This window comes from Thioclava sp. ISO4 (assembly GCF_058105145.1).
Genome location: NZ_CM176571.1, coordinates 716,022 through 769,397, shown reverse-complemented (window position 1 = coordinate 769,397; position 53,376 = coordinate 716,022). Strand labels below are relative to the sequence as shown.

The following is a 53,376-nucleotide window of genomic DNA, read 5'->3' as shown; positions in this document are numbered from 1 at the left end:
TCGCCCGCGTCGTGGGGGTCGAACGCGAGGCCGGTCACTACGAGCTGCACATCACGGTCGAAGACACCGGCATCGGCATCGCGCCCGAGCTGCTCGATCACGTCTTCGGCGAGTTCAATCAGGTCGAGGCCGAGAGCAATCGCAAATTCGAAGGCACAGGCCTCGGCCTCGCGATCACCCGCCAACTGGTGGAGCTGATGGGCGGCGAGGTCTGGGTGGACAGCGCGCCCGGCGAAGGCTCGTGTTTCGGCCTAAAGGTGGTGCTGCCCCGCGCCGAACCGGTCGAGCCGATCGACGCCCCCTCCCCGCCGATCACGCTGCGCGCGGCGCTGGTGGTCGACGACCTTCTGGTCAATCGCGTCATTCTGGAGCGGCAGTTGCAGACCTACGGGCTGGAGGTGACGCTTTGCCGCTCCGGCGAGGAGGCGTTGCAGGTGATCGAGGATGGCAGCGCCTTCGACGTGATCCTGACCGATCACCAAATGCCCGCACTCGACGGGGTCGCGCTGGCACAGAGGCTGCGGGCGGGTGGCGGCGACGTGCCGATCCTGCTGCTCAGTTCCGATCCCGAGGCTGCGAAGGCCGCGATGGCCGAGGGCATCACCGGCTGCCTGCAAAAACCGGTGCTGCGCTCGGAACTGTTCCGCGCATTGCAGGACCTGTCGCGGGTGGCCGATGCCACGGCTGATCCGCCCCCCCCGGCCCGCCGCCGGACCTGACCGAGCGGCGCGCGATGCGCGTCCTCGCCGCCGAGGATAACCGCACCAATCAGCTGGTCTTTTCCAAGATGGTGAAGGATCTCGATATCGATCTGCGCTTCGCCAATAACGGCCACGAGGCGGTCGCGCTGTGGCGCAGCTTCCAGCCCGATCTGATCTTCATGGACATCTCGATGCCCGGCATGGACGGGCGCGAGGCGGCGCGCGAAATCCGGGCCGCGGAAGGCTCCGCGCATGTGCCGATCTGCGCGCTGACCGCCCATGCGATGGAGGGCGACAGCGAGGGTATCCTTGCCGCCGGGATCGACCACTACCTGACCAAGCCCCTGAAAAAGCGTGAGATTACCGAACGCATCCTGTCGGACCGCCCCGCAGATGCGCGCCCGCCCGCGATCGACCAACCGGCTTAGCGGTAGTCGGCCAGCACCGCGAGGAACGCCTCGGCAAAGCGGTCGAGCTTCGCCTCGGGCAGATTCGAAATCCGGGCGAGGTCATCGCGCGAGCGCGGCTTCGTCTCGGCGATCTTGCGGATCGTCGAGGCCGAGCAGGAGAGCGGGCGATCATAGCCATCCGCGCCGCGTTCGAGATTTCGCTGCGCATCGGCCAGACGGTCGTAAATCTCGCCTTCGGTCGAGCCTGCCAGCTTGCGGCGCAGCGGGTGCATCTCTTCCACCGCGCCCGCGATCACCTCCAGAAACTCCGTGCCATAGCTTTCCAGCTTCTTCGCACCGACACCGCTGATCCCGGCCATCTCGTCGAGCGTTCCGGGGCGTTTCTCGGCCATCTCGATCAGGGTGCGGTCGGTGAAGACGACATAGGCGGGCACGCCCTGCGCCTCGGCCAGCGCGCGCCGCTTCGCCTTCAGCGCCGACAGAAGCGGCGCGTCGTCGTCGCTCACCAGCGTCTTGACCACATGTTTGGTCTTCGCCTTCGCCACCAGATCGCGGCGCAGGGTGATCGACTGCTCGCCGCGCAGGATCGGATGCGCGGTCTGGGTCATCACCAGCGCGCCGTGCCGCGATGCGTCGGGCCGGATCAGGTCATGCCCCATCATCTGCCGGAACACCGCCTGCCATTGCGGACGGCTCAGATCGCGCCCGACCCCGTAGGTCGGCAGCTTGTCATGGCCCCATTGCTTGATCTTGTCGGTCTGTGAGCCCAGCAGGATCTCGATCAGATGCCCCGCGCCGAACCGTTCTTCCGAGCGCAGCGCGGCAGACAGCGCCTTGCGCACGGCCTCGGTCCCGTCGAACAGCTCGGGCGGCGTATCGCACAGGTCGCAATGGCCGCAGGGCGCGGCCTCTTCGCCGAAATAGCGCAGCAGCTTCACCCGGCGGCATTCGGTCGCCTCCGCCAGCCCCAGCAGCGCATTCAGCCGCCCGTGATCGGCCTCCTTACGCTCGGGCGGGGCGAGCCCTTCATCGATCTGGGACCGGCGCAGCTTGATGTCGTCGGGCCCGTAAAGCGTCAGCGTCTCGGCGGCGGCGCCATCGCGACCCGCGCGGCCGATCTCCTGATAGTAAGCTTCGATGCTTTTCGGCAGATCGGCATGGGCGACCCAGCGGATATCGGGCTTGTCCACGCCCATCCCGAAGGCGACCGTAGCCACCACGATCAGCCCGTCTTCGCGCTGAAACCGGGTCTCCACGGCGCGGCGGTCATCGGCCTCCATCCCGCCGTGATAGTGACAGGCCAGATGCCCGGCCTCGCTCAGCGCCTTGGCCAAAGCCTCGGTCTTCGCCCGCGTGCCGCAATAGACGATGCCGGATTGCCCTTTGCGCGCGGCGGCGAAGCGCAATATCTGCTGGCGCGGCTGATCCTTGGGCGAAAACGCCAGATGAATATTCGGCCGGTCGAAGCCACGCAGGAAGCTCTCGGGGGGCTGGCCGTCGAACAGACGCGTGACGATCTCGGTCCGGGTTTCTTCGTCGGCGGTCGCGGTGAAGGCCGCAAGCGGCACGCCGAGGCTACGGCGCAGCTCGCCGATACGCAGGTAGTCGGGGCGGAAATCATGGCCCCATTGGCTGACGCAATGCGCCTCGTCCACCGCGATCAAGCTGACGCCCGCGCGTTTGAGCAGATGCTGCGCCCCGCCCGAGGCCAGACGTTCCGGCGCCATGTAGAGAAGCTTCAGCCGCCCCTCATCGATCGCGGTGAAGACCTCTTCGGTCTCTTCTTCGGTATTGCCCGAGGTCAGCGCGCCCGCCTCGACGCCCGCCTGCCGCAGCGCGCGGACCTGATCGCGCATCAGCGCGATCAGCGGCGAGATCACCACCGTCACGCCCTCGCGCGCCAGCGCAGGCAATTGATAACACAGGGATTTCCCGCCACCCGTCGGCATGATCGCCAGCACGTTCCGGCCGTCGATCACCGCGCGCACGATCTCTTCCTGACCGGGCCGGAAGGCGTCGAACCCCCAGACCCGCGCCAGTAGCTCTGCGGGGGCTTCGGCTGCCGCAGCCGCAGGCATCAGAAGCTGTTGCCGTAGAAGAAGGCCGCGTTGTTGAACAGCGCCTGACGGATGATGATCAGGATGATGAAGGCCACCAGCGGCGCCAGATCGAGCCCGCCCGTGTCGGGCAGGAAGCGCCGGATGCGCCCGTAGATCGGCTCCAGCAGGTTATTCAGGCCGAACCAGATTTGCGCCACCAAGGGTTGGCGCAGGTTCAGCACCTGAAAATTGATCAGCCAGCTCATAATGATATGGGCGATCATGACGAACCAGATGACGTTCAGGATCAGCACCAGGGCCTGAAAGAGCGTGACCATCGAAACCTCCGCTTTGGATCGCAAAGACAGGTAAGCGAGGCGCAGCCCCATTGCAACCGCAGGCTGGCGCGCATTTTCCGTAACGTCTCTCTTGACCGCCCCGCTGCGGCGCAGCACCTCTTGGCGCATGTATCCCGTTATCCGCATGGCCAAAGAGATCGTGAAGTTCCGCAACGCCCCGGCGTTGCCGATCACGGGCACCCATGTCAGCCAGCATATCTGCTGGCCGTGGGACATTGACCTGTGGATGGAGCTCAACAACGGGCGCACGCTGACCCTCTTCGATCTGGGGCGGATCCCGCTCGCGATCCGTACCGGGCTCTGGGATGCGCTCAAGCGCAACAAATGGGGCATCGTGGTCGCCGGGAACACCACGCGCTATCGCCGCCGGGTGCAGGCGTTCCAGAAAATCGAGATGCGCTCGCGCTGCCTCGGCTGGGACGATCGCTGGATTTGGCTCGAGCATGCGATGTTCACGAAGGACGGAGATTGCACCTCGCATGTGCTGATCCGCGGCGCGGTGACCTCCAAGAAAGGTATGATCCCGCCCGCACAGGTTCTGGCCGAGATGGGGCAGGACGCGACCTCGCCGCCACTTCCCGAATTTGTGACCGCCTGGGCCGAGGCCGACCACATGCGCCCCTGGCCGCCGCAGATGTAACACTGCCGCCAGCGCGGCCTGCCTAACCCGTCGAACCCCTTGCCAGATCGTCCCTTTTCGGGCTTGATCGCCGCAATTACTGGCGCGGCGGGGAGAGGGCGACATGATCACGGCGAAGAAACGCATCTGGGGCTGGTGGTTCTTCGACTGGGCGAGCCAACCCTATAACACCCTGCTGGTCACCTTCATCTTCGCCCCCTTCGTGAAAGACCTCATGGGCTCGGGCACGGCGGCGCAGACCGTCTGGGGCTACGGCGTCGGCATCGCCGGGATCCTGATCGCGCTCGGCTCGCCCTTCCTGGGTGCGGTCGCGGACCGCTCGGGACGGCGGATGCCGTTCATCTGGGTCTTCTCGGTGATGTATGTGCTGGGTGCCTGGGGCCTTTGGTACGCGGTGCCGGGCGATTTCAAGCTGATGGCGATCATGATCAGCTTCGCCATCGGCATGATCGGCATGGAATTCGCGACCACCTTCACCAATGCGATCCTGCCTGACCTCGGGCCCCGCGAAGAGATCGGGCGGATCTCCGGCTCGGGCTGGGCGTTCGGCTATATCGGCGGGATGATCACGCTGTTCATCATGCTTCTGCTGCTGCAGGCGAGCCCGACGACCGGCAAGACGATGCTGGGGATCGACCCGCTCTTCGGCCTCGACGTCGCCACGCGCGAGGATACCCGTGCGGTCGGGCCGCTCACCGCGATCTGGTATGCGGTCTTCATGATCCCCTTCTTCTTCTGGGTGCGCGAGCCGCGCAAACCCGACGCACTGCCCATCGGCACGGCGCTGCGCGGCGCTTGGCCGGAACTGCGCGCGACGCTGAAGGCGCTGCCGCGCCGGCGCTCGCTGACCTCGTTCCTGCTCAGCTCGATGTTCTATCGCGACGCGCTCAACGGCATCTACACCTTCGGCGGGCTCTATGCGGCGGGCGTGTTGAACTGGTCGATCACGCTGATCGGCCTGTTCGGCATTCTCGGCACGATCACCGGGGCGACCTTCGCGTGGCTTGGCGGCAAGGCCGATGACCGCTGGGGGCCGCGCACGGTGATCATCACCTCGCTGGTGGTCCTGACGCTGGTCGTAATCGGCATCGTGATGATCTCGCGCGAAAGCGTCTTCGGAATGGCCGTCACCCCCGACAGCAAACTGCCCGACATCGCCTTCATGGTGCTGGGTGGGATGATCGGGGCCTGCGGCGGGGCGCTGCAATCGGCCTCGCGCACGATGATGGTGCGTCAGGCCGATCCGGAAAAGATCACCGAGCATTTCGGCCTCTACGCGCTTTCGGGCAAGGCCACGGCCTTCATCGCCCCGCTCGCGATCGGGATCACGACGCAGATAAGCGGAAATCAGTCGACGGGCATCACGCCGATCATCGTTCTTTTGCTTTTGGGACTGGTCCTGCTAGGCTTCGTAAGAAGCCACGGAGACCCTGCGCCCGAAGGACCCCCCTCATCATGATCGCGAAATTCCTCGTCGCCGCTCTTTCTTTCAGCCTTTTCGCCACCCCCGGATTTTCCGAACCGCTCGCCCGCCAGCTTTTCGGCTCCAAGGCGAACGCGTCGGCGCAGGCGCCCTCGGCCATCGGGTTTTACTCGCGCGGCTGCGCCGCGGGCCTTCAGCGGATGCCCGAGACCGGGCCGACCTGGCAGGCGATGCGGCTGTCGCGCAACCGCAACTGGGGCCAGCCCGCGATGCTGACCTACCTGCAGGACCTGTCGCGCTACGCGGCCTCGCTGCCGGGCTGGAACGGTCTCTATATCGGCGACATTTCCCAGCCGCGCGGCGGTCCGATGACCGGCGGCCATGCGAGCCACCAGATCGGGCTCGACGCCGATATCTGGATGCTGCCCGCGACGAACCTGCATCTCAGCCGCGCCCAGCGGGAGAAAATCTCCTCGATCTCGGTGCGCACTGCCGATCAGCGCAACGTCAATTCCAACTGGACGCCGCAGCACCTCGCGCTGATGCGCCACGCCGCCGCCGATCCGCGCGTCGACCGCATTTTCGTGGCCGCCGCCGTGAAGATCGCGATGTGCAACACGGTGCCGCGCAACGATCGCGCATGGCTGCAGAAGATCCGTCCGATGTATGGCCACAACAGCCATTTCCACGTCCGCCTGAAATGCCCGCCCGGTGCGCGCTATTGCGAGACGCAGAAACCGACCGTGGCGCAGCTGTCGAAGGGAGGCGATGGCTGTGACGAGACGCTGAACTGGTGGGTGACCGATTACCTCAACCCGCCGAAGACCGCGGCCAAGCCCAAGCCGAAAGGGCCGCCGAAGAAAAACGCGAAAACCTATGTGATGTCGGACCTTCCTTCCCAATGCCGCGCCGTTCTCACCTCGCGCTGATTGCAGGTGCGGGGCTGGCCATTCTCGGAGGGCTCGCGCCCGCCGGGCCGCATCCCCGCGCGCAATTCCTGCAAAGCTTTCACTGGACCATGCCGGGCGTGAGCGTCTTCGGCGGGTTCTCAGGGCTTGAGCTGGGGCCGGACGGGCGCGATTTCGTCACCCAGTCGGACCGCACGACGATCTGGCGCGGGCAGCTGGACCGTGACGCGCAGGGTCGGATCAGCGACGTCGAGATCACCGACGGGCCGAACTGGCTGCACAGCTCCAAGGGGCGCGTGCTGAACCGGCATCAAGGCGACAGCGAGGGCTTGGCGCTGGCGCCGGACGGCTCGGTCTATATCTCCTTCGAGGGGCTGGCGCGGGTGTCGCATTTCCCGACCGACGGCGGTCCGGCCGAATTGCTGCCGCGCCCGGATGCTTTCTCGAAGATGCAGAACAATTCCTCGCTCGAGACGCTGGCGATCGACGATCAGGGCACGCTCTACACGATGCCCGAACGCTCGGGCGCGAAAGACAGGCCCTACCCGGTCTGGCGCTATCGCGACGGCAAATGGGATCAGCCCTTCGCCATCCCGCGCTCGGATAACTGGCTGCCGGTCGGTGCGGATTTCGGCCCCGATGGCCGCTTCTACCTGCTGGAGCGCGACTTCTGGGGGCTTCTGGGCTTCCGCTCGCGCGTTCAGGTCTTCGACATCAACGGCGACTCGATCTCGGGCGGCGAGGTTCTTCTGGAAACCGGCGCCGGGCGTCACGACAATCTCGAAGGCCTCGCGGTCTGGCGCGACGACAGCGGCGCGATCCGTCTGACGATGATTTCCGACGACAATTTCCGGTTTCTGCAGCGCACCGAAATCGTCGAATACATCCTGCCCGGCACGCGCCGCACCGCCAAAAAAGATTGACGCAACGCGTTCGAGCGCGTATCGCGCGCCCTTGCCCGGAGGGTTCCGGGCCATGTCTCCGCTACCATGTAAAAACGGTTGAACATCATGACCCGCTATATTCCTGGCATCATTGCCATGGCCATCATCGTCGTGGCCTCGAACATCCTGGTGCAATTCCTCGTCGGCGACTGGCTGACCTGGGGCGCCTTCACCTACCCCTTCGCCTTCCTCGTCAACGACGTGATGAACCGCGTCTACGGCCCGGGTGCTGCGCGCCGCGTCGTGGCCGCCGGTTTCGTCGTGGGCGTGATCTGCTCGCTCATCGGCAGCCAGATCATGCTGCAGGGCGACGGCTACACCTATCCGGCCGTCACGCTGCGCATCGCGCTCGGCTCCGGCGCGGCCTTCCTCGTGGCGCAGATGACCGACATCTTCGTCTTCGACAAGCTGCGCAATGGCGTCTGGTGGCGCGCGCCTGCGGTCTCGACCCTGATCGGTGCGTCGCTCGATACGCTGATCTTCTTCTCGATCGCCTTCTCGGCCGCGCTGACCTTCCTCGAGCCGTCAAATGACGTGTCCTGGGCCAATGAAACCCTGCCCCTGTTGGGCGTCGGACCGACGGTGCCGCTCTGGGTGTCGCTGGCCACCGCAGACTGGCTTGTCAAACTTGCCCTGACTTTGATCGCGCTGCTGCCTTTCAAGGCACTTGTTACGAAACTTTCTCCAAGGATTGCGTAATTTTTCTTGCCACACACAAAATCTGTGGCACGCTGTGGATAACGGCAACGCATGAAAGGAGGTGGTCCAGTGTCTAGAGTGATAGTGGAGAGAGGTGTCGGGACAGTGAGGGGGGCCGTGGCCTGAGGGCAAACCCTAGGGCAAAAAACCCTGACTGGGACGGCTGGTTCCTTCGGACCCTAACCGGACCATCTCCGTAGATCTCGGAGGGCCATCTCGAACAGAGATGGCCCTTTTCGTGGGGCGTTCCTTAGCAAAAAGGGGCGCCCTTCGTCATTGACGTCGATCATCGACTCGGTCCTATTTCGCGCTCAACCTTCCCAAGCGTCAACTTGTTTGGGAGGACACCATGCGCTTCACTTATATCATCGCTGCGGCCTGTCTCGCCGCGACCCCGGCCATCGCTCAGGACGGCGATGTCGGCAAAGCTCTCTACGGCCAATATTGCGCCAGTTGTCATGGCGACGATGGCACGGGCACCGGGCCGATGGCCGAATATCTGAACGTGAAACCCGCCGATCTGACCGGCCTTGCCGCCGCCAATGACGGCGAGTTCCCGATGCTCAAGGCGATCCACATCATCGACGGACGCACGGGCGTGCGGGCGCATGGCGGGCCGATGCCGGTCTTCGGCGAGGTGTTCATGGAACAGGGCGGGCACGGTGCGCCGTATTACACCGACGTTCTGGCCACGCGCGGGCGCGTCCTTTCACTCGCGACCTATCTCGAGTCGCTTCAGAAATAGGCGATAAGACGTTCACGATAGCACTGGTCTCGCGGGGTGATCTCGACTCCGCGAGCCGGATATGGTTTGCAGGAACCCGGGCGTCAGAGCCTTGTTGGACGACATATCACCGGGAATGCAGATTGATGAGCGATATTGACGCGTTGAGCTTCGAAGAGGCGATGAAGGCTCTCGAGGAAGTCGTGGGCAAACTGGAACATGGCGACGTGCCCCTGGACGAGTCGATCAAACTCTATGAGCGCGGCGCCAAGCTGAAAGAGCATTGCGCCAAGCTTCTGAAAGAGGCCGAGGCGCGCGTGGAGAAGATCACGCTCAATGCCGACGGCGCTCCGAAAGGCACGACCCCCGCCGAAGGTCTGTAAATGTTCGCCCCCCGCTTGAAAGAGGTGCAGACGACCGTTCAGGTCGCGCTCGATGCCGCCGTGGCGCGCCAGCCCGAGGGGCCGTTGCGCGCCCCGATGCATTACGCGCTGCAGGGCGGCAAACGCCTGCGCGCCTTCCTCGCGATCGAAAGCGCCGCGATCTTCGGCATCCCGGAGGCGCAGGTGATGCCCGCCGCCGCCGCGATCGAGGCGCTGCACGCCTATAGCCTCGTGCATGACGACCTGCCCTGCATGGATGACGACGATCTGCGCCGCGGCCAGCCGACAGTTCACGTGAAATGGGACGAGGCCACCGCCGTGCTGACCGGCGACGTGCTGCAGACGCTTGCCTTCGAGCTTTGCGCCGATCCCGTCCTCGGCCCGGCAGAGCGGCGCATCGCGCTCAGCCTCGCGCTCGCGAAAGCCTCCGGCGCGGCTGGCATGGGCCACGGTCAGGCGCTCGACATCGCGGCGGAAAGTGCCACCGATCCGCTCTCGCTGAGCCAGATCACCGCGCTGCAGGCGGGCAAGACCGGGGCGCTGATCTCCTTCGCGTCGCGCACCGGCGCGATCCTCGCGGGCGAGGACGAGGGCCCCCTGAGCGATTTCGCCGATGCGGTCGGTCTGGCCTTTCAAATTCACGATGACATCCTAGATGTGACGGGTTGCGAAAAGGCCGCCGGAAAACGGGTCGGCAAGGATGCCGAGGCCGGAAAAGCCACCTTCGTCTCGCTGCTCGGCCTCGCCGGCGCGCGGTTCCGGGAGGGCGAGCTGATCGAGCAAGCCATCGACGCGCTTTCGCCTTACGGCGAGGAAGCGGAAAACTTGCGGGCCGCTGCGCGTTTCGTTATCTCCCGCGAGATGTAGCGCGCCTAGGGGGCAGCCAATGAGCGATAACCCGAACGACCAAACGGCCACGCCGCTCCTCGACAAGGTGCGACTGCCGTCCGATCTGAAAGGCCTTTCCGATCCCGAGCTGAAAACGCTCGCCACCGAGTTGCGCGCCGAGACCATCTCGGCCGTGTCGCAAACCGGCGGGCATCTCGGTGCGGGTCTGGGCGTGGTCGAGCTGACGGTCGCGCTGCATGCCGTGTTCGACGCGCCGCGCGACAAGATCGTCTGGGATGTCGGCCACCAGTGCTACCCGCATAAAATCCTGACCGGGCGCCGCGACCGCATCCGCACATTGCGCACCAAGGGCGGGCTGTCGGGTTTCACCAAACGCTCGGAGTCGCCCTACGATCCGTTCGGCGCGGGCCATAGCTCCACCTCGATCTCGGCCGCGACCGGCTTCACGATGGGCCGCGAGCTGGGCGCCGAAACCGGCGACGCGATTGCCGTGATCGGTGACGGCGCAATGTCGGGCGGCATGGCTTTCGAGGCGATGAACCACGCGGGCCATCTGGGCAAACGCATGTTCGTCGTGCTCAACGACAACGAGATGTCGATCGCCCCGCCCGTCGGCGCGCTGTCGAGCTACCTCACCCGGCTTTATTCCGAGGCCCCGCTGCAGGACCTGAAATCCGCCGCCAAAGGCGCGGTCGGCCTGCTGCCCGTTCCGTTCCAGGAAGGTGCGCGCCGAGCGAAGGAAATGCTCAAGGGCATCGCCATGGGCGGCACCCTGTTCGAGGAGCTGGGCTTCTCCTATGTCGGCCCGGTCGACGGCCACGACCTCGACCAGCTGCTGCCGCTTCTGCGCACGCTCAAGGCCCGCGCGACCGGCCCGGTGCTGATCCATGCGCTGACGAAAAAGGGCAAAGGGTACGGCCCGGCCGAGAGCCGCCCCGATGGCGGCCATGCCACCGCGAAATTCGATCTCAGCACCGGCGAGCAGAAGAAATCGCCCTCCAACGCGCCGAGCTACACCAAGGTCTTCGCCGAAAGCCTGATCAAGGAAGCGGCGAAGGACGAGAAGATCGTCGGCATCACCGCCGCCATGCCGGACGGCACGGGGCTGAAGCAATTCGCGGGCGTCTATCCGCGCCGCTGTTTCGACGTGGGCATTGCCGAGCAGCACGCCGTCACCTTCTCCGCCGGGCTCGCGGCCTCGGGGATGAAACCGTTCTGCGCGATCTACTCGACCTTCCTGCAACGCGGCTACGACCAGATCGTCCACGACGTCGCGATCCAGCGCCTGCCGGTGCGCTTCGCCATCGACCGCGCCGGTCTGGTGGGCGCGGATGGCGCGACCCATGCGGGCTCGTTCGATGTGGGCTTCATGTCGTCCCTGCCCGGCATGGTCGTGATGGCCGCCGCCGACGAGGCCGAGCTGGTCCATATGGTCGCCACCGCCGCAGCGTATGATGACGGCCCGATCGCTTTCCGCTATCCGCGCGGTGAAGGCATGGGCGTCGACATGCCCGAAGAAGGCGTGCCGCTGGAAATCGGCAAGGGCCGGATGATCGCGGAGGGCGCGCGCGTCGCGATCCTCAGCTATGGCACGCGGCTTGCCGAAGTGCTGAAAGCGCGCGAGGCGCTGCAGGCCCGCGGCCTTGCGCCGACCATCGCCGATGCACGCTTCGTCAAACCGCTCGACACCGATCTGATCGACCGGCTCGTGGCCGGACACGAGGCGCTGATCTGCATCGAGGAAGGCGCAATCGGCGGCTTCGGCAGCCATGTCGCGCAATACCTGTCGGATCAGGGCGTCTTCGATCACGGGTTCAAGTTCCGCTCGATGGTCCTGCCCGACACGTTCATCGACCACGCCTCGCCCGAGGACATGTATCACTCCGCGGGCATGGATGCGCCGCAGATCGAGGCGAAGGTGCTCGAGCTTCTGGGCGTCGCAGTCGCGAAACGCGCCTGAGATAAGTTTTCCTTATTTTCGGGGCGGCTGCATAAGTTTGACTTATGCGGCCTCCGCCTCCTCCAGCAAGCCTTCCTCGACCAGCCGCCGCGCCCAGCCCTCCGGCCCGTCGAACAGATGCGTCTTCCAGCCGAACGTGTGCGCCGTCGCGATATTGTCGGCGCGGTCATCGGTGAAGATCAGATCCGAGCCGGACAGCCCGGACGCTTCCTCGACCATCTGATAGATCTTCGGATCGGGCTTCGTGACGCCCATATGGCCCGAGATGAAATCCCGGTCGAAATCGCGCAGGAACGGGTAATGCGTGGCCGCGAAATCGTAGCTTTGAATCCCGAAATTCGTCAGCGAGAAAACCGGCATCCCCTTGGCCTGCAAGGATTTCATCAGGCGTAGCGAATGCGGGATCTCGGGGGCTGCCATCTCGATCCAGTCGTCGTGCCAGCGCCGGATCGCATCGCGCCAGCTCGGGTATTTCTCGGCCCATGCGTAGATCGTCTCGCGGAACGGCGCGCCGCGGTCGATCTCGTCATTCATGCCGTGCAGATCGACCTCTGCGAACATCTGCTCACGGGTCTCGCGCGGCATGATCCGGTCGTAATGCCGCTCCGGCTGCCATTCGATCAGCACGTTACCGATATCGAAGATAACTGCCTTAACCATTCTTAACCTCTCTTGCTGCCGCCCGCGCGACCCGGTCGAGCGCATCCGAGAACCGCGCCCGGTCGGCCTTGGAAAACGGCTTGCCGCCGCCCTGCCGGAACGGATCGGCAGAGCGCAGATCCGCCATCAAATCCCGTGTTGCCAAGACGTTACCGATATTGGCGGGCGTCAGCGCCTCGCCGTCGGGGCGCAGCACCCGCGCGCCGGCCTCGACGCATTTCGCCGCCAGCGGAATGTCATTGGTGATCACCACATCGCCGACCGTCGCGCGCTCGGCGATATACATATCGGCCACGTCCGGCCCCTGATCGACATAGACCATCTCGACCAGCGGATTGGGCGAGGGCCGCAGCCCGCCATTGGAGACAAGCATCAGCTTGACCCCGAGACGGGTCGCGACCTTCTCGGCCTCGGCCTTCACCGGGCAGGCATCCGCGTCGACCCAGATCACGCCCAGAGCGCCTCGGCGTGGAACTCGATGTGATCGGGGATGAAGGTCGAGACGAAATAGTAGCTGTGATCGTAACCTTCCTGAATCCGGAAGGTGCCGGGCTGACGGCGCGCGGCCATCGCTTCGGCCAGCGCCTCGGGCTTCAGCAGATCGAGGAACTGGTCCGAGCCGCCCTGATCGATCAGCACTTCGCCGTCGAACCCACGCTCGCGCATCAGAAGCGTGGCATCATGCGCGGCCCATGCGGCCTCGCTGTCGCCCAGATAGGCGCTGAACTGTTTGCGGCCCCAATCGCTTTGCGTCGGGTTCGCGATCGGCGCGAAGGCCGAGACCGAGCGGAAACGCTCGGGCAGCGACATCGCCAGCGTCAGCGCGCCATGCCCGCCCATCGAATGGCCGGTGATCGCCTGCCGCTCGGGGTCGATCTCGAAAGCGGCGTCGATGGCGTTCGGCAGTTCCTCGGCAATGTAATCCCACATCCGGAAATGCGGCGCCCACGGGTCCTGCGTCGCGTTGACGTAGAAGCCCGCGCCCTGCCCCAGATCGTAATCCTCGTGGTTGGCCACGCCCTCGCCGCGCGGCGAGGTGTCGGGGAACACGAGCGCGATCCCGTGCTCGGCCGCAAACGCCTGCGCACCCGCCTTGGTCATCGCGTTCTCATGGGTGCAGGTCAGGCCCGAGAGATACCACAGCACCGGCACCGGCCCGTCCTCGGCCTCGCGCGGCAGGAACAGACCGAAGGTCATCTCGCAGTCATTGACCTTCGACGCGTGCGAATAGACGCCTTGGACGCCTCCGAAACAGCGGTTTTCCGAGATCGTTTTCATCAAAGCCTCCTTAGCCGTGAACCCAATGGATGACCGCCGGAACCGTGAGGATCGAGACGGCGGTCGAGACGAGGATGGCGGCCGAGACGCGCTGCGGCGCCACCCCGAAATGCTGCGCCAGAATATAGACATTGCCCGCGACAGGAAGGGCGGCGGCGGCGATCATCACGCCTGCTGCGAAGGGGTCGACATCGAAGATCAGAAGCGAGGTGATCGCGATCGCGGCCGGGTGCAGGAAGAGCTTACCGAAGGACAGCCAGACCGCCGGCGCAGGCTTCTCGGCCGATTTGCCCGCAAGCGAGGCGCCGATGGCGAAGAGCGCGCCCGGCGTGGCCGCCGCGCCCAACAGCGTCACGAATTCCGACAGCGGGCCCGGCATCGGCAGCTTCAGCCCGGCCCAGGCGAGCCCCGCCACCATCGAGACGATCATCGGGTTCTTCACCAGCCCCAGCGCGATCGGCGCGAGCGAGACCTTCCCGTGCCGCGCGGCGGTGATGAAGATCGTGATGATCGAGGAAAACACGATCAGATCGCAGCTCAACACCATCAGCACCGGCCCCACCGCCGCCGGTCCCAGCAGCACCACCAGCATCGGCACGCCGAGGAAACCGGTATTGCCGGTCATCGAGGTATGCGCCTCCATCGCCGAAAGCGCGGTGGGCAGCTTGCGCGCCTTGGCGACGGCGAAAGTGATCAGCCAGACCGCGCCGGAGCCGGTCAGATAGGCGAGGATGAACTGCGGATCGACGAGCGCGGCCAGATCGAGATTGGCGGAGAATTTGAACAGCATCGCCGAGAGCGCGAAGTAGAAGACGAATTTCGTCAGCCACGCGGTCGCCTCGGCGGTAAAAAAGCGGATCTGTCCGGCGAACCAGCCAAGCCCGATCAGGGCAAAAAACGGCAAGGTCTTCAGAAAGATCTCAAGCATGGCCAAGGGCTAGCATGCGCCTTTGGCAAGTGCCAGCTATGGAATGAGGTCTGCGCGCCCGTGGAAAGCTTGGGAAGCCTCCGGCGGGGATATTTTTGCCAAGCCGAAAGCGAAGCGCCTGTCTTCGCCTTGGCTCAAATATCCCCCGCGGAGCGTCCCGCATGTGCCGCTGGCGCGCGGGTCGAAGGTAAGGCTGTGTCAGCCGCCGCCGATCAAGACGCCGGCTGCGAAGACCAGCGCGCCGCCGAGCACGACCTGGAAAGCCGCGCGCAGGAAGGGCGTTTCCATGAAGCGGTTCTGGATCCAGGCGATGGCCCAGAGCTCGATGAACACGACGATGATCGCGATGGTGGTCGCGGTCCAGAAATCGGGGATCAGGTAGGGCAGCGCGTGACCCAAGCCGCCAAGCATGGTCATCACGCCCGAGGCGATGCCGCGTTTGATCGGCGAGCCGCGGCCCGAGATCACGCCGTCATCATGCGCCGCTTCGGTGAAGCCCATCGAGATGCCTGCGCCGACCGAGGCCGCGAGGCCCACGAGGAAGGTGGTCCAGGGGTTTTGGGTCGCGAAGGCGGTGGCGAAGATCGGCGCGAGGGTCGAGACCGAGCCGTCCATCAGCCCGGCGAGCCCCGGTTGCACCCAAGTCAGGATGAACTGGCGATGGGCCTGACGGTCCTCTTCTTCCTTTTCGCTCTCGGGCAGATGCGTGCCGGTCAGCTCTTCGGCCTTCTTCTCGTGACCGAGTTCGGCCGCCGCGAGATCGCCTAGCAACTCGCGCGTGCTGGCATCGGAGCTGCGTTGGGCTGCGAGAGTGTAGAACTTGCCCGCCTCGCGCTCCATCGCCTCGGCCTCGCCGCGGATCGTGTCGAGCGAGAGGTTCTTCGTGAGCCAGATCGGTTTGCGGTTGTAGAAGCCCGCGACATGCTCGCGGCGGATCAGCGGGATCACATCGCCGAAGCGGTCCGTGTGCCGGGCGATCAGGAGGCGGCGGTGCTCGTCTTCCTCTCTTGCCATCTCGTCGAAGATCTTCGCGGAAGCCGGATATTCGGCGCGCAGATGTTCGGCGTATTGGCGATAGATGCGTGCGTCGTCCTCCTCGGAGGAGATCGCGAGCGCAAGCACTTCCTGTTCAGTGAGATCGTCGAAACGGCGGCGTGACGCGAAACCGGGAAGCATGGGAGGCCCTCTTTTTTAGAACGGTTCTAAAATATGCAGAGTTGCGTCCAGCGCAAGGCAGTATTTCGAACTGATCAGTTCATTTGGGCTTGATTTCTGAACCGAACGGTTCATATTCAATTCCGAACCAAGTAGTTCAGTTATGGAGAACCGCTATGAAACGTCTCGCTTACGCCCTTGTTCTGTCTGTGTTTGGCGCAACCGCCGCATCGGCTGGCGTCGGGGATTTCTCGCTGCCGCGTCTGGACTTCCCGACCACCGGGGCTCCGACCGTCACGCAAGGCTGCAACGATCTGACGCAGGTCTGCGCGGATAATTAATCGCGTCCGAGATGCGCTTCGCCCCGTTCGGCGGCGAGGCGCATCTGACGTTCGCGCTCGCGGAAGCGGTCGCGATCGGCATCGGAATACTCGCCGATGCAGCGGTGACAGGAGACGCCTTCCTCGTAATCGGGATGGCGTTTGTCTTCCGCGGAGACCGGGCGGCGACAGGCGTGACAGCTGTCGTAATCGCCCTGTTTCAGCCCGTGGCGCAGGCTCACGCGCTGATCGAAGACGAAGCAATCGCCCTGCCAGAGCGAGCCGTCTTCCGGCATGTCTTCGAGATATTTCAGGATGCCGCCCTTGAGGTGATAGACCTCGGGCACGCCTTCTGAGAGCAGGAAATTCGTCGATTTCTCGCAGCGGATGCCGCCGGTGCAGAACATCGCGACGCGCTTGTTGTGGAAGCGATGCGCGTTGTCGCGCCACCATTGCGGAAATTCGCGGAAAGATTTCGTGCCGGGGTCAATGGCCCCCTCGAAAGTGCCGATCTCGATCTCGTAATCGTTGCGCGTATCGATCACGACCGTGTCCGGCGAGGAGATCAGCGCGTTCCAGTCCTGCGGCTCGACGTAATGGCCGACGCGGGCTTTCGGGTCGATATCGGGTTCGCCCATCGTGACGATCTCGCGCTTGAGCCGCACCTTCATCTTGCCGAAGGGCATCTCGGCCGCCGCGCTTTCCTTCCATTCCAGATCGGCGCAGCCCGGCAAGCTGCGGATATGGGCCAGCACCGCGTCGATCCCTTCGCGGGTCCCCGCGATGGTGCCGTTGATCCCTTCGCGCGCGATCAGGAGCGAGCCTTTCACGCCTTGGGCGCAGGCAAGCTTCGCCAGCGGGGCCTTGAGGGCCTCGGGAGACTCGAACCGGGTGAAATGGTAAAGGGCGGCAACGGTGAACATAGGCCCCGCATTAGCGCCGTGCGGGGGCGTTAGGCAAGAGCCGTTGACCATGTGGGGCCCGCGCCCTACCCATGGAGAGACCCTGCGGGAGAGACAAAATGACCAAAGCCCTGATCGTGATCGACGTGCAAAACGATTTCTGCCCCGGCGGCGCGCTGGCGGTATCGGGGGCCGACGAGATCGTGGCGCGCGTGAACACGCTGATGACCGAGTTCGACACCGTGGTGCTGACGCAGGATTGGCACCCCGCGGATCACGCCTCTTTCGCGAGCCAGCACGAGGGGGCCGCCCCCTTCACGCAGGTGCATATGGAATATGGGCTGCAGACGCTCTGGCCGGATCATTGCGTCCAAGGTTCCAAAGGGGCGGAGTTTCACCCCGATCTGGCCGTGGACCGGGCGCAGCTGATCATCCGCAAGGGGTTCCGGCGTGGCGTCGACAGCTATTCGGCCTTCTTCGAGAACGACCATAAGACACCGACCGGGCTTGCGGGCTACCTGCGCGACCGGGGCGTCGAGGATCTGACCTTCGTGGGGCTCGCCACCGATTTCTGCGTCGCTTGGTCGGCGCTGGATGCGGCGAAGCTGGGCTTCCACGCGACGGTTATCGAAGGCGCCTGCCGGGCGATCGACCTCGACGGCTCGCTGCAGGAGGCGCATAGTGAGATGCGCTCTGCCGGTGTGAAGCTGGAGGCCTGATCCATGGTCGACATCGCGAGCCGCGTCTATAACCACAAGTGGAAGATCGACCCGATCGTGCGGTCTCTGATCGACACGGATTTCTACAAGCTGTTGATGTGTCAGTCGATTTTCCGCAACAAGCCGGAGACGCGGGTCAAGTTCAGCCTGATCAACCGCAGCAAGTCGATCCGGCTCGCGGAGCTGATCGACGAGGCGGAACTGCGCGAGCAACTGGATTATGCGCGCTCGCTGAAACTGTCGCGCGGGGAGAGTACCTGGCTGCGCGGCAACACGTTCTACGGCAAGCGGCAGATGTTCCGCTCGGATTTCATGGAGTGGTTCGAGGGCTATCAACTGCCGCCCTACCATCTGGAAAAGCGCGACGGGCAATATGAGCTGACCTTCGAGGGCAAGTGGCACGAGGTCATGCTCTGGGAGATCCCGGCGCTCGCGATCCTGATGGAATTGCGCGGGCGGGCGGTGCTCAACACGATGGGCCGTTTTGAGCTGCAGGTGCTCTACGCGCGCGCGATGACCAAGGTCTGGGAGAAGATCGGGGCGCTGCGCGAGCTGGACAACCTGCGGATCGCGGATTTCGGGACACGGCGGCGGCACAGCTTCCTGTGGCAGGACTGGTGCGTGCAGGCGATGCTCGAAGGCTTGGGCGACATCTCCGAAGGGGGCGCGTTCACCGGCACGTCGAACTGTCTGGTCGCGATGCGGCGCGACATCGAGGCGGTGGGCACCAATGCGCATGAGATGCCGATGGTCTATGCGGCGCTGACCGATAGCGATGCGGAACTGGCGAAGGCGCCTTACAAGGTGCTCGCCGATTGGCACGAGGAGCATGACGGCAACCTGCGCATCATCCTGCCCGACACCTATGGCACGAAGGGGTTCCTCGACCACGCGCCGGATTGGCTGGCGGGCTGGACCGGCATCCGCATCGATTCGGGCGATCCGGCGACGGGCGCGGAGATCGCGATCGACTGGTGGAAAGCGCGCGGCGAGGACCCGCGCCAGAAGCTGGTGATCTTCTCGGACGGGCTGACCGTCGACAAGATTCGCGAGTTGCACGCGCAGTTCGCAGGCCGGGTGAAGGTCAGCTTCGGCTGGGGCACGCTGCTGACGAACGACTTCCGCGGGCTGGTGCCGAATGACGCGCTCGCGCCGTTCAGCCTTGTCTGCAAGGCGGTCGAGGCCGACGGGCGCCCGACGGTGAAACTGTCGGACAATCCCGCGAAGGCGATGGGCCCGGAGGACGAGATCGCCCGCTACAAGCGCGTCTTCGAAGTCGGCCCGCAGCAAGCGATGAAGGTCATGGTCTGAGCGGTCAGGTGATCGCGTTCAGGATCAGGTAGACCACCGCCGAGAGCGCTGCCGAGGCCGGCACCGTGATGATCCACGCCGTGGCCACCGTCATCATATGCGAGCGGCGCACCAGAAGGCGGCGCTTGCGCTCTTCCGGCGGGACGGGCTTGCCCTTGCGGATGCCCAGCTCGCGCGCGCGTTTCTCGGCATGCCATTCGCGATAGAAGCCGACGCCGAAGATGCCGCCGACCGCGATATGGGTCGAGGAGACCGGCAGGCCCAGCCAGGAGGCCACAATCACCGTGATCGCCGCCGAGAGCGCCACGCAATAGGCGCGCATCGGGTTGAGCTTGGTGATCTCGTTGCCGACGAGGCGGATCAGCTTGGGTCCGAACAGGAGCAGGCCGAAGGAAATCCCCAGCGCGCCCACGGCCATCACCCAGAACGGGATGCCGACCTGCGCGGCAATATCGCCCTGCTCGACCGTGTGCACGATGGCCGCGAGCGGGCCGACCGCATTGGCGACGTCATTCGCGCCATGGGCGAAGCTCAGCAGCGCGGCAGAGACGACGAGCGGCAGGCCGAACAGCGTCTTGAGCGATTTCTTGCGGTTCTCCATCCCTTCGGATTGGCGGCGGATCATCGGGATCGTGACGAGCCATCCAATGGCACCGACGACGAGGCCGATCAGGACCGCTTCGACAATCGTGATCTTGAAGAGGTGCTTGAGACCCTTGAGCGCGAGATAGGCGGCGAAGGCCCCCGACATGATGCCGATCAGGATCGGCACCCATCGGCGCGCGGCGGCGATCTTGTCGTCGACATAGATCACCTTCGTCTTGATCAGCGCGAGGAAGGCGGCCGCGATCACGCCGCCCATCACCGGCGAGATCACCCAGCTTGCCGCGATCTTCGCCATCGAGACCCAATCGACAGCCCCGAAGCCCGCGGCCACGATGCCCGCGCCGACGACGCCCCCGACGATGGAATGGGTGGTCGAGACCGGCGCGCCGAGCCATGTCGCGAGGTTCAGCCACAGGGCCGCTGCCAGAAGCGCCGCCATCATCGCCCAGACGAAATGCCCGGAATCGGGCAAGGCGGTCGGATCGATGATGCCCTTCGCGACGGTTTTGACGACATCGCCGCCCGCGACGAGCGCGCCCAGACTTTCGAAGATGGCGGCGACGATCAGCGCCCCGATCAGCGTCATCGCACGCGAGCCCACGGCGGGGCCCATGTTGTTGGCGACGTCATTGGCGCCGATATTCAGCGCCATATAGGCCCCGATCGCAGCGGCGGCGATCACCACCAGTTGGCCGGGCTGCCCGCCCACCAACACGGCCGCCACCAGACCGACGAGCACGATGAAGGCCAGCGCGATCCCCGGCGCGACCATGCCGCGCGCCACGAATTGCCCGGCACTTTCGACGCGTCCGATCCGCTTGAGATCCTTGTCGAGCGTTTTCCACTGATTGACGCGGGACTCGTTGTCTTGATTGGCCACCGTCACGAACCTGTCATCTAATTGTCAGAACCCGCGCGGGGTAACGGGTTTGACCCGTTGTGACAAGGCGTTCGACGGCTTTCGGGGCTCAGAGCTTGCGCAAAAGCTTCTGCAGGCCCTCTTCCGCGACCAGCTTCGCGGCCTGCTTCGGCGCAAACCATTTGCGCTTGCGCTGATGCTCTTCGGGAAAGGACTTCATCAGGGTCTCGACCCGCATCGGGAAGACCACGACATCGGTGGGCGTGGCCAAGCCGCTATCGAGGATTTTGTCGTAGCGGAACGCCCCGGTGGGCTCCTTGTCGATCTTGCCGACGACCCCGGCTTCTTCCCATGCCTCCTGCTTGGCCGCGCCGGACAGCGAGCGGCCCCGCATCGGCCAGCCTTTCGGGATCACCCAGCGCCCGGTGTCGCGCGAGGTGATCAGAAGGACCTGGGTCTTGCCGTCTCGGATTCGCAGACAGAGCGCCCCCACCTGCAAAGAGGCGGGGCGATACCCCAGCAAGCCCTTCGCGACGGATTTCGCCCATTTCATCGACTGGTCTCCCATGGCGGCGTACGGTTCTCCAAATGCTGTGCAAGTTCAAGCGCACGTTCTAAATATAGTCTTTGGCGCGGATCGGAACCCGGTGCCCGGGTCACAATCCAGCCAGCAGACGCGAAGGCTCTCAGCGCCACGAAAAGCGGCAGCAGTGCCTCCTGATCGGGCGGAAGCGAACGCAGGCTGCGATAGCCCTCGACGATCCCCGCCGCCTGCTCGCCCCAAAGCGGGTCGCCCCAGCCCTGCACCAGCGCCGTCGCGAGGTCGTAAAGCCGGTAGCCCGGCCCGCAATCGTCGAAGTCGATCAGCGCCAGCCCGTCCGGGGTCGATAGCACGTTCTCACGCAGGCAATCGGCGTGGATCGGGCCGTAATCCTGTGCCTGTGCCAGCAGCGCACGCGCAAGATCGCGGCCCGAAGACAGCGTTGCGGCCTCAACTTCCGAAAGCTGAGGATGTTCCCAGAAACGTCCCCAAAGCGGATGCTCCCCCAGAAACCCCTCGCCATCCCACGGGTTCCGGTCGAACCCGTCGGGCGGGGCGGCATCGCTGCTGATATGCAGCTGCGCGATAAGGCGGCCCAGCGCATGAGCCTCGGCGCGCACCGCCTCGGGCGTGCCGGAAAGCGGCTGATCGCCCGCGCCGATCGCCGCGCCATCCAGCCATTCCACGCAGGAGGTCACGCGGTTGCGCACGCTGCCCGTCAGCGCCCCGTTCAGCGCACGCACCGGGCGCGGTACCGGCATCCCCTGATCGGCAAGGCTTTCGCACCAGCGCAACTCGGCCTCGATCCCTTCGCGGCCCTGATAGCCGGGACGGTGCAGCCGCAGCGCGACATGGCGGCCATCCTTCAGATGCGCCTCGAAGACGATATTCTCGCGGTTCTTCACCAGACGCGGCGGCGCGCTCGTTTGCCCCCAAAAATAGAGGGCGGAGTCCGCCATCGCCTGTGCGGTCTCGTCCGAAATCATGCAGGAAGCTCCTCGAAACTTTGCGCAAGTTTCTCCAGCATTTCATCGGCATCGGCCTGATTGAAGACCATCGGCGGGCGGATCTTGAGAATATGTTGGGCCCGCCCCACCCGGCCCATCAAGACATGGCGCTCGCGCATCGCCTCGACGATCCGGCCCGCGCCTTCGCTGGCGGGTTCGCCGTCTTGCGCAAGTTCGATCCCGAGGAAAAAGCCCAAGCCGCGCGCTTCGGCAATCAGCGGATGGGACAGCTCGCGCAGCCCTTGCAGAAGGTAGTCGCCGACCTGCGCCGCGTTTTCCTGCAAGCCTTCGTCTTCGATCACCCGCAAGGTCTCCATCGCCGCGGCGACCGAGACGGGATTGCCGCCGAACGTGTTGAAATAGCCGAAGGCCTCGCGGAAGCCGGCCATCACATCGGGCTTCGCCACCAAGCCCGCGACCGGATGACCATTGCCCATCGGCTTGCCCATCGTGACCACGTCGGGCGTGAAGCCCAGCCATTCGTGGCCCCAGAAATGCGAACCGATCCGGCCGAAACCCGGCTGCACCTCGTCGCTCAGGATCAGGCCGCCCGCGCGGCGGATCACCTCGACCGTCTGGTCGAGGAAACCAGGCGCGATGCCGGGCATCCCTTCATTGGCGAAGATCGGGCAGAGCATGAAGCCCGCGAAGCCGTGGCCGCTCTCTTCCAGCTCGGCGATCGCTTGGGCCACATTCGCCGCAAAGGCCTCGGGCTGCGCTTCCAGCGATCCGCCCAGAGGCGCAAGACTGTCGGGCGCGGGCACCCGGCGGATATGGTCCGGCCAGCCCCCGATCGGCGGGCGCCGCGTGGAGAGATGCGCCACGGCGGTGGTGTTGCCGTGATAGGTGTTGTCGGTCGCGATGAAGCCGCGCTTGCCGGTCACCGCCTGCGCCATGCGCAGCGCGACGTCGTTGGCCTCGGACCCCGTGCAGGTCATCAGAAGCTGGCCGTCAAAGCCGAACTTGCCCAGCAGCGCCTCGGCATAATCGAGGATGCCTTCATGCAGATAGCGGGTGTGGGTGTTGAGCGTGGCGGCCTGTTCGCAGATCGCCTTCACGATGCGCGGATGGCAATGGCCGCAATGGGCGACGTTGTTATAGGCGTCGAGGTAGCGCTGGCCGTCGGCGTCGAAAAGCGAGCTGCCCTCTCCCCGCACGATCTCGACCGGGCGCGCATAGAAGGTCGGCACGTTCGGCCCCAGAAGCCGTTCGCGCCGCGCCAAAAGATCATTCCCCATCCGAGACCTTCCCGCGCAGCGCTTTCTTCTCGCCGTGAATCGCCTTCGCCTTCAGCCGCCGCTTCTTCGAGCCGAGCGTGGGCCGGGTCGGGATCCGCTTCTTGGGTTTTTCGCAAGCCTTGCGGATCATCTCGGCGAGGCGGTCGCGCGCGATCTCGCGGTTGCGGGCCTGACTGCGCGTGTCCTGCACCAGCAGCAGAAGCGCGCCGTCGCTGGTCCATCTGCGCCCCGCGATCCGGCGCAGGCGGTTCTTCACCGCTTGCGGCAGATGCGGCGAGCGTTCGGCCTCGAAGCGCAGCTCCACCGCAGTCGAGACCTTGTTCACATTCTGCCCCCCCGGACCTTGCGCCCGGGTGAAGGTTTCGGTGATTTCCCAATCCTCGATGGTTATCTGATCGTTGATCCGCAGCATGGGCCACAAGCTAGCTCACGCTGCGAAAAACGAAAGCCCCCTTTACCCCGCCAGCAACCGCGCCCCGTCATGGCCGGTGATGCGCACGGTCATCAGCGTACCTTCGGGCTGGTCGTTCTCGAATGCCACCTCGGCAAAGCCTTCGGTGCGCGCGACACGCGGGGTCTCGGTCAGCACGCGCTGTTCGGTGCCGACCTGCGCGTCGAGATGGGCGGCAAGCGCGGCCTCGCCCTTCGCGCGCAGCCGGGCCGCGCGCTCCTTGACAATCGGGCCCTTCACGGCGGGCATCCGCGCGGCGGGGGTGCCCTTGCGCGCGGAATAGGGAAAGACATGCAGGAAGGTCAGCCCGCAATCATCGACGAGCCGCAGGGAGTTCTCGAACATCTCCTCGGTCTCGGTCGGGAAGCCCGCGATGATGTCCGCGCCGAAGACGATGCCGGGGCGCAGCTTGCGCGCTTCCTCGGTAAAGGCAATGGCGTCGTCGCGCAGATGACGGCGCTTCATCCGCTTGAGGATCATGTCGTCGCCCGCCTGAAGGCTGAGATGCAGATGCGGCATCAGGCGCGGCTCACTCGCGATCGCCAGCATCAGGTTCTCATCGGCCTCGATCGAGTCGATGGAAGAGATGCGCAGGCGCGGCAGATCGGGCACGAGGCGCAGGATTCGCATCACCAGATCGCCCAGACGCGGCTCGCCCGGCAGGTCGGCACCCCAGGAGGTCAGATCGACCCCGGTCAGGACGACCTCGTTGAAGCCGCGATCCACGAGGCGCTTGATCTGCTCGACCACGACGCCCGCCGGGACGGAGCGCGAATTGCCGCGGCCGAAGGGGATGATGCAGAAAGTGCAGCGGTGATCGCAGCCGTTTTGCACCTGCACATAGGCGCGGTGGCGGCCGAACCCGTCGATCAGGTGACCGGCGGTCTCCTTCACCGACATGATGTCGTCGACCATGACACGCTCGGTCTCGCCGATGAAATCGGGGCCTTGCGGGGCGAGCTGCGCCCAGGTATCGGCCTGCATTTTCTCGTGATTGCCGATGATCTTGGTGACCTCGGGCATCGCCGCGAAGGTGTCGGGCTCGGTCTGCGCGGCGCAGCCGGTCACGATCACCGGCACGTCCGGGTTCTCGCGCGAGAGACGGCGGATCTCCTGCTTGGCCTTGCGCACGGCCTCGGCGGTCACGGCGCAGGTATTGACGACCACGGCCCCTTCGAGCCCGGCGCCTGCAGCCAATTCCTTCATCGCCTCCGTCTCATAGGCATTGAGACGGCAGCCGAGGGTCGAGAAAACGGGCGGTTTCATATCGCGTCCAGAAAATCTTGGGTGAGGGTCGCATCGAAGACATGCGCGGTGGGGCCGGTCATCCAGACGCCATCGTCGCGCCAGTCGATCTCCAGCTGACCGCCATCGACATCGACGAGGACGTGCTTGCCGGTCAGCCCGCGCAGATGGGCCGCGACGGCGGTGGCACAGGTGCCCGAGCCGCAGGCCAGCGTGATGCCCGTGCCGCGCTCCCAGACGCGCATCCGCAGATGGTCGGGGCCGATCACGCTGGCGAATTCGACATTGGTGCGCTCGGGGAACAGGGGATCATGCTCGATCACCGGGCCTTGGCGATCAACTTCGACCGCCTCGGCATCGTCGACGAAGAAGACGCAATGCGGGTTGCCCATGCCGACCGCGATCGGGTCGCCGCCCAGCGGCAGATGCGCCGGATCGATGCCGGGCAGAATCGGAATTTGCGCCGCTTCGAGAATCGGCGCGCCCATATTGACCGAGACCATTCCGTCCTCGCGCCGCATCGCGGCAAGCTCGCCCCGTTCGGTCAGAAGCGTGACATCGGTCCGGTCGAGCTGACGCATCATGTAATCGCTCACGCAGCGAGTCGCATTCCCGCAAGCGCCGGCCCGCGTGCCGTCGGAATTCCAGAATTCGAGTGTGAAATCAGCCCCTTGTGCAGGGCGGATCACGGCAAGCTGGTCGAATCCCACGCCGCGATGCCGATCTCCGAGCGCACGCGCGAGCGCAGGCGTAACCGGATCGTCGCCCTCACGGGCGTCGATCACGACGAAGTCATTGCCGAGCCCATGCATCTTCATGAAGGGCAGTCCGCTCTCTGTGCGCTTTGTATTCATGGCGCGCGATATACGCCCGCGCCAAGGTTTTTTCCAGATGTGCAATTTTTGTGAATTTTATGCCTTGACCCCCCCGGCGGGGGTTTGTAGAGACGCGCCCTGTGATGGGCCGTTAGCTCAGTTGGTAGAGCAACTGACTTTTAATCAGTGGGTCGCAGGTTCGAATCCTGCACGGCTCACCATCACCCTCAGAAACCCGGGCTTCGGCCCGGGTTTTTGCGTTTCTGGGCCTGCGGTTACGCGATGCGCCCCCAGCGTCAGAAATAACTGCGCACCAAGGCCCCCGAGAGCAGCACCCAGCCGTCGGCCACCACGAAAAAGGCGAGCTTGAACGGGAGCGCCACGACTGCGGGCGGCACCATCATCATCCCCATCGACATCAGAACCGCCGAGACGACGAGGTCGATGATCAGAAACGGCAGGTAAACGAGGAAGCCGATCTGGAAGGCACGGGTGACTTCGGACAGCATGAAGGACGGCACGAGGGTCGAGAGCGGCGCGCCCTCGAGGCTTTCCGGCGCGGGCGTGCCGCTGCGCAGTTCGGCCAAGGCTGCGAAAGTGTCGGGATTGGTGCGCCCGGCCATGAAGGCGCGGAAAGGCTCGATCCCCTTGGTGAACGCTTCCTGCCAGTCGATCGCACCGTCGATCAGGGGCTGGCCCGCGACGCGCCAACTCTCAAGGAAGACCGGCTCCATGATGAACCATGTCAGGAAAAGCGCGAGGCTGATGATCAGCATATTCGGCGGCGATTGCTGCAACCCGAGAGCTTGGCGCAGAATCGACAGCACCGTGACGATGAACGGAAAGGCCGTGACCATGATCGCGAGCCCGGGCGCGAGGCTGAGCAGCGTGATCGCCGCAATGATCAGCAAGGAGCGGCCCGCGAGGCTGTCGCCCTCCCCCACAGAGAGCGTAATGTCCTGAGCCTGCGCGGGCAGCGCCGCGAGCGCTAAGGTTAATGCCGCGAGGGGGACGAGCCAAAGCGCAGGCAGGCACGACTTGGCGGTGTCGGGAGAGTTCGGGCGGGGACGCATTTCACAACCCGTTTTGCAGATCGGCCACCTCGGTAAGCCGCACCGCAAGCTGCCCGTCGCTGCCCGTCGCTGCCATCGATCTCAGTCAACTCGCCGCGCGCGATCAGCTTGTCCCCGACATAGAGTTCCACCGGGTCCTCCACTTTCCGGTCGAGCGGCAGCACGGCGTCACGCTTCAGGCGCAGCAAATCGCGCACCAGCGGGCGGGCCTTGCCGACCGAGATGGTGATCTCGATCGGGACCTGCGTGAAGGGGTTGGCGGTCGAAGCGTCCGGCGCGGTCTCATTCATCGGGCTTGTCCTTCGCGGTGGCGGTGAAATAGGTCGTGCCGCACGCGAAATGGCGGCGATGACGGCGTCGAGATCGACGCGGGTCTCGGTATCGGCGAAGCGCAGATAGACCTGGCCTTCGCCAAGGCTAGGCTCTGCCGCGAAAACGAGCGGCAAGTCTGCACGTGGCGCGAGCGCCTCTTGAACCTGCGGCAATGCGGTCGGATTACCGACCACCGTGATCGGCGTCGCGCAGAGACCCTCGGCAATCGGCATCAACTGCTCGGCCACGACGGGGCCAAGCGACGCGCGCGCAAGCTCGGGCAACAGCTTGCCGCAGATCTCGATCAGAAGTGGCTCGAGCGCGTCAAGCATGTGCTGGCGCGCTTCGTGATAGGTGAAGCCCAGCGCCTGAAGGTTGCGCCCGAGATCGGCGTGCAGTCGCGCGGTTTCGGCATTTTGCGCAGCAACGGCATCGTCCCACCCGGCCTGATATCCGGTCTCGAAGGCGGCAAGTTTGGCCTCTTCCAACTCGGCCGGCGCGAGCGCGATTTCACCCGCCTCTGCCGAGTTGGGCTCAAAGGATTCCAGTTTCAGCCTTTGCCCCATCATGTTTTCTCCGACGGCTCTTCCATCCAGCTACGCAGGATTTCGACGGTTTCCGCCTGCCGCTCCTCGATCATCTTCTTCAATCGGTCGACGGGATCGGCGGGTCGGTCGACGTCGAAATCCGCCTGTGTCGCCATCGGCAGGTCACCGAGGTCGAAATCGGAGACAAGCTGCATATTCATGTCGGGCATGTCTCCGTCGTCGATCTCACCGGTGAGCGCCGTCGACGCCGTGGTGCCCTCTTCCGAAGCGCTGGGCGCGGGCAACTCCGCCGCGCCTGCACGCGATTTCTGCAGCAGGATCGGGCGCGCGACGAAAAGACCAAGCACGAGCGCGACGATCGCAAGGACCGCGATCTGGATGATCTGCGTCAGATCGAGCGCCATGCTGTCGATGAAGCCGGGCCCTGCGACGGTTCCCGCCTCTGGCAGCGCCTCGAACTGCATCGACCGCAGGGTGATCACGTCCCCGCGCGCCTCATCGAACCCGACCGCCGAGGCGACGAGTTCGCGCAGGTCGGCCAGCTCGGCATCGCTGCGTGGCTCCCAGCTTGGCGTTCCATCCGGGTTGGTCCCGCGCACCCCATCGACGAGCACGGCCACGCTGAGCCGCTTGAGTGCGCCGGGCGCACGCAGCAATTCGCGCCGCGTCTCCGACACTTCGAAATTGGTGCGCGCGCGGGTCTCGCTCGTGCGGCTTTGCGATTTGCCGGTCTCGCCGGTGCCGTTATCGGGCAGATTCGAGGCCACGGTCGTCGCCGGCGGCGTGGTCGAGTCGGAGGTCTTCGAGGTCTCCGACGTATCGGTGGAAATCGCCACGCGCCCCTCCGGATCGAAGCGCCTTTCGGTGATCGCCTCGCGCTCTGTCGCGGTGTCGAGCGCCACTTCGACCACGACGTTTCCGGGCCCCACACGCGCCTCGAGCAGCCGTTCGACATTCTGCTTCAACGCTTGGGCGCGATCCTCCCCACTGCCGGGCAGCGCGGGATTGTCGTTAAAGGGGATGAGCCCCCGCGCCGAGTCGATCACCGAGACATCTTCGGGCGTCATGCCGGTCACCGCCGAGGCCACGAGGTAGCGCACCGCCTTCGCCTGTGCGCCGCTCAACCCCCCGAGCGTCGGCGTAATCGTCACCGAGGCGGTCGGCTCGGGCGTCCCGCGAAACGGCATATTCGTCGGATGCGCAATATGCACCCGTGCCGATCGGATCGACGGCACGGCGGCGATCGTTCGCGCCAGTTCCCCCTCTTTCGCGCGCCAATAGGCCGCGTCGAACATCTGCGAGGTCGTGCCGAAACCCGACAGCGAATCGAGCAGTTCATAGCCCGCCCCGCCGCTTGCGGGCAGACCTTGCGACGCAAGCGTCATCCGCAATTCGTCGCGCTGCGGTGCGGCCACGAAAATCGAATCGCCACGCACCTCATAGGCCACGCCGCGCTGTTCGAGCGCCGAGATCACCTCCCCCGATTCCGCACTGCCAAGCCCCGCGTAAAGCAGCGCAAACGTCGGCTTCGACGCGATCGACCCGATGGCGAAAACCGTGGCGATCATGGCGATCACCCCAAAAACTGCGGCGAGTTTCCTGCGCATATCCAGGCCGGCCCAAGTGTCGATGAGTTGCTGCAAGACGAACCTCCAAAGAGCGGGCGTTCTACCCGAGCGTCGCAGGCACCTTCCCTTAATGCGATTAACAATCGGTTAGTCCGACTCGGGTATTCCAAGTCTCGAACCGCAACAGCGAGGCCCCTATGACGGACGCCACTGCCGAGGCCGAAGAGCCACCGAAGAAAAAGTCCAAGCTGATGCTCGTGATTGGTCTCGTGCTCATGCTTCTTCTGGGCGGCGGGGGCTTCTATGCGGTCTATTCGGGGCTGATTCTCGCGCCTCCGGACACGGCGCACGGCGCCGCCGGGCCGGAGGCGCCCACGCCCGAGGCCCTTCCCGATATCGCCTATGTCGCACTCGAACCGCTTTCAGTCACGCTGAGCGGGGCATCCGCACGCCATCTGCGCTTCGCGGCCGAGCTTGAGGTGCCCAGCGCCTATCAACACGACGTGGAGCTTTTGAAGCCGCGCGTGATGGATGTGCTGAACGGGTATTTACGCGCGGTCGATGTCAGCCTTCTGGAGGATCCAAGCGCGATGATGCGCCTGCGCGCGCAGATGTTGCGGCGGGTGCAACTGGTCACCGGAGACGGGCGCGTGCGCGACCTTCTGGTCATCGAATTCGTGCTGAACTGAGGGGAGAGAGCAATGCAATTCCTTGCCGAAATCACATCCGGACTCGCGGCCTTGGCGGCGGCGATTTATTGCTTCGTGCTCGCGCGCAGGCTCAAGCGGTTCAATCAGCTCGAGACCGGGATGGGCGGGGCGATCGCCGTGCTGTCCGCACAGGTCGATGACATGACGCGAGCGCTCGAGCGGGCGCAGGCGACCGCGGGCACATCCGAGCGGCAATTGCGCGCCCTGACGGAACGTGCGGAAGCAGGTGCGGAGAAGCTCGAACTGCTTCTGGCCTCCCTGCACGATCTGCCCGAGGACGGAGAACCGCGCCGCCGTGTGCTGCGCCGACGGCATCGGGAAACGGATATGGAGGCGGCGCAATGAGCCGTCTGCCCAAGCGCAAACCTGGCCGTCGCAAATCCCGCCCGGGCCGCGGTGCGCTCTGGATCATAGCCGCGCTTTTCGGCCTGTCCGGCGGAGTGCAGCTTGCTCAATTCGGAGCCTGGGCGCGCGAGGCGACCGGCCCTGCGCATGAGACCGAAGCGGCGAAACCGGAAAACGATTGCATCGACGACGCGGGATTCATGGCTATGCTTGCCGATCTCAAGGTGCGAGAGGCGAAACTCGTCGAACAGGAAGGGCTGTTGAGCGACCGCCGAAATGCGCTCGCTCTCGCGGAAACCCGGTTGGAAGCGCGGCTGAATGATCTCGTTGCGGCGGAAGAGGCGCTGTCCAAGACCGTGGCCGTGGCAGATGGCGCGGCCGAAAAAGATGTCGGAAAGCTCGTCACCCTTTACGAGAACATGAAGCCGAAACAGGCCGCCCCGCTTTTCGCCGAAATGGACCCGAATTTCGCCGCAGGTTTTCTCGCCCGGATGCGCCCCGCCGCGGCCGCGGCAGTGATGGAAAGCCTCGAGCCGAAAACCGCCTATGCGATCAGCGTCCTGATGGCGGGCCGCAACGCGGGCGCGCCCCGCGACTGAGCCAGACGTTAAGGGTCTTGGGCATTTCTTAAACCGAATCATTCAAAGTCGCCCAAGAGAAACGGAAGGGGCTTTCCATGATCGGCATCATCGGCATCGTGATCATCTTCGCGATGGTTTTCGGCGGCTATGTCGCGGCGGGCGGAAAGATGGGGATCATCCTGAAATCCCTGCCCTTCGAGATGATCATGATCGGCGGCGCGGCTGTGGGGGCCTTCGTTCTGTCGAACGACATGGCCTCGATCAAGCACACGCTGAAGGATGTCGGAAAGGTTTTCAAAGGCCCGAAATGGAAGCCCGACGACTACCGCGATCTTCTTTGCCTCTTGTTCGAACTGATCCGGCTTGCCCGGCAGAACCCCGTCGCGATCGAAGAGCATATCGAAGACCCGGAAAATTCCTCGATCTTCGGGAAATATCCGAAAATCCTGCACGATCACGAGGCGATCGACATCATCTGCGATACGATGCGATCGGCTTCGATGAACTACGACGACCCCATGCAGGTGGAAGAGGTGCTCGATAAGCAGCTCGAGGCGAATTACCACCACGCCATGCATTCGAGCCACGCGATGCAGTCGGTTGCCGACGCGATGCCCGCGCTCGGGATCGTCGCGGCGGTGCTCGGGGTCATCAAGACCATGGGGTCGATCGACCAGCCCCCCGAAATTCTCGGCAAGATGATCGGCGGCGCGCTTGTCGGGACCTTTCTCGGCGTGTTCCTCGCCTACGGGTTCATCGCCCCATTCGCGAGCCGGATGAAGGGGGTGATCGACGAAGACAGCCACTTCTACAAACTGATCCGCGAGGTGTTGATCGCCAACCTGCACAATCACGCAACCAATATCTGCATCGAGGTTGGTCGCCAGAACACACCCCACCACATTCGCCCAAGCTTCTCCGACCTCGAGGAGGCCTTGAAGTCGGTGAAATCGGAGGCGGCATGAGGTTCTGGATCGCGCTTCTTTTTCTGCTGCCCTTCACTCCGGCTTATGCCACGCCAATTCCGGTCAAATCGGGCGAGCATGACGGCTTTTCCCGCCTCGTGGTCTATCTACCCGCATCGGCCAGTCGGGCCCTTGCTCCCGTAGATGAAGGAGTTCGCCTCGCGACCGACGCATCAGATCCGCAATATGCGATTCAAAACGTGTTCGAGTTGATCCCGCGTGACAGGTTGAAAGCACTTATCGCAGAGCCCGATGGCACGCTTCTTCTGAGACTCGCACCCGGAATCATTCCCGAAACCTTTACTCTCGAAAGCGGTGCATTCGTCATAGACCTCAAGGATGCACCGCCAGATCAAGCCGCGCTGGCGCCAGCTGCGGCAGTACGCGATCGGGCCAAATCTTCGCCAACGAATGCGCCGCGGCCATCCTCCCCGCCCCGGCACAGAACCGTTCAGCCTGTCGCGATTGGACGGGACTATCTCGACCTCTTCTGGCAGCCACCGCATATGCGCGAAACCACCGCAGCGCCGGTGACGATCTCGGATGGCGCGCCCAAACCGCAAATCCCGCCGAAACCGGATCCGCGACTTGATGGCATTGAAGAGAGCCTCTTACGCCAGGTTTCGCGGGCGGCATCGCAGGGACTCGTCTCGGCTCAGGTGAAGCCTTCAGAGGCCCGGCCCCCAAAAAGCGGGCAACAAACAAACTCTCCTGCAAACGAGACGACCACGGAGAGCGCTGACGATCCGATGGGTCCTCCCGCGCCGGCACTGCCGCCGCATCTCGCCGTCGATTCGATGACCGTGATCGATCGCGATCATCTCGTCACGCCACCCCAGACGCAGCTGGAGGTATCCGAGTGCCCTCCCGATCGATATTTCGACCTCGCGAGCTGGATCGACGAGCGCCCGGCCTTCGCGCAGATCAGCGATGCACGCCGTGATCTCTTGGGCGAATTCGACGTCCCCAACCCGCGTAAGGTGATGGCTTTGGCAAGACTATACATTGCCTTCGGTTTCGGGACGGAGGCCCGCGCGCTTTTGCGCGACATGGCTAAGGATGGTCCTAGCAAAGATGCTCTGCTCTTTGTCGGATCGGTTCTCGATCAGGACCCCGCCGCGGCTGCATCGCCGCTCGCGCGGCTCACAGATTGCGATGGTGCGGTCGCGCTTTGGGCTTTCCTTGCATCAGACCCGCCGCCCGAAAAACGAGATGTCGCATTCGCCGCGCTTCGCCGAAATTTCGAAGCACTTCCGGTGGATCTGCGACGGTCTCTGGCGCCAAACCTTGTGGCTAGGCTCACGCAGATTGGGGCCGCAGATGTGGCACGCTCTCTCGAACCCGCGGTCAGCCGAATAACCACGGAGGATCGAACTGCGCTTGATACAGTGGAGGCGGAAATCCAAGCGAAAGAAGCGGATCCACAAGCTTTGGGTAACCTTGAGGCGCTTTCGAAGACGAATTCAGAGCAGGGGTTGCGCGCGTTGATCCTATGGCTCAACGGCCAGATCGATGCGGGCGGAGAAGTCGATCCGGCAGCTCTCGCCAATGCTGAGGCGCTCGCATTCGAACTCGCCAAAGCGCCGGAGGCACCGGAGTTGCGGCGCATCGCTGCGATCGGGCACGCCGCGAATTCCGAATTTCCTAAAGCTTTTGAGATTTACGCCGATGCGGCCACAATCGCGGACCCAAACGGCACGCTCGCGGCAACATTCACGCGGTTGGTTGGTCAATCCAGCGACGCGGTTTTCCTTCGCACCCTCTACGACGAATTGCCACTTGCCGAGGAAGTCGCACAGATACCGAACCTGCGACAAGAATTGGCCGGACGCGCAATCTCTCTGGGAATGCCGGCAGTCGCCGTGCGCCTCCTCGGCAAGGCCGCGCCATTGACGGAGCAGGACAAAACGCTGCTCGCTCGGGCAGCGCTTCTTGAAATGGACCCTGCAGCTGCTCTCGCACACCTGAAGGACCTCGGCGGTCAGCGAGTCGAGCAACTCCGGGCGGAGGCTTTATCCCGGCTCGGTCGACACGACGACGCGCGCGCCGCCTATCTGCGTGCGGGGAATCCAAAAGATGCGCGCGCACAATCCTGGCATAAGGGCGACTGGTCAAACCTGGAGACTTCGCCCGACGCGGTGGAGAAGCAGTTTTTAGAAACCTTCGGTGCGGAGCCTTCACCTGGGACGGATGTCCAAGGGGGCCCGATCACTCAGGCGCGCAGCCTGTTGGAGCGAAGCCAAGCCGAGCGGGAAACGCTGTCGAAAATGCTCGAGCGCCTTGCCCTGCCGACCGCACAGGAATGACGTGCCGAAACGGCGCAAACGGTTTCTAAATCTTTGGCCGCTAGGTCTGGGTTTGCAAGAATTGCACTACAAAGGGAAAATCCCATGCCTTGGTTTCGGCGGGCTCTCTATGTCCTCTGTCTAACCCTCGTTCCGCTATCCGCGGCGGGGCAACCCCAGCTATGCGAGGCCGCCGCGAAGCAAGCCTCGCGCGAAAGCGGCGTTCCTTACGCGGTGCTCATGGCGATCTCGCTAAATGAGACCGGACGAAAAGGCGCGGGTGGCTTCGAGCCGTGGCCTTGGACCGTGAATATGGAAGGCGCTGGGCATTGGTTCGAGAGCCGGGATTTGGCGCTCGCTTACGTTTTCAAGGAATTCAAACGCGGCGCACGAAGCTTCGACATCGGCTGCTTCCAGATCAATTTCAAATGGCACGGGCGACATTTTTCATCGATCGAAGACATGTTCGACCCGTTGGAAAATGCTCGATACGCGGCGCAATTTCTGAAAACGCTCTACGCAGAAAGCGGTGACTGGAAGAAGGCGGCGGGCGCCTATCACTCGCGCACGCCCAAGCATGCGAACAGCTATTCGACACGCTTTGCCCGGTTTTACGCGAAACTCGCGGGCAGGAGCGGCCCGAAAGACGTGATGACCACTTCCGCCGCCGCGGCCAGTCCATTGCCTGATATTCCCGACATCGTGCTGGCACAAAGCGCGTCCCAAGCACAACGCCGAGGGAACCGCTATCCGCTCCTGCTCAGATCGAAAGACGCAAAGCCGCCCCGGCCGGGCGGTGCCCCGGGCGCCTCCCTGTTCGCGCATGCCGCGCGGAAAGCGCGAGGGATGTGATGGCGACCCCGCTCGTGCAACGCGCGTTTCAGCCAACGATCCTGTTGGCACTCGCGCTGATGGCGGTCATCGCGATGATGATCCTTCCGGTGCCCTCCTGGATCCTCGACATTGGTCTCGCGACCTCTTTCGCCCTCGCGATCCTGATCTTCACCGTCACCCTGTTCATCGAACGTCCGCTCGATTTCTCCGCCTTTCCCACCATTCTCCTTGCGACGCTCATGCTGCGGCTGTCGCTCAACGTCACCTCGACGAAACTCATTATAGGAAACGGGCATACGGGTACGGGTGCGGCGGGCGGCGTTATCGAAGGGTTCGCGAATTTCATCATGAGCGGCTCGGTCCTGATCGGGCTGGTCGTGTTCTGCGTGATTCTGATCGTGAATTTCATCGTGATCACCAAAGGTGCGGGGCGCATGGCCGAGGTCGGCGCACGCTTTGCCCTCGACGCGATGCCGGGCAAGCAGCTCGCGATCGACAGCGACATGAATGCAGGCGCCATCGACCATGCCGAGGCGCGAGAGCGGCGCGAACGCGAGCAGGCGGAAACCACCTTTTTCGGCTCGCTCGACGGGGCATCGAAATTCGTCAAAGGGGACGCGGTTGCCGGGCTGTTAATCACGATGCTCAACCTCGTGGTCGGGCTGCTTATCGGCACCATCGTGCATGGAATGCCGCTCGATCGCGCGCTCGAGACCTATGCGATCCTCACGGTCGGCGACGGCCTCGTCAGCCAGATACCGGCGGTCATCATCTCGATCGCAGCGGCCATCTTGCTGTCGCGCGGCGGGGCGAAAGGCTCCACCGATCTGGAGTTGTTCCGCCAGCTTGGTAAATATCCGGCCGCCCTGACAACCGTTGCGGTCTTGATGGCGCTATTCGGTCTCGTGCCGGGCCTCCCCTTCGTGCCTTTCACCGCGGGGGCCGTCATCCTCGGCACGGCGGCCTATATGCTGCGGCGCGCCGAACGGGCGCGTGCACGGCGCGAGGCGATGAAAATGCCCGCGCCAGAGACCGGGCCGAAGCAGAAATCCATGGGTGACGTGCTCGACATCGACGATATCCATGTCGAATTCGCCCCGGATCTGGTCAAGATGGCGCTCGATCCGGCGACGGGTCTGGACGCGCGCATCTCCAACATGCGCAATCATGTCGCGGCGAATTTCGGATTGATCCTCCCCGAAATTCGGCTGACCGACGACGCCACGCTGCCGCCCGGTCACTATCGCATCCGGGTTCAGGGGGTGGAGCAGGCACGCGATCGGCTGATGCCGGAGCATGTTCTTGCGCTGATCGCGGACAATCGCGAATTCCTGCCAGACGGCGAGGAGGTCCGCGAACCGGTGTTCCACGCGCCCGCGCTTTGGGTGCCCGCCCATCAGCAGGAAGACGCGGCGCTCGCTGGCTCGACGGTGGTCGGGCCGACGGAGGTGCTCGCGACACATCTTCTCGAAGTGATCAAGGCGAATTTCTCGCGACTGATGACATTGCGGGCGCTGCGGCGGCTGCTCGACGAAGTCGCGAACCTCTCCGACCCGACACGCGCACAGGCCAATCGACGCGTTCTCGACGAGCTCATTCCCGACAAGGTGCCGATCGATCTTCTGCTTTCGGTGTTAAGGCTACTGCTCGATGAACGGGTCTCGATCCGCAACCTTCTGCTGATCGTCGAGGCAATCTCGGAGGCGCGCCACCTGCAAAGCCCCGAGCAGATCTGCGAACATGTACGGCAACGCCTCGGCTTTCAGCTCGTCGCCGATCTGCGTCGCGAGGACGGCACGATCCCCCTGATCCAACTGGCGCCCGATTGGGAAGAACGCTTCGGAAAATACACGATCGGGGGCGAGGCGAGCAGCGATGTCGCCTTGCCACCTGACCTGTTCAACAAGCTGGCGGCGAATATCGCAGAGAAACTCGCCGGGGCGGCTCAGGCGGGGACCTTCCCGGCACTGGTCTCTTCAGGGCGCAGGCGGCGGTTCTTGCGCACGGTCATCAACGCGAAAGGGCTGAACGCGCCGGTCCTGAGCTACGAAGAAATCGGCCTGGAAGCGCGGCCCGCGATGGTCGGACAGGTCCCCGCATGACCCCACCGCTTCTCGATCTGCTCAGCGAGATCCTGCAACAAGCACGAAGCTTTTTGTTCATAGGTTTCATTGTCTTGCTGCGGGTGTGCGGGATTGTCGCCATGGCTCCTGGCTTTGGCGAAACGAGCCTGCCGGCGCGGATCAAGACCGGGGTCGCACTCGCGATAACCCTGGTGACGATTCCGGCCGTCGCACCGACGCTCGCCAGTTTCGACCAGGGGACGGCTTTGCCGCTTTGGCTGGCCTCGGAAATCGCGATCGGCCTCTTTCTTGGCTTCGGATTGCGCGCCTTTGTCTTCGCTCTGCAAATCGCAGGCACAATGGCGGCGCAGTCGAGTTCGCTCTCCCAGCTGCTCGGCGGAATGGGCGGGGAGCCGCAACCCGCAATCGGGAACCTCCTGCTGATCGCCGGGATCGCGGTGCTGATGAGCCTCGGATTTCACGTCCAGCTCATCGAGTTTCTGATCGGAACCTATCAGGTGTTACCGGTGGGCGAATGGCCCGATCCGGATGCGCTGCGGCGCTGGGGCGTCTCGGGTGTCGCGCATGCGTTTTCGCTCGCCTTCAAGCTCGCCGCCCCCTTCGCGGTCACCGGGCTGATCTACAACGTCGCACTTGGTGCAATTAACCGAGCCATGCCGCAGCTCATGGTCGCGTTCGTCGGCGCCCCGGCGCTCACGGCAGGCGGTCTGATCCTGCTTGCCCTATGTGCGCCCACCGCCATCGCGATCTGGCGCGAAGCGGTCATGACCTTCCTCGGCAACCCGTTCGGAGCGGTACGATGAGCGAAGACGAAGCCGGCGAAAAGGAATTCGACCCGACACCGCATAAGCTGGACGCGGCACGGCGCAAGGGCGATCTGGTGCGCTCGACCGAGATTTCCGTGGCCGCCGTCTATGGCAGTTTTCTCGCGACGCTGCTCGGCCTTGGTATCTACAGCGTGACGCGGTTCGGCATTGGGGCGATGGCGATGCTGGATCGCGCCGATGAGATGGCCGCGCAGTTTCTTGGTGGCGGGACGGCCTTGGGCGGGCGGATCATCGGCACGCTGCTCGTGCCGCTCGCGCCGTTTTTCGTGGTACCGATGATCGCCGCGCTCGTCGCCTACTGGGCACAACGCGCGATCGTGGTCGCGCCCGACAAGATCCAGCCAAAGCTCAGCCGGATCAATCCGCTGAAAAATGCTGCGCAGAAATTCGGACGCAGCGGGCTGTTCGAATTCGCCAAGAGCGCGACGAAACTCGCGGTGATCGCGACGATTCTTTTCATTTACCTCAGGGCACGCGCCGATCTGATTTTGCTCACGCAGCATCTCGAATCGGTGCAGATCGTGGGGCTGCTGTTTCGGATGATCGCCGAGTTTCTGATGATCGTCACCGCCCTCGCCGCCACGATGGGCGCGATCGATTATCTTTGGCAGCGGTCCGAATTCCTGCGCCGCAACCGGATGACGCGCAAGGAACTGACCGACGAAATGAAGCAATCCGAAGGCGATCCTCATCTGAAGGCACAGCGACGTCAGAAGGGGATGGAGCTTGCGATGCGGCAGTCGGTTCCCGACACCGCCAAGGCTGATGTGGTGATCGTTAACCCGACCCATTACGCGGTCGCGCTGAAATGGGATCGCGCCTCGGGGCGCGCGCCGGTCTGCCTGTCGAAGGGGGTTGATGCGATCGCTGCGCGGATCCGCGAGATCGCGGCGGAGAACGCGGTGCCCGTTCATTCGGACCCGCCGACAGCGCGGGCGCTGTTCGCGGCGATCGAGATCGTGGAGGAAATCCGGCCGGAGCATTACAAACCCGTGGCGGCAGCGATCCGCTTTGCGGAGAAAATGCGCAAGGCGGCACGCGGAGGTGCGGCATGGCGCAAATGAGCAAATTGCAGGTAAAGCGGCTGGCGGCGCTCGCCCGATTGACCCGTATGCAGCGGGAGTCGGAGCTTGCAACGCTCGCACGATTGAACGCCCGGGCGCGCGCACTCGATGCGCGAATTGCCAGCCTGCAGGCGGAGGAGAGGTCGACCCGGGAGACGCTCGCGCAGGAACCAGCCTCCGGGCAGAACACCCTCGCCTATCTGCGCTACCTGTCGCTGGAAGACACGCGGCTACGCGCCGCGCGGAAGGAGCTCGACCCTGCGCTTGCTGCGCAGCATGGCGCAACCGCGCGCGCGGTGGGCCGCCATGACGTTGTCACGAAACTTGGTCACCCGAAACGAGGCGCGCCGCGCTGAGGCGCGGGACTTCTCGTCTGTCGCAGAGATCGCGGACCGGACCTAGCTGTCCTGACGCACGATATCGGAGACCAGCACCGCAAGGACACCGGGACCCAAGATACTACGCGCGGTCTCGGTCAGAGCCCGGCGCAGGCGCGACATGTTCGCGGAATCCGTGAACAGGCCCTGAAATCCCCCCGTATTCGCGTGATCGAACAGAACCTGCAGGAACGCGTCGCGCAGTTTCGGCTCAGCGCGGTAGACGGCCTCGGTCTCACCGACCCTCACCTCGAGGCTGAGCGACAGGATCACCATGCCGGAGATTCGCGCCTCGGTGACCAGCGGCACGATGAACTGGTTGTTGAGCTTGACGAATTCGGAGGTGACATCGCCCTCGGCCCCATGATCGTCGGCGGCCGGGTTCCCATGAGCCTCTGGTGCGGCGCCGTGATCTCCTTCCGCTGCCCCCTCCGCAGCGGTCGGGTCGGTGGCATGTTCTGCGGGCGGCGGGGCGGGGCGCAGGAAATACCCGGCCGCGCCGCCACCGGCGAGACCGATCAGACCGAGGAGAAGCGGGAGGAGTTTACCAAGCATTACGGAACCTCAGAAGGGCAGGAGAATATCGGCGATCTGCTGGCCGTAGCGCGGTTGCTGCACATCGGTGATCTGCCCGCGCCCGCCATAGGAAATCCGCGCGCCAGCGATCTTGTCATAGGTGATTTCGTTCTGGCGGCTCACATCGGCGGGGCGCACGAAACCGGTGACGATCAGCTCACGCACCTCGAAATTCACCCGCACCTCCTGGCTGCCCTGAATGCGCAAAACGCCATTCGGGAGCGTCTCGATGATCGTTGCGGCCACGCGCAGGGTCAGTTTCTCGTTGCGCGATACCTGCCCGTCGCCGGAATAGGTCGAATTCGAATTGGTCGAGACGGCGTCGGCCATGCTCGCCCCATCTGGCAGACGCCTGTCGATGCGCTGGGGAATGCCGAGCATGGAGGTCACCCCCATCGTATCCGATCCGCTGCGCGAGCGACCCGTCGAATTCGAGATCTCGGCCTTATCGTTAATCTCAATCACGACGGTAAGGATGTCGCCCCGTTTGGCGGCGCGTGGGTCGCCCAACAGCGAGTTGCGCGCACCTGACCAAAGAGAGGCTTCTTGTTCGGGGCTGCGCGCCTCTGTCGTGACGGGCAGTGGCGAGGAGGCCATGGCGTAGAACTCGTTGCCGCCTTCGACCGGTGTGAATCCGGGCGCCTTACCGACCTGCTCGAGCCGCCCGCAGGCGACGAGCATGATCGACAACAGCAACAGGGCAGGAGATTTCATCGCGAGTTCCTCATGGGGCAACATGGGCGGTTCCGTCAGCGCCAAGCGTCGCGGAGACCACGGTTTTGGAAGCGGCGTTCATCACGCGGATCGTCTCTCCGATGCCGGCCCGATCAAGCGCGCGGCCTTCGGTTCGGATCTCCAGCGATCCGCGGCGGAACAGGAGCGGGATGATCTGATTGCGCTCGACAATGGCGGGCTGCCCCAGATCGCGGGCTCGGATCGGGCGACCGGCATAGATCACCCCGCGCGTCTCGAGGCCGATCGCTTCCTCCGGCCCGGTCAACGCCCCGGCCACCTCGCCCGGTTGTAGCCCGACATCTGCGGGGGCGACGATCGTCCGGGCGCGCATGGTGTGCAGCGCGACCAGCGTGTCCGCCAAGGCGTGGCCCGGCAAGAGACCGGATGCCGCAATCAGGATCGCCCGCCGCAGCATCAGCGCACCTGCGTCGTCGCGCCAAGCATTTGATCGGCGGCGGAAATGACCTTCGCGTTCAGCTCGTAGCCGCGCTGCGCCTTGATCAGCTCGGTGATCTCGCGCACCGGATCGACCGAGCTCTCCTCCAGATAGCCCTGCCGCAGCGTGCCCAACTCGTCGGCGCCGGGCGTATTCACATTGGGCGGGCCGGAGGCGCCGGTTTCGAGAAACAGGTTCGACCCGATCGCTTCCAGCCCCTTCTGGTTCGAGAAATTCGCCAGGGTGAACTGCCCAAGAAGCTGCGGCGCGACCTGATCGGCGAAATAGGCATAGACCTCGCCCTCCGCGTTGATCGCAACGGCGCGCGCGTCGTTCGGAATGGTCATATCGGGCACGACCGGATAGCCGTCGGAGGTCACGATCTGTCCGGTGCCGTTGCGCTTGAGCCCGCCATCGCGCGTGTAGGCGGAGATGCCAGAGGGCAGCGTCACCTCGAGATAGCCATTGCCGTCAATCGCGAGGTCCAGATCGCCGCCCGTCGCGCTGAGTGACCCTTGCGCGATGTTGACCGTCACGGCGGTCGGGCGCACGCCGAGGCCAAGCTGCACCCCGGCGGGAATGGTCGTGCCATCGGTTGCGTTGATCGTGCCGGGGCGGGTCGTCTGCTGGTAATGCAGATCGGCGAACTCGGCGCGGCGCGCGTTATAGCCAGTGGTCGACATGTTCGCGAGGTTGTTGGAAATCACCTCGACGCGCGTCTGCTGCGCGCTCATGCCGGTGGCAGCGATCTGAAGAGCTCTCATGTCATGGGCCTCCTGTTAGCGGGCGAGCGTCTGGATGACGCCGCGGATTCGTTCGTCTTCGCGTTCGAGAAAGGCCTGGCCCATCTCATAGGCGCGCTGGACCTCGATCATGCGCGCGATCTCGGTGATCGGATCGACGTTGCTGTCTTCGAGAACCCCCTGCATCAGAACCGCGCCCTCCACCGGTTCGGCCCCGGCCTCCGCGGTGAAGCGGGTGCCGCCGACATGGCGCAATTCATTGGGATCGGTGGGAAGGTAGACGCCGACCTGCGCGATCGGCTGGCCCTTGTCGGAGAGCGTGCCATCGGCGGCGAGCGCGACCGAAGTCACCCCCGAGGGGATCGCGACCGGGGTGCCACCGGAATCGAGCAGCCGGTACCCGTCGGGCGTGAGCAATTCACCTTCGGCCGACGGGATGAAACTGCCGGCCCGCGTGAGCTGATTGCCCTGCGGGGTCTCGATCATGAAGAAACCCTCGCCTTCGATCGCGAAATCGAAGGTGCCGCCTGTCTGGGTCAGCCCGCCTTGGCTTCGATCGATCAGACGACCATGCGCCCGCGCCATCGACAGCGAGGGCTCATTGCCCTCCAACCCCGAGAGATATTCGGAGAAGATCACACCCTCGCGCCGGAAACCTGTGGTCGAGACATTCGCGATATTGTTCGCAAGCGTCCGCATTTCGTGCATCAGACCGGATTGCCGCGTGAGGGTGGTATAGATTGTGTTGTCCATCTCAGCCCCCGGCGACGATCGGCAGGATGGTGCGGGTGAAAAACTCCACCAGCTTTTCCGACATGAAGCTCATCGACACCCAGAACACGACGAGCATCGCGCCCACTTTGGGCACGAAGGTCAGCGTCATTTCCTGCACCGAGGTCAGCGCCTGAAAGAGGCCGATCGCGACCCCCGCCACCAGCGCGACCGAAAGGAGCGGCGCCGCGATCAGCACGGCGATCCATAAGCCCTGCCGGAGCGTGTCGAAGAAAATCGCGTCCTGCATCAGACCGGCATCCTGAGAATTTCCTGATAGGCCTCCACGACCTTGTTGCGGACGGTCACCGCCGTTTCGATCGCGAGTTCCGTCTGGGCGAGCGCCTGCACCAGCGCATGCGGATCGGCCTGACCCGCCATCGCGGCTTTGGCGGTGTCTTCGCCCGCCTTGACCGCATCGACGAAGGAACTCGCCGCCTGTTCGAAAAGGGAGCCCGGCCCGGAACCGCCCGCTTCCGGCGGGACAGCAGCCCGGGCCTGGGCGTAGCTTTGCGTTGCAAGGGAGGTGTTAAAATCCATTCTAGATCTCCTCGGTCCTTAGCGGCGAAGCAGTTCGAGCAGGGAGGCCGACATTTGCCGGGCCTGATCGAACATGCGCAAATTCGCCTCGTAGCTGCGCTGCGCTTCGCGCGCGTCAGCGATTTCGACCACCAGATCGACATTCGAGCCGTCGTAGTAGCCGTTCTCGTCGGCCATCGGATGGCCGGGTTCGTAGATTTGGGTGAGTTCGGATCGGTCGAGCCGCACCGGGCCGAGGGTGACCTCCCCGGTGGGAGCGCCTTCGGAGACGACCTTCTCGAAGGCAGCGATCTTGCGGTGATAGCCGGGCGTATCGGCATTCGCGATATTCTCGGAGCTGTGCCGAAGCCGCATCGCCTGCGCCTTCATGCCCGAGGCGGACAGCGCCATGGATTGGGTAAAATCGCTCATCTTCAGCCCCTCCCGAGCGAACTGCGCAGGATGTTGAGCGAAGAGCGGTAGATCGCGAGCGACAGGTCATGCTCGCGTTTCACCGCGACCGAGCGGACCATCTCTTCTTCCAGCGAAACCGAATTGCCATCGGGCGAGGTGACACCGGGGGAGGCGATCACCTCGGGCGCGGTGGTGATCGTCGCCGATGCGTCGATGTGACCGGAGCGCGTCGCCCGCATAGCGCCGCGACCCTCGCTGCGATAGAGGTCTTCGAAAGCCGGCAGGTCACGCGCCGCATAGCCGGGCGTGTCCGCATTGGCGATATTCTCCGCAACCGCGTTCTGGCGGGCTGCGGCGTGGGTGGCCATCGCACTGGCCATTTTCATGATCTCAATCTTCTCGAACATCGGGGCTTCTCCTCCGAGCTATCAACCAAGCTTTAAGAGCGAATCGTTTAGAAAACGTTTCGAGAACATCGGAGGCCAGAATGGCATTTGCGGGATTCGACCTGTTGCGCGCCGAAATGCGCGGTATCGCCAGCGCCCATGCGGTCGGGCGCGTGCGCGAGGTGCGGCGCGGGATGATCGAGGTCAGCGGTCTTGCCCGTTCGGCGGCCCTTGGCGACCGCGCGACGATTCGCTGCCAAAACGGACGCGAAATCGGCGCGGAAGTTCTGTCGCTGACGCGCGGGGCGGTCACGGTGCTGCCCGACGGAGCCGCCGATGGCGTGGCGATCGACAACGAGGTGGAGCTGCTCGGTCAGGGCGGGATCGCCCCGCATGACAGCTGGGTCGGGCGGATCATAGACCCGTTCGGAAAGCCGCTCGACGGGCAACCACTGATCCACGGTGCGCGCGAGCGCGAATTGCGCGCAAGCCCTCCGCCTGCCGCCCAGCGCAAGCGGTTGGGCGGCCGGTTGGAGACGTCACTCGCCGCCTTCGACACGATACTGCCGCTGGTCCAGGGCCAAAGGGTCGGCCTTTTCGCGGGATCGGGCGTCGGGAAATCCTCGCTATTGGCGAGTTTCGCGCGCGGAGTCTCTGCCGACCTCGTCGTCATCGCGCTGATCGGCGAACGCGGCCGGGAATTGCGGGAATTCGTGGAAAAGACGCTTGGCCCGGAGGGAATGGCCCGCGCGGTGATCGTCGCCGCAACGTCGGATCAATCGCCGCTGGTGCGCCGCCGCTGCGCCTGGGTCGCGATGGCCGTGGCCGAGCATTTCCGCGATGCGGGCCAGCACGTGCTTTTCCTCGCCGACTCGATCACGCGCTTCGCCGAAGCCCATCGTGAAGTCGCTTTGGCGGGGGGCGAGCCCGCCTCGCTGCGCGGCTACCCGCCCTCGACCTCCTATCAGATCATGGCCTTGGGCGAGCGCGCGGGCCCCGGCGCCGAAGGTCAGGGTGACATCACCGGCGTGTTCTCAGTCCTCGTGGCCGGTTCCGATATGGACGAGCCGATCGCCGATATCCTGCGCGGCGTGCTCGACGGGCATGTCGTGCTGGAGCGCGAGATCGCGGAGCGTGGGCGCTTCCCGGCGATCAACATGCTGCGTTCGGTCTCGCGCTCGCTGCCCGACGCGGCGGATCCCGAGGAAAACCGGTTGATCGGCAAGGCGCGCAGCCTGCTCGGCGCCTATGACCGGGCCGAGATGATGATTCAGGCGGGGCTCTACGCGGAAGGCTCGGACCCGCGCATCGACGCCGCGATCAAGGTCTGGCCCGAGCTGGATGCCTTCATCGCCGAACCCGCCCCCGACGGCATCGCGGGCAGTTTCGCGCGGCTGCGCACGATCCTGTCGCAGGTACCGGGATAGCGCCTAGATCAGATCCCAAAGCAGCTTCGCGGCCAGCAGCGTCGAGGTCGTCACCAGCAGCGGCTTGATCAGCCGCGCGCCCACCCGCATCGCAAGCCGCGAGCCCAGCCGCGCCCCGGCGATCTGCGCCAGCCCCATCGCGATGCCGAGCACCCAGAGCGGCGAGCCGACCAGCAGGAACCCCGTCAGCCCCCCGATATTCGACGAGAAGTTCAGCAGTTTCGTATGCGCCGTCGCCTTGAGCACGCCGTAACCCGCCAGCGTCACGAAACCGATCATGAAGAACGACCCCGTCCCCGGCCCGATCAGCCCGTCGTAAAAGCCGATCACCGGCACGAAGGCGGCGGTGAACAGGCCGGGCGGAATACGCTGCACCCGATCCGTGTCGTCCAAACCGGGCCGCAAGGCGAAAAACGCGGCGATCGCGATAAGGATGAACGGCAGGGCGATCTCGATCTTGTCGGTCGGGATGCGCGACACGAGAAGCGCCCCCGCCAGCCCGCCAAGGAACCCGATCACGGCGGCCAGTAGCTGTTTTCGCAGCACCACATGGCCCGAGGCCGCATAGGAAATCGCCGCCGTCGCCGCGCCGAACGTGCCCTGAATCTTGTTCGTCGCGAGCGACTGAACCGGCGGCACGCCCGCCAGCAAAAGCGCCGGCACCGTGATCAGCCCGCCGCCGCCCGCGATGGAATCGACCACCCCCGCCGCGAAAGCCGCGCCGATCAGCATCACCACCAGATCGAGAGGAAGCTCAAACATTTGCACCCCGGTCAGAAGACAGCCGCCTCTTGTCCTGCCCGCGCCGCGAAAAGTAAAGCCGTTGCCTCACCGGGGCTGCAGCCGCTATCACCGAAGCTCAGCCTTGCGGAAGACCCAGATGACCCAATCGCCCCTTGCAGCCGCCCCGCTCTTTGCGAGCCCCGCCCGGTGATCGCGCGCTCGAACCGATATGCGCCGCTCGAGGCGTTCGCTGCCCCCGCGAAGCCCTATGCGCAGATCTGGCGCGGGATGCTGGGGCTGAGCGTGATCGTCGCCTTCTACCTACTCAGCGGCTGGGCGATGATCCTGTTCTTCTCCTCGATGCTCGACGACTTCTCGATGCTTCGGCTGTTTCAGGAAATCGCCCATGGCTCGACCCCGCGCGGCCTCGCCATTCTGCTGGCGAGTTTCGCGCCGCTCATGATCGCGACTTTCGTCGTCAGCCGCCACCTGCATCACCGCGCGCCCGCGACGCTGTTCGGACGGCGGAGCCTCGCCACCTTCACGAAGGTGCTGCCGGTTCTGCTGCTCTTCGCTCTTTTCGCCTTCGGGCTGACCCAGCTCAGCGAGGCCGCGGCGCGCTCCAACCCGCTGCTGCATGTGCTGAGCTGGGCGCCGATCGCACTGCCGCTTCTGGGGGTGCAGATCGCGACCGAAGAGGTGCTGTTTCGCGGCTATCTCCTGCAGCAACTCGCGGCGCGCTGGCGCAGCCCCCTGATCTGGATGGTCCTGCCCTCGGCGCTGTTCGGGGCGCTGCATTATTCGCCCGGCGCGTATGGCAGCAACGCGCTCTGGCCCGCGCTCTGGGCTTTCGGCTTCGGCTGCCTCGCGAGCGACCTGACTGCGCGGACCGGCAATCTCGGCGCGGCCCTTGCGCTGCATTTCGCCAATAACTTCGGCTCGCTCTTCCTCGTCGGCTTCTACGGCCAGCTCGACGGGCTGGCGCTCTACACGATCGTGATCAACACACGCGACCTGTGGGACCTCTTGCCGTGGCTTCTGCTGGACATGCTGCACCTGCTGATCGCGTGGTTGTTGATCCGCCTCACCCTCCGCGTCTGATTGCAATTCGTGCAGGGGCGGCGTATTTCAAGCCAAACCGACCCGCCCCAGCGAGAGGCTCATACGATGAACTGGATCACCAATTACGTCCGTCCTCGGATTAACTCGCTGTTTTCGCGCCGCGAAGTGCCCGAGAACCTTTGGACGAAATGTCCCGAATGCGGGACGATGCTGTTCCACCGGGAGCTGTCGGACAATCTCAACGTCTGCACCAATTGCGACCATCACCTCGCGATCACGCCCCGCGTGCGCTTCGAGGCGCTGTTCGACGGCGGCATCTTCTCCGAAGTGAAAGTGCCCGAACCGATCACCGATCCGCTGCATTTCAAGGACCAGAAACGCTATCCGGACCGGATGAAGGCGGCCCAGAAATCGACCGGCGAGAAAGAGGCGATGCTGGTGGCCGAGGGCGAGATCGGGCGCACGCCGATCGTCGCGGCCGCGCAGGACTTCACCTTCATGGGCGGCTCGATGGGCATGTATGTCGGCAACGCGATCATCGCGGCGGCCGAACGCGCGGTGAAGCTCAAGCGTCCGCTGGTGCTGTTCTCGGCGGCTGGCGGCGCACGGATGCAGGAAGGTATCCTGTCGCTGATGCAGATGCCCCGCACCACCGTCGCCGTGCAGATGCTCAAGGAAGCGGGCCTGCCCTATATCGTCGTGCTGACCCATCCGACGACCGGCGGCGTGACCGCCTCCTACGCGATGCTGGGCGACGTGCATATCGCAGAGCCCAACGCGCTGATCTGCTTCGCGGGCCCGCGCGTGATCGAACAGACGATCCGCGAAAAGCTGCCCGAGGGCTTCCAGCGCGCCGAGTACCTGCTGGATCACGGGATGCTCGACCGCGTGACGCATCGCATGAAGATGCGCGACGAGCTGATCACCATCCTGCGCATGCTGATGAACCTGCCGCCGGCGGTGAAGGGCGATCTGCCCGCGCCGGAGAAGGCACCCGAGGAAGCGGTCGCCGAGGCGGCTCCCGAGGCCGAGGCGAAGCCCAAGACCTGATCTTCGTATTGGCTGAAATATCCCGGGGGGCGGCAGCAGCCGCGGGGGCAGCGCCCCCTCCCCGGTCCGCCATCTAAGGCCGGAGAGGCCAATGACGCAAAGCTCCGATGATATTCTCGACCGCCTGATGGCGCTGCATCCCAAGGTCATCGACCTGTCGCTCGACCGGATGGAGCGGCTGCTGGCCGATCTCGACCATCTCGAGCGCGACCTGCCGCCGGTGATCCATATCGCGGGCACCAATGGCAAGGGCTCGACCCAGGCGATGATCCGGGCCGGGCTGGAGGCTGCGGACAAGCGCGTCCACGCCTATACCTCACCGCATCTGGCGCGGTTTCACGAACGCATCCGGATCGCCGGAGAGCTGATCTCCGAGACCAATCTGGCCGCGCTGCTCGATGAGGTCGAGGCGGCGAATGGCGGCAAGCCGATCACCTTCTTCGAGGTGACGACGGCGGCGGCGCTTCTGGCCTTCGCGCGGACCCCTGCGGATTACACGCTGCTGGAAGTGGGGCTTGGCGGACGGCTCGACGCGACCAATGTGGTCGACACACCCGCGCTGAGCATCATTACGCCGGTCTCGATCGACCATCAGCAATTCCTCGGCGAGACGCTGGCCGAGATCGCGGGCGAGAAGGCCGGGATCATCAAGCGCGGCGTGGCCTGCGTGGTCGGTCCCCAGCAGGAGGCCGCGCTCGACGTGATCGAGGCGCGGGCGGAAAAGCTCGGCGCGCCGCTTCTCGTGCATGGCCAGCATTGGCAGGTCTGGGAAGAGCGCGACCGGCTGATCTTCCAGGACGAGAACGGGCTTCTCGATCTGCCGCTGCCGAACCTGCCCGGCCCGCATCAGATCGCCAATGCCGGGGCGGCGCTCGCGGCGCTGCGGCATCTGGGCTTTGACGAGGCTGCCTGCGAGGCGGCGGTGACGAAAGCCGAATGGCCCGCGCGGATGCAACGGCTGCGCCACGGACCGCTGGTGGACGGTGCGCCCGAGGCCGAGGTCTGGCTCGATGGCGGGCATAACCCGGCGGCGGGCGACATGATCGCCAAGACGCTCGGCGGGCTTCCGAAACGCCCGACCCATCTGATCTGCGGCATGCTCAACACCAAGGATGTGACCGGCTATCTGCGCCCGCTGGCGGATCACGCGGCGAGCCTGCTTGCCGTTTCGATCCCCGGTGAGGCAAACACGCTGCCTGCAGAAGACACCGCCGCGGCCGCGCGCGTGGTCGGCATCGAGGCCCGCCCTGCGGCCTCGGTCGGCTCGGCCATCGCGGGGATCGTCGCGATCCATCCCCATGCCCGCATCCTGATCTGCGGCTCGCTCTACCTCGCGGGCCGGGTGCTGCGCGACAACGCCTGAGGCTGCGGTCTCGCACGAAGTCTATGCGGGGATACCGGTGGCTGACCTGCGCCTGCGCGCCTATCTTCGCGTGAACAGGAAAGGAGACCACCATGCAGCTTGAGCTTGGGATCGACACGTTCGGCGATGTGACGCGCGGGGAGGACGGCCTGCTGCGCAGCCATGCCGAGGTGATCCGCGACACGTTGGCCGAAGGCGAGCTCGCCGATCAGGTCGGGCTCGACTATATCGGCCTGGGCGAACATCACCGCCCGGATTTCGCGATCTCCTCGACCGAGCCGATCCTCTCGGCGATCCTTGCGCGCACCGAGAAGATCAAGGCGGGCACCTCCGTGACGGTGCTGTCCTCGGACGATCCGATCCGCGTTTTCCAGCGTTTCGCGACGCTGAACGCGCTGGCGCCGGGGCGGGCCGAGATCACCATCGGGCGCGGCTCCTTCACCGAGAGCTTCCCGCTCTTCGGGCTCGATCTGAACGATTACGAGGCGCTGTTCACCGAGAAGTCGCAGATCCTGCATCTGCTGGCGACGCAGGAGAAGGTCAGCTTCGACGCCCAGATGCGCCCGCCGCTGAAGAACGTCACCGTCTATCCGCGCCCCGAGGCGCCGCTGCAGATCTGGCGCGGCGTCGGAGGGTCGCCGCAATCGGTGGTCGAGACCGCCGCGATGCAGATGGATCTGATGCTGGCGATCATCGGCGGGGATTCGACCCGGTTCAAACCGCATGTCGACCTCTATCACCGCGCGCATGACCAGATGGGCACAAAGCCCGGCAAGATCGGCGTCCATTCGCCCGGCCATATCGCCGAGACCGACGAGATCGCGCAGGAAGAGTTCTACGAAGGCTATGCGCGGATGCATGACATGATCGGGCGCTCGCGCGGCTGGCCTCCGTTCCGGCGCGAGGCCTATCTGTCGGAGATCGAGCATGGCTCGCTCTATGTCGGCAGCCCGGAAACCGTGGCGCGCAAGATCGCGCGGACGGTGACGGCTCTGGGCCTGTCGCGGTTCACGCTGAAATATAGCGGCGGGCCGCAGAACCCCGCGCATCTGCGCAAGACGATCGAGCTTTATGGCACCAAGGTCCGCCCGCTTCTGAACGAAATGCTGACTTAAGCCTCAGCCGCCCAGCCGTCTGCCTGCATCTCGCGCAGGCGGCTGGCGGTGCGCTCGAATTCGAACGTGCCTTCGCCTTCGACGTAAAGCCGCTCGGGCTCGTCCGCAGCCGAGCAGATCAGCCGGACCTTGCCCTCGTAGAGCGAGTCGATCAGCGTGACGAAGCGCTTCGCCTCGTTGAAGTTCGAGGCCGAGAGCAGCGGAATATCGTCGAGCAGCAGCACCTTCACCGCATCCGCGATGGCGAGGTAATCCGCCGGGCCCAGCGGCTGCGCGCAGAGATCCCAGAAGCTCGCGCGGCCGACCCCATTGTGGAAATGCGGGATTTCGACCACACGGCCCTTCACCGGGATGTCGAGCTTGCCGTGATGATCGCCCCCGGTCAGCTCATCCCAAAGCGCATCCATCTTCGCGCGCGCCTCGCGGCCCGCAGGCGTGAAATAGACCTGTTGGCCTGCCAGACGGTGCTGGCGATAATCAGTCTCGGAGGCCAGCTCGTAGACGTCGAGCTTCTCACGGATCAGCCCGATGAAGGGCAGGAAGAGCTGGCGGTTGAGCCCGTTCTTGTAGAGGTCTTCGGGCACCCGGTTCGAGGTGGTGACGATGGTCACGCCGCGCTCGAACAGGGCCTCGAACAGACGGCCCACGATCATCGCATCGGCAATGTCCGTGATCTGCATCTCGTCGAAGCACAGCAGCCGCAGCGAGCCCGCCACCTCTTCGGCCACGGGGCGCATCGCATCGACCGTGTTGGCGCGGCGCGCATCGTCGAGCTTGCCTTGGACTTCCTGCATGAAAGCATGGAAATGCACCCGGCGTTTCGGCACGTCGGTCTGGCCGAAGAACAGGTCCATCAGCATGGATTTCCCGCGCCCGACACCGCCCCAGATATAGAGGCCGCGCACGCCTTCGACCGGCTTGATCTTGCGCTTGAAGAGCCCGCGTTTCACCGGCTCGGGCGCAGGCGCCTCTTCCAGCGCGCGGCGTACGCGCTCCAGTTCGGGCAGAATGGCGCGTTGGGCGGGATCGGGGTTGAGGTCCCCGTTCTCCACCATGGACTCGTAAAACTCGGGCAGACTGCGTTTCATGACGTTCCGATATAGCGCGCTCACGGGATTGAAAAGCCCCGCGGCTTGCGCGAGCATCCGATCCGGAGGAGGACCCCATGGCCAAGGAATTACCGCTGCTCGGCGCTGCGCTGAGCCTCGATATGCTCGCGCATCATCGCGACTGGATTCTGAACGACCAGCGCGATCTGGAATTGCAGAGCTTCTGCTGGCCGAACGCCACGGATGCGGACCTGCGCAAGATGGTCACGCGGACGAAGGAATTGCTCGACGGCTATACCGGGCGGCTCGGGCTGCACGGGCCCTTCACCTCGTTCAACATCGACTGCGCCGATTCCGAGATCATCGAGATCATCCGCGCCCGGATGCTGCGGGTGCTGGAGATCACGGCGGAGCTGGGCGGCGATCAGATGGTGATCCACTCGCCCTATACGCTCTGGAAGGAATCCGATCTGGAGCAGAACCCGGCCAACGGGTTCATTCAGGTCGAACGCGTGCGCTATGTCCTGACCCCGGTGATCGAACGCGCCGAGGAGCTGGGCGTGACGCTGGTGGTCGAAAACTGCGAAGACATCACGCCGAGCCTGCGTGTCGAACTGGCCGCGAAGATGAAGAGCAAAGCGGTGAAGGTCTCGCTCGATACCGGCCATGCGCAGTTCATGCATCGCCGCTGCGGCGCGCCGCCGGTCGATGTGTTCGTCCATGCGGCGGGCGCGGCGCTGGAACATGTCCACCTGCAGGATATCGACGGCTATGGCGACCGGCACTGGCATCCGGGCGAGGGCACGATCGCGTGGCATTCGGTGTTCAAGGCGCTTGGCAAGCTGCCGAAGATGCCGCGGCTGATTTTGGAAGTGAATGACGAGATTGGCGTGAGAAAAGGCGCGGACTATCTGGAATCGCTGGGCCTCGCGCGGTAACGGCTACGTGCGCCCCCGCCCCTCGCCTTGTGAAGCGTGGGGGCAAAGCGTAATCTCTGCGCCGCAGAAAAGCCGACAGGAGTTCTTATGGCCAAACCGACCCCGCAACGTCTTCACCTCGTCTTCGGCGGCGAGCTGGTGACCCCGAGCCGCACCGAGTTCAAGAATGTCGACGATATCCATATCGTCGGGATGTATCCGAACTACGCCTCCGCCTATGCCGCGTGGAAGGCAGAGGCGCAGCGCACCGTCGACGACGCCCATACCCGTTACTTCATCGCGCACCTGCATCGCCTGCGTGACGAAGAGCTCGAGGTGTCGACCACCGAAGAGCTCGGCAACTAAGGCTGGCATGGCGCGCTCTCTTCCTCTCTGGCTCAGACTGCAACTCTCTGCCTTGCGTCCTGCGGGACCCAAGGCAA

General features: G+C 64.6%; 60 protein-coding genes, 1 tRNA gene and 1 pseudogene (2 of these 62 running past the window's edge). 33 read left to right on the top strand and 29 right to left on the bottom strand.

The window, feature by feature from the left end:
• Window positions 1-719, top strand: partial view of an ATP-binding protein gene (locus tag AC2TZ7_RS03930; protein WP_489865966.1) — the 3' end only. The gene continues 1,084 nt to the left of window position 1, outside the view; only the last 719 of its 1,803 coding nucleotides appear in the window; its start codon lies beyond the left edge, outside the window; it ends in the stop codon at window positions 717-719.
• A gap of 14 nt (window positions 720-733) precedes the next feature.
• Window positions 734-1,129: a response regulator gene (locus tag AC2TZ7_RS03925; RefSeq protein ID WP_489865965.1), complete on the top strand. Its 396-nt coding sequence runs from the start codon at window positions 734-736 to the stop codon at window positions 1,127-1,129.
• Here AC2TZ7_RS03925 and recQ read toward each other — a convergent pair.
• On the bottom strand, window positions 1,126-3,189 hold the full coding sequence (gene recQ, locus AC2TZ7_RS03920) for a DNA helicase RecQ (protein WP_489865964.1): 2,064 nt from the start codon (window positions 3,187-3,189) through the stop codon (window positions 1,126-1,128). The genes AC2TZ7_RS03925 and recQ overlap by 4 nt on opposite strands.
• Window positions 3,189-3,488, bottom strand: coding sequence for a YggT family protein (locus AC2TZ7_RS03915; RefSeq protein ID WP_075775346.1), 300 nt, complete (start codon window positions 3,486-3,488; stop codon window positions 3,189-3,191). Before AC2TZ7_RS03915 ends, recQ begins: the two co-directional genes overlap by 1 nt.
• A gap of 127 nt (window positions 3,489-3,615) precedes the next feature.
• Between AC2TZ7_RS03915 and AC2TZ7_RS03910 the strand changes: the two genes are divergently transcribed.
• From AC2TZ7_RS03910 to dxs, 9 genes are all read left to right on the top strand, one after another.
• Window positions 3,616-4,149 (top strand): acyl-CoA thioesterase, encoded by a 534-nt coding sequence (locus AC2TZ7_RS03910; RefSeq protein WP_098409689.1) that lies wholly within the window; start codon window positions 3,616-3,618, stop codon window positions 4,147-4,149.
• Between the two features lie 103 nt (window positions 4,150-4,252).
• Window positions 4,253-5,608: an MFS transporter gene (locus tag AC2TZ7_RS03905; protein ID WP_078541654.1), complete on the top strand. Its 1,356-nt coding sequence runs from the start codon at window positions 4,253-4,255 to the stop codon at window positions 5,606-5,608.
• Window positions 5,605-6,501 (top strand): penicillin-insensitive murein endopeptidase, encoded by an 897-nt coding sequence (gene mepA / locus AC2TZ7_RS03900; protein ID WP_489865963.1) that lies wholly within the window; start codon window positions 5,605-5,607, stop codon window positions 6,499-6,501. Before AC2TZ7_RS03905 ends, mepA begins: the two co-directional genes overlap by 4 nt.
• Entirely contained in the window at window positions 6,474-7,403 is a 930-nt protein-coding gene (locus AC2TZ7_RS03895) for an esterase-like activity of phytase family protein (protein ID WP_489865962.1), read from the top strand. The genes mepA and AC2TZ7_RS03895 overlap by 28 nt, the downstream gene beginning before the upstream one ends.
• An 87-nt stretch (window positions 7,404-7,490) precedes the next feature.
• Window positions 7,491-8,123, top strand: coding sequence for a queuosine precursor transporter (locus AC2TZ7_RS03890; RefSeq protein WP_489865961.1), 633 nt, complete (start codon window positions 7,491-7,493; stop codon window positions 8,121-8,123).
• 349 nt (window positions 8,124-8,472) lie between these two features.
• Complete coding sequence (locus AC2TZ7_RS03885; protein WP_489865960.1) at window positions 8,473-8,868, top strand: c-type cytochrome; 396 nt, start codon at window positions 8,473-8,475, stop codon at window positions 8,866-8,868.
• A gap of 125 nt (window positions 8,869-8,993) precedes the next feature.
• Window positions 8,994-9,230 (top strand): exodeoxyribonuclease VII small subunit, encoded by a 237-nt coding sequence (locus AC2TZ7_RS03880; protein WP_078522293.1) that lies wholly within the window; start codon window positions 8,994-8,996, stop codon window positions 9,228-9,230.
• On the top strand, window positions 9,231-10,097 hold the full coding sequence (locus tag AC2TZ7_RS03875) for a polyprenyl synthetase family protein (protein WP_489865959.1): 867 nt from the start codon (window positions 9,231-9,233) through the stop codon (window positions 10,095-10,097).
• A 19-nt stretch (window positions 10,098-10,116) separates the two neighbouring features.
• Window positions 10,117-12,039 (top strand): 1-deoxy-D-xylulose-5-phosphate synthase, encoded by a 1,923-nt coding sequence (dxs, locus tag AC2TZ7_RS03870; RefSeq protein ID WP_489865958.1) that lies wholly within the window; start codon window positions 10,117-10,119, stop codon window positions 12,037-12,039.
• Window positions 12,040-12,081: 42 nt separating this feature from the next.
• On the opposite strand, the gene AC2TZ7_RS03865 is transcribed toward dxs, so the two are convergent.
• The 5 genes from AC2TZ7_RS03865 to mbfA all read right to left on the bottom strand — a co-directional run bounded on the left by AC2TZ7_RS03865 (window position 12,082) and on the right by mbfA (window position 16,081).
• Window positions 12,082-12,699 carry an HAD family hydrolase gene (locus AC2TZ7_RS03865; RefSeq protein ID WP_098409681.1) on the bottom strand — a complete coding sequence of 206 codons (618 nt, stop codon included), beginning with the start codon at window positions 12,697-12,699 and terminating at the stop codon, window positions 12,082-12,084.
• On the bottom strand, window positions 12,692-13,150 hold the full coding sequence (locus AC2TZ7_RS03860) for a YaiI/YqxD family protein (RefSeq protein WP_078522289.1): 459 nt from the start codon (window positions 13,148-13,150) through the stop codon (window positions 12,692-12,694). The genes AC2TZ7_RS03865 and AC2TZ7_RS03860 overlap by 8 nt, the downstream gene beginning before the upstream one ends.
• Window positions 13,147-13,977 (bottom strand): S-formylglutathione hydrolase, encoded by an 831-nt coding sequence (fghA, locus tag AC2TZ7_RS03855; protein WP_489865957.1) that lies wholly within the window; start codon window positions 13,975-13,977, stop codon window positions 13,147-13,149. Before fghA ends, AC2TZ7_RS03860 begins: the two co-directional genes overlap by 4 nt.
• A 10-nt stretch (window positions 13,978-13,987) precedes the next feature.
• Window positions 13,988-14,905 carry an AEC family transporter gene (locus AC2TZ7_RS03850; protein ID WP_083076389.1) on the bottom strand — a complete coding sequence of 306 codons (918 nt, stop codon included), beginning with the start codon at window positions 14,903-14,905 and terminating at the stop codon, window positions 13,988-13,990.
• A 198-nt stretch (window positions 14,906-15,103) separates the two neighbouring features.
• Window positions 15,104-16,081 carry an iron exporter MbfA gene (gene mbfA / locus AC2TZ7_RS03845; protein ID WP_098409678.1) on the bottom strand — a complete coding sequence of 326 codons (978 nt, stop codon included), beginning with the start codon at window positions 16,079-16,081 and terminating at the stop codon, window positions 15,104-15,106.
• A 155-nt stretch (window positions 16,082-16,236) separates the two neighbouring features.
• On the opposite strand from mbfA, the gene AC2TZ7_RS03840 reads away from it, so the two are divergent.
• Window positions 16,237-16,401 carry a hypothetical protein gene (locus AC2TZ7_RS03840; RefSeq protein ID WP_157771528.1) on the top strand — a complete coding sequence of 55 codons (165 nt, stop codon included), beginning with the start codon at window positions 16,237-16,239 and terminating at the stop codon, window positions 16,399-16,401.
• Here AC2TZ7_RS03840 and trhO read toward each other — a convergent pair.
• Window positions 16,398-17,303, bottom strand: coding sequence for an oxygen-dependent tRNA uridine(34) hydroxylase TrhO (trhO, locus tag AC2TZ7_RS03835; RefSeq protein WP_489865956.1), 906 nt, complete (start codon window positions 17,301-17,303; stop codon window positions 16,398-16,400). The genes AC2TZ7_RS03840 and trhO overlap by 4 nt on opposite strands.
• Before the next feature lie 98 nt (window positions 17,304-17,401).
• Between trhO and pncA the strand changes: the two genes are divergently transcribed.
• Together pncA and pncB are read left to right on the top strand one after the other, a co-directional pair.
• Window positions 17,402-18,001, top strand: a complete 600-nt coding sequence (gene pncA, locus AC2TZ7_RS03830) for a bifunctional nicotinamidase/pyrazinamidase (protein WP_489865955.1) — start codon at window positions 17,402-17,404, stop codon at window positions 17,999-18,001.
• A 3-nt stretch (window positions 18,002-18,004) separates the two neighbouring features.
• Window positions 18,005-19,312, top strand: a complete 1,308-nt coding sequence (pncB, locus tag AC2TZ7_RS03825; protein WP_489865954.1) for a nicotinate phosphoribosyltransferase — start codon at window positions 18,005-18,007, stop codon at window positions 19,310-19,312.
• A gap of 4 nt (window positions 19,313-19,316) precedes the next feature.
• Here the strand turns inward: pncB and AC2TZ7_RS03820 are convergent, their stop codons facing one another.
• The 7 genes from AC2TZ7_RS03820 to dapF all read right to left on the bottom strand — a co-directional run bounded on the left by AC2TZ7_RS03820 (window position 19,317) and on the right by dapF (window position 26,113).
• Entirely contained in the window at window positions 19,317-20,798 is a 1,482-nt protein-coding gene (locus AC2TZ7_RS03820; RefSeq protein ID WP_489865953.1) for an inorganic phosphate transporter, read from the bottom strand.
• A gap of 88 nt (window positions 20,799-20,886) precedes the next feature.
• Window positions 20,887-21,330 (bottom strand): NUDIX hydrolase, encoded by a 444-nt coding sequence (locus AC2TZ7_RS03815; RefSeq protein WP_489865952.1) that lies wholly within the window; start codon window positions 21,328-21,330, stop codon window positions 20,887-20,889.
• The gene (locus AC2TZ7_RS03810) at window positions 21,327-22,304 is read right to left on the bottom strand and encodes a phosphotransferase enzyme family protein (protein ID WP_489865951.1); all 978 of its coding nucleotides are present in this window, start codon (window positions 22,302-22,304) and stop codon (window positions 21,327-21,329) included. The genes AC2TZ7_RS03815 and AC2TZ7_RS03810 overlap by 4 nt, the downstream gene beginning before the upstream one ends.
• Window positions 22,301-23,563 (bottom strand): aspartate aminotransferase family protein, encoded by a 1,263-nt coding sequence (locus tag AC2TZ7_RS03805; protein ID WP_489865950.1) that lies wholly within the window; start codon window positions 23,561-23,563, stop codon window positions 22,301-22,303. The genes AC2TZ7_RS03810 and AC2TZ7_RS03805 overlap by 4 nt, the downstream gene beginning before the upstream one ends.
• Window positions 23,553-23,975, bottom strand: coding sequence for an alternative ribosome rescue aminoacyl-tRNA hydrolase ArfB (arfB, locus tag AC2TZ7_RS03800; protein ID WP_489865949.1), 423 nt, complete (start codon window positions 23,973-23,975; stop codon window positions 23,553-23,555). The genes AC2TZ7_RS03805 and arfB overlap by 11 nt, the downstream gene beginning before the upstream one ends.
• Before the next feature lie 42 nt (window positions 23,976-24,017).
• The gene (mtaB, locus tag AC2TZ7_RS03795; RefSeq protein ID WP_489865948.1) at window positions 24,018-25,280 is read right to left on the bottom strand and encodes a tRNA (N(6)-L-threonylcarbamoyladenosine(37)-C(2))-methylthiotransferase MtaB; all 1,263 of its coding nucleotides are present in this window, start codon (window positions 25,278-25,280) and stop codon (window positions 24,018-24,020) included.
• Window positions 25,277-26,113 (bottom strand): diaminopimelate epimerase, encoded by an 837-nt coding sequence (gene dapF, locus AC2TZ7_RS03790; RefSeq protein ID WP_489865947.1) that lies wholly within the window; start codon window positions 26,111-26,113, stop codon window positions 25,277-25,279. The genes mtaB and dapF overlap by 4 nt, the downstream gene beginning before the upstream one ends.
• A 106-nt stretch (window positions 26,114-26,219) precedes the next feature.
• Here dapF and AC2TZ7_RS03785 point away from each other — a divergent pair.
• Window positions 26,220-26,295: transfer RNA gene (locus tag AC2TZ7_RS03785), tRNA-Lys, on the top strand.
• Between the two features lie 75 nt (window positions 26,296-26,370).
• Here AC2TZ7_RS03785 and fliP read toward each other — a convergent pair.
• The 3 genes and pseudogenes from fliP to fliF form a co-directional block, all read right to left on the bottom strand.
• The gene (gene fliP / locus AC2TZ7_RS03780; RefSeq protein WP_489865946.1) at window positions 26,371-27,147 is read right to left on the bottom strand and encodes a flagellar type III secretion system pore protein FliP; all 777 of its coding nucleotides are present in this window, start codon (window positions 27,145-27,147) and stop codon (window positions 26,371-26,373) included.
• A 1-nt stretch (window position 27,148) separates the two neighbouring features.
• Window positions 27,149-27,437, bottom strand: a pseudogene (locus AC2TZ7_RS03775) (FliM/FliN family flagellar motor switch protein).
• Window positions 27,438-28,024: 587 nt separating this feature from the next.
• A complete protein-coding gene (gene fliF, locus AC2TZ7_RS03770) occupies window positions 28,025-29,650 on the bottom strand; it encodes a flagellar basal-body MS-ring/collar protein FliF (RefSeq protein ID WP_489865945.1) in 1,626 nt (541 codons plus the stop codon).
• Between the two features lie 122 nt (window positions 29,651-29,772).
• On the opposite strand from fliF, the gene AC2TZ7_RS03765 reads away from it, so the two are divergent.
• The 10 genes from AC2TZ7_RS03765 (at window position 29,773) to AC2TZ7_RS03720 (ending at window position 39,626) form a co-directional block, all read left to right on the top strand.
• Window positions 29,773-30,264, top strand: coding sequence for a flagellar basal body-associated FliL family protein (locus AC2TZ7_RS03765; RefSeq protein WP_489865944.1), 492 nt, complete (start codon window positions 29,773-29,775; stop codon window positions 30,262-30,264).
• 12 nt (window positions 30,265-30,276) lie between these two features.
• Window positions 30,277-30,630, top strand: coding sequence for a hypothetical protein (locus AC2TZ7_RS03760; RefSeq protein ID WP_083076450.1), 354 nt, complete (start codon window positions 30,277-30,279; stop codon window positions 30,628-30,630).
• Window positions 30,627-31,229 (top strand): MotE family protein, encoded by a 603-nt coding sequence (locus tag AC2TZ7_RS03755; protein WP_489865943.1) that lies wholly within the window; start codon window positions 30,627-30,629, stop codon window positions 31,227-31,229. Before AC2TZ7_RS03760 ends, AC2TZ7_RS03755 begins: the two co-directional genes overlap by 4 nt.
• 77 nt (window positions 31,230-31,306) lie before the next feature.
• Entirely contained in the window at window positions 31,307-32,176 is an 870-nt protein-coding gene (gene motA / locus AC2TZ7_RS03750; protein WP_098409663.1) for a flagellar motor stator protein MotA, read from the top strand.
• Window positions 32,173-34,482 (top strand): hypothetical protein, encoded by a 2,310-nt coding sequence (locus tag AC2TZ7_RS03745; protein ID WP_489865942.1) that lies wholly within the window; start codon window positions 32,173-32,175, stop codon window positions 34,480-34,482. The genes motA and AC2TZ7_RS03745 overlap by 4 nt, the downstream gene beginning before the upstream one ends.
• A gap of 84 nt (window positions 34,483-34,566) precedes the next feature.
• On the top strand, window positions 34,567-35,313 hold the full coding sequence (locus tag AC2TZ7_RS03740) for a transglycosylase SLT domain-containing protein (RefSeq protein WP_489865941.1): 747 nt from the start codon (window positions 34,567-34,569) through the stop codon (window positions 35,311-35,313).
• Entirely contained in the window at window positions 35,313-37,397 is a 2,085-nt protein-coding gene (flhA, locus tag AC2TZ7_RS03735; RefSeq protein WP_489865940.1) for a flagellar biosynthesis protein FlhA, read from the top strand. The genes AC2TZ7_RS03740 and flhA overlap by 1 nt, the downstream gene beginning before the upstream one ends.
• Complete coding sequence (locus AC2TZ7_RS03730; protein ID WP_489865939.1) at window positions 37,394-38,182, top strand: flagellar biosynthetic protein FliR; 789 nt, start codon at window positions 37,394-37,396, stop codon at window positions 38,180-38,182. Before flhA ends, AC2TZ7_RS03730 begins: the two co-directional genes overlap by 4 nt.
• Window positions 38,179-39,270, top strand: coding sequence for an EscU/YscU/HrcU family type III secretion system export apparatus switch protein (locus AC2TZ7_RS03725; RefSeq protein ID WP_489865938.1), 1,092 nt, complete (start codon window positions 38,179-38,181; stop codon window positions 39,268-39,270). Before AC2TZ7_RS03730 ends, AC2TZ7_RS03725 begins: the two co-directional genes overlap by 4 nt.
• Window positions 39,258-39,626, top strand: a complete 369-nt coding sequence (locus AC2TZ7_RS03720) for a hypothetical protein (protein WP_489865937.1) — start codon at window positions 39,258-39,260, stop codon at window positions 39,624-39,626. The genes AC2TZ7_RS03725 and AC2TZ7_RS03720 overlap by 13 nt, the downstream gene beginning before the upstream one ends.
• A 42-nt stretch (window positions 39,627-39,668) precedes the next feature.
• Here the strand turns inward: AC2TZ7_RS03720 and AC2TZ7_RS03715 are convergent, their stop codons facing one another.
• From AC2TZ7_RS03715 to AC2TZ7_RS03675, 9 genes are read right to left on the bottom strand one after another with little or no spacing between them, the layout of a single operon-like run.
• The gene (locus AC2TZ7_RS03715) at window positions 39,669-40,202 is read right to left on the bottom strand and encodes a flagellar basal body-associated FliL family protein (RefSeq protein WP_489865936.1); all 534 of its coding nucleotides are present in this window, start codon (window positions 40,200-40,202) and stop codon (window positions 39,669-39,671) included.
• Between the two features lie 9 nt (window positions 40,203-40,211).
• Complete coding sequence (flgH, locus tag AC2TZ7_RS03710) at window positions 40,212-40,937, bottom strand: flagellar basal body L-ring protein FlgH (protein ID WP_489865935.1); 726 nt, start codon at window positions 40,935-40,937, stop codon at window positions 40,212-40,214.
• Window positions 40,938-40,947: 10 nt separating this feature from the next.
• Window positions 40,948-41,373, bottom strand: coding sequence for a flagellar basal body P-ring formation chaperone FlgA (gene flgA / locus AC2TZ7_RS03705; protein WP_489865934.1), 426 nt, complete (start codon window positions 41,371-41,373; stop codon window positions 40,948-40,950).
• On the bottom strand, window positions 41,373-42,158 hold the full coding sequence (gene flgG / locus AC2TZ7_RS03700; protein ID WP_098409654.1) for a flagellar basal-body rod protein FlgG: 786 nt from the start codon (window positions 42,156-42,158) through the stop codon (window positions 41,373-41,375). The genes flgA and flgG overlap by 1 nt, the downstream gene beginning before the upstream one ends.
• Before the next feature lie 15 nt (window positions 42,159-42,173).
• A complete protein-coding gene (locus AC2TZ7_RS03695; RefSeq protein WP_489865933.1) occupies window positions 42,174-42,890 on the bottom strand; it encodes a flagellar hook-basal body complex protein in 717 nt (238 codons plus the stop codon).
• 1 nt (window position 42,891) lies between these two features.
• Complete coding sequence (locus tag AC2TZ7_RS03690) at window positions 42,892-43,158, bottom strand: flagellar biosynthetic protein FliQ (RefSeq protein ID WP_489865932.1); 267 nt, start codon at window positions 43,156-43,158, stop codon at window positions 42,892-42,894.
• Window positions 43,158-43,448, bottom strand: a complete 291-nt coding sequence (gene fliE, locus AC2TZ7_RS03685) for a flagellar hook-basal body complex protein FliE (RefSeq protein ID WP_078605963.1) — start codon at window positions 43,446-43,448, stop codon at window positions 43,158-43,160. Before fliE ends, AC2TZ7_RS03690 begins: the two co-directional genes overlap by 1 nt.
• 18 nt (window positions 43,449-43,466) lie before the next feature.
• Window positions 43,467-43,859: a flagellar basal body rod protein FlgC gene (flgC, locus tag AC2TZ7_RS03680; protein ID WP_098409652.1), complete on the bottom strand. Its 393-nt coding sequence runs from the start codon at window positions 43,857-43,859 to the stop codon at window positions 43,467-43,469.
• Between the two features lie 2 nt (window positions 43,860-43,861).
• A complete protein-coding gene (locus tag AC2TZ7_RS03675; RefSeq protein ID WP_489865931.1) occupies window positions 43,862-44,248 on the bottom strand; it encodes a FlgB family protein in 387 nt (128 codons plus the stop codon).
• Between the two features lie 80 nt (window positions 44,249-44,328).
• Here AC2TZ7_RS03675 and AC2TZ7_RS03670 point away from each other — a divergent pair, with 80 nt between their 5' ends.
• Entirely contained in the window at window positions 44,329-45,654 is a 1,326-nt protein-coding gene (locus AC2TZ7_RS03670) for a FliI/YscN family ATPase (RefSeq protein ID WP_489865930.1), read from the top strand.
• 3 nt (window positions 45,655-45,657) lie between these two features.
• On the opposite strand, the gene AC2TZ7_RS03665 is transcribed toward AC2TZ7_RS03670, so the two are convergent.
• Window positions 45,658-46,416, bottom strand: a complete 759-nt coding sequence (locus tag AC2TZ7_RS03665; RefSeq protein WP_489865929.1) for a TSUP family transporter — start codon at window positions 46,414-46,416, stop codon at window positions 45,658-45,660.
• A gap of 168 nt (window positions 46,417-46,584) precedes the next feature.
• On the opposite strand from AC2TZ7_RS03665, the gene AC2TZ7_RS03660 reads away from it, so the two are divergent.
• The 4 genes from AC2TZ7_RS03660 to AC2TZ7_RS03645 all read left to right on the top strand — a co-directional run bounded on the left by AC2TZ7_RS03660 (window position 46,585) and on the right by AC2TZ7_RS03645 (window position 50,967).
• Window positions 46,585-47,478: a CPBP family intramembrane glutamic endopeptidase gene (locus AC2TZ7_RS03660; protein ID WP_489865928.1), complete on the top strand. Its 894-nt coding sequence runs from the start codon at window positions 46,585-46,587 to the stop codon at window positions 47,476-47,478.
• 66 nt (window positions 47,479-47,544) lie between these two features.
• Window positions 47,545-48,489: an acetyl-CoA carboxylase, carboxyltransferase subunit beta gene (gene accD / locus AC2TZ7_RS03655; RefSeq protein ID WP_078522256.1), complete on the top strand. Its 945-nt coding sequence runs from the start codon at window positions 47,545-47,547 to the stop codon at window positions 48,487-48,489.
• A gap of 91 nt (window positions 48,490-48,580) precedes the next feature.
• A complete protein-coding gene (locus AC2TZ7_RS03650) occupies window positions 48,581-49,852 on the top strand; it encodes a bifunctional folylpolyglutamate synthase/dihydrofolate synthase (protein WP_489865927.1) in 1,272 nt (423 codons plus the stop codon).
• A gap of 92 nt (window positions 49,853-49,944) precedes the next feature.
• On the top strand, window positions 49,945-50,967 hold the full coding sequence (locus AC2TZ7_RS03645) for an LLM class flavin-dependent oxidoreductase (protein WP_489865926.1): 1,023 nt from the start codon (window positions 49,945-49,947) through the stop codon (window positions 50,965-50,967).
• On the opposite strand, the gene zapE is transcribed toward AC2TZ7_RS03645, so the two are convergent.
• Window positions 50,964-52,055: a cell division protein ZapE gene (zapE, locus tag AC2TZ7_RS03640; RefSeq protein WP_134330048.1), complete on the bottom strand. Its 1,092-nt coding sequence runs from the start codon at window positions 52,053-52,055 to the stop codon at window positions 50,964-50,966. The genes AC2TZ7_RS03645 and zapE overlap by 4 nt on opposite strands.
• A gap of 77 nt (window positions 52,056-52,132) precedes the next feature.
• Here zapE and AC2TZ7_RS03635 point away from each other — a divergent pair, with 77 nt between their 5' ends.
• The 3 genes from AC2TZ7_RS03635 to AC2TZ7_RS03625 form a co-directional block, all read left to right on the top strand.
• Entirely contained in the window at window positions 52,133-52,954 is an 822-nt protein-coding gene (locus AC2TZ7_RS03635) for a sugar phosphate isomerase/epimerase family protein (protein ID WP_489865925.1), read from the top strand.
• Between the two features lie 87 nt (window positions 52,955-53,041).
• On the top strand, window positions 53,042-53,299 hold the full coding sequence (locus AC2TZ7_RS03630; RefSeq protein WP_078522252.1) for a DUF4170 domain-containing protein: 258 nt from the start codon (window positions 53,042-53,044) through the stop codon (window positions 53,297-53,299).
• 7 nt (window positions 53,300-53,306) lie between these two features.
• A protein-coding gene (locus tag AC2TZ7_RS03625) for a 3-deoxy-D-manno-octulosonic acid transferase (protein ID WP_098409643.1) crosses the window boundary here: on the top strand, window positions 53,307-53,376 show its 5' end (the start). 1,169 nt of this gene lie beyond the right edge of the window; 70 of the gene's 1,239 nt are visible here — the first part of the coding sequence; the start codon lies at window positions 53,307-53,309; the stop codon falls past the right edge of the window.

Excerpts from the sequence above, each read along its gene's own strand:
- AC2TZ7_RS03925 (WP_489865965.1), top strand. The coding sequence starts at position 734 with ATGCGCGTCCTCGCCGCCGAGGATAACCGCACCAATCAGCTGGTCTTT.
- recQ (WP_489865964.1), bottom strand. The coding sequence starts at position 3,189 with ATGCCTGCGGCTGCGGCAGCCGAAGCCCCCGCAGAGCTACTGGCGCGG.
- AC2TZ7_RS03915 (WP_075775346.1), bottom strand. The coding sequence starts at position 3,488 with ATGGTCACGCTCTTTCAGGCCCTGGTGCTGATCCTGAACGTCATCTGG.
- AC2TZ7_RS03910 (WP_098409689.1), top strand. The coding sequence starts at position 3,616 with ATGTATCCCGTTATCCGCATGGCCAAAGAGATCGTGAAGTTCCGCAAC.
- AC2TZ7_RS03905 (WP_078541654.1), top strand. The coding sequence starts at position 4,253 with ATGATCACGGCGAAGAAACGCATCTGGGGCTGGTGGTTCTTCGACTGG.
- mepA (WP_489865963.1), top strand. The coding sequence starts at position 5,605 with ATGATCGCGAAATTCCTCGTCGCCGCTCTTTCTTTCAGCCTTTTCGCC.
- AC2TZ7_RS03895 (WP_489865962.1), top strand. The coding sequence starts at position 6,474 with ATGCCGCGCCGTTCTCACCTCGCGCTGATTGCAGGTGCGGGGCTGGCC.
- AC2TZ7_RS03890 (WP_489865961.1), top strand. The coding sequence starts at position 7,491 with ATGACCCGCTATATTCCTGGCATCATTGCCATGGCCATCATCGTCGTG.
- AC2TZ7_RS03885 (WP_489865960.1), top strand. The coding sequence starts at position 8,473 with ATGCGCTTCACTTATATCATCGCTGCGGCCTGTCTCGCCGCGACCCCG.
- AC2TZ7_RS03880 (WP_078522293.1), top strand. The coding sequence starts at position 8,994 with ATGAGCGATATTGACGCGTTGAGCTTCGAAGAGGCGATGAAGGCTCTC.
- AC2TZ7_RS03875 (WP_489865959.1), top strand. The coding sequence starts at position 9,231 with ATGTTCGCCCCCCGCTTGAAAGAGGTGCAGACGACCGTTCAGGTCGCG.
- dxs (WP_489865958.1), top strand. The coding sequence starts at position 10,117 with ATGAGCGATAACCCGAACGACCAAACGGCCACGCCGCTCCTCGACAAG.
- AC2TZ7_RS03865 (WP_098409681.1), bottom strand. The coding sequence starts at position 12,699 with ATGGTTAAGGCAGTTATCTTCGATATCGGTAACGTGCTGATCGAATGG.
- fghA (WP_489865957.1), bottom strand. The coding sequence starts at position 13,977 with ATGAAAACGATCTCGGAAAACCGCTGTTTCGGAGGCGTCCAAGGCGTC.
- AC2TZ7_RS03850 (WP_083076389.1), bottom strand. The coding sequence starts at position 14,905 with ATGCTTGAGATCTTTCTGAAGACCTTGCCGTTTTTTGCCCTGATCGGG.
- mbfA (WP_098409678.1), bottom strand. The coding sequence starts at position 16,081 with ATGCTTCCCGGTTTCGCGTCACGCCGCCGTTTCGACGATCTCACTGAA.
- AC2TZ7_RS03840 (WP_157771528.1), top strand. The coding sequence starts at position 16,237 with ATGAAACGTCTCGCTTACGCCCTTGTTCTGTCTGTGTTTGGCGCAACC.
- trhO (WP_489865956.1), bottom strand. The coding sequence starts at position 17,303 with ATGTTCACCGTTGCCGCCCTTTACCATTTCACCCGGTTCGAGTCTCCC.
- pncA (WP_489865955.1), top strand. The coding sequence starts at position 17,402 with ATGACCAAAGCCCTGATCGTGATCGACGTGCAAAACGATTTCTGCCCC.
- pncB (WP_489865954.1), top strand. The coding sequence starts at position 18,005 with ATGGTCGACATCGCGAGCCGCGTCTATAACCACAAGTGGAAGATCGAC.
- AC2TZ7_RS03815 (WP_489865952.1), bottom strand. The coding sequence starts at position 21,330 with ATGAAATGGGCGAAATCCGTCGCGAAGGGCTTGCTGGGGTATCGCCCC.
- AC2TZ7_RS03810 (WP_489865951.1), bottom strand. The coding sequence starts at position 22,304 with ATGATTTCGGACGAGACCGCACAGGCGATGGCGGACTCCGCCCTCTAT.
- AC2TZ7_RS03805 (WP_489865950.1), bottom strand. The coding sequence starts at position 23,563 with ATGGGGAATGATCTTTTGGCGCGGCGCGAACGGCTTCTGGGGCCGAAC.
- arfB (WP_489865949.1), bottom strand. The coding sequence starts at position 23,975 with ATGCTGCGGATCAACGATCAGATAACCATCGAGGATTGGGAAATCACC.
- mtaB (WP_489865948.1), bottom strand. The coding sequence starts at position 25,280 with ATGAAACCGCCCGTTTTCTCGACCCTCGGCTGCCGTCTCAATGCCTAT.
- dapF (WP_489865947.1), bottom strand. The coding sequence starts at position 26,113 with ATGAATACAAAGCGCACAGAGAGCGGACTGCCCTTCATGAAGATGCAT.
- fliP (WP_489865946.1), bottom strand. The coding sequence starts at position 27,147 with ATGCGTCCCCGCCCGAACTCTCCCGACACCGCCAAGTCGTGCCTGCCT.
- AC2TZ7_RS03765 (WP_489865944.1), top strand. The coding sequence starts at position 29,773 with ATGACGGACGCCACTGCCGAGGCCGAAGAGCCACCGAAGAAAAAGTCC.
- AC2TZ7_RS03760 (WP_083076450.1), top strand. The coding sequence starts at position 30,277 with ATGCAATTCCTTGCCGAAATCACATCCGGACTCGCGGCCTTGGCGGCG.
- AC2TZ7_RS03755 (WP_489865943.1), top strand. The coding sequence starts at position 30,627 with ATGAGCCGTCTGCCCAAGCGCAAACCTGGCCGTCGCAAATCCCGCCCG.
- motA (WP_098409663.1), top strand. The coding sequence starts at position 31,307 with ATGATCGGCATCATCGGCATCGTGATCATCTTCGCGATGGTTTTCGGC.
- AC2TZ7_RS03745 (WP_489865942.1), top strand. The coding sequence starts at position 32,173 with ATGAGGTTCTGGATCGCGCTTCTTTTTCTGCTGCCCTTCACTCCGGCT.
- AC2TZ7_RS03740 (WP_489865941.1), top strand. The coding sequence starts at position 34,567 with ATGCCTTGGTTTCGGCGGGCTCTCTATGTCCTCTGTCTAACCCTCGTT.
- flhA (WP_489865940.1), top strand. The coding sequence starts at position 35,313 with ATGGCGACCCCGCTCGTGCAACGCGCGTTTCAGCCAACGATCCTGTTG.
- AC2TZ7_RS03730 (WP_489865939.1), top strand. The coding sequence starts at position 37,394 with ATGACCCCACCGCTTCTCGATCTGCTCAGCGAGATCCTGCAACAAGCA.
- AC2TZ7_RS03725 (WP_489865938.1), top strand. The coding sequence starts at position 38,179 with ATGAGCGAAGACGAAGCCGGCGAAAAGGAATTCGACCCGACACCGCAT.
- AC2TZ7_RS03720 (WP_489865937.1), top strand. The coding sequence starts at position 39,258 with ATGGCGCAAATGAGCAAATTGCAGGTAAAGCGGCTGGCGGCGCTCGCC.
- AC2TZ7_RS03715 (WP_489865936.1), bottom strand. The coding sequence starts at position 40,202 with ATGCTTGGTAAACTCCTCCCGCTTCTCCTCGGTCTGATCGGTCTCGCC.
- flgH (WP_489865935.1), bottom strand. The coding sequence starts at position 40,937 with ATGAAATCTCCTGCCCTGTTGCTGTTGTCGATCATGCTCGTCGCCTGC.
- flgA (WP_489865934.1), bottom strand. The coding sequence starts at position 41,373 with ATGCTGCGGCGGGCGATCCTGATTGCGGCATCCGGTCTCTTGCCGGGC.
- flgG (WP_098409654.1), bottom strand. The coding sequence starts at position 42,158 with ATGAGAGCTCTTCAGATCGCTGCCACCGGCATGAGCGCGCAGCAGACG.
- AC2TZ7_RS03695 (WP_489865933.1), bottom strand. The coding sequence starts at position 42,890 with ATGGACAACACAATCTATACCACCCTCACGCGGCAATCCGGTCTGATG.
- AC2TZ7_RS03690 (WP_489865932.1), bottom strand. The coding sequence starts at position 43,158 with ATGCAGGACGCGATTTTCTTCGACACGCTCCGGCAGGGCTTATGGATC.
- fliE (WP_078605963.1), bottom strand. The coding sequence starts at position 43,448 with ATGGATTTTAACACCTCCCTTGCAACGCAAAGCTACGCCCAGGCCCGG.
- flgC (WP_098409652.1), bottom strand. The coding sequence starts at position 43,859 with ATGAGCGATTTTACCCAATCCATGGCGCTGTCCGCCTCGGGCATGAAG.
- AC2TZ7_RS03675 (WP_489865931.1), bottom strand. The coding sequence starts at position 44,248 with ATGTTCGAGAAGATTGAGATCATGAAAATGGCCAGTGCGATGGCCACC.
- AC2TZ7_RS03670 (WP_489865930.1), top strand. The coding sequence starts at position 44,329 with ATGGCATTTGCGGGATTCGACCTGTTGCGCGCCGAAATGCGCGGTATC.
- AC2TZ7_RS03665 (WP_489865929.1), bottom strand. The coding sequence starts at position 46,416 with ATGTTTGAGCTTCCTCTCGATCTGGTGGTGATGCTGATCGGCGCGGCT.
- accD (WP_078522256.1), top strand. The coding sequence starts at position 47,545 with ATGAACTGGATCACCAATTACGTCCGTCCTCGGATTAACTCGCTGTTT.
- AC2TZ7_RS03650 (WP_489865927.1), top strand. The coding sequence starts at position 48,581 with ATGACGCAAAGCTCCGATGATATTCTCGACCGCCTGATGGCGCTGCAT.
- AC2TZ7_RS03645 (WP_489865926.1), top strand. The coding sequence starts at position 49,945 with ATGCAGCTTGAGCTTGGGATCGACACGTTCGGCGATGTGACGCGCGGG.
- zapE (WP_134330048.1), bottom strand. The coding sequence starts at position 52,055 with ATGAAACGCAGTCTGCCCGAGTTTTACGAGTCCATGGTGGAGAACGGG.
- AC2TZ7_RS03635 (WP_489865925.1), top strand. The coding sequence starts at position 52,133 with ATGGCCAAGGAATTACCGCTGCTCGGCGCTGCGCTGAGCCTCGATATG.
- AC2TZ7_RS03630 (WP_078522252.1), top strand. The coding sequence starts at position 53,042 with ATGGCCAAACCGACCCCGCAACGTCTTCACCTCGTCTTCGGCGGCGAG.